Genomic DNA, 57671 nt, shown 5'->3' with positions numbered 1-57671 from the left:
GCTCGGCGGCGGCCCGGCGGTCGTCGTGGGCGAGCAGACGAGCGGCGTCGCGTGGTCGACGATCAAGGTGCCGATTGCCGTCGCGGCCCGCCAGCAGCAGGGTTGGGAATCGCGGGCGCGGGCGGCGATCACGGTGTCGGACAACAACGCAGCTCTCGCGCTCTGGGCCTCGCTGGGCGCCGGAGCCGCGGCGGCCGACCGCGTGCAGGCGGTGCTCGCAGCGGCCGGCGACCCGGACACCAAGGTGCAGCCCACGGTCGTCCGGGCACCCTTCACGCCGTTCGGGCAGACGCAATGGACGGTGCCGGCGCAGGCCCAGGCGATGTCCGGCTTGGCGTGCCAGCCGGCGGCGCAGGAGACGGTCGGCCTCATGCGTCAGGTCGTGTCGGGCCAACGGTGGGGTTTGGGCCGTTGGCAAAAGGCGCCGATCAAAGGCGGGTGGGGCCCGTTGGAATCCGGCGGCGGCTATCTCGTGCGGCAGATGGGCGTCATCCCCGTGAACGGCGGTGAGGCGGCGGTGGCGATGCTCGTTCGAGCGCCGGGAGGCTTCGAGGCCGGCGTCGCCGACCTGAATCGCATGGCTGTCTGGTTGGCCGACCAAACGAAGGAACTACCAGCGGGCCGATGCTAACCAATTGGCGCAATTTGTGCCATACATGCGGGTCTGCAAGGTGCAGACGGCCGGGCGACTGTCGATAGGGAAACGAAACCAAGGATGGTGTGTTCCTCGATCGACGGTGACATGGAGGTCGGGAATCCACCCGGGGCTTATTGCTGCCCCTGACAAGGAAGGGATTCCCATGTCCTCGTGCACCGCGTGCGGTCAGGCACTGCGCTCAGAAGCCCGCTTCTGCACCAGTTGCGGGCAGGCCGTCGTCGCGCAACCCCTGGTCGCCACGGCTAACGCTCAGGCCAATGCCGCCGAGCAGGCGACGCACTCCTCCACTCGTGAGCCGGCCCTGACGGCCGCTCCGGAGGCGTCGGCCGCTCAGACCCAGCGCCCGCCCGTCGCTGCCCGACCCAGCGCGCCCGCGACCAGCAACGGCGCAGGGTCCACCGCCGGCATCGCCGAGGTGGCCAACGGCACGGGCGAGGTCAGCCATGGCGCGGCTGCGCCGAGCGAGAACGGCGCTACCCCCGCACACCCGGTGCCCCCGGCGACTCCGGAGAACCGCTACCCCACGCCTGGGTCCACGGCACCGAGACAGTACGACGCGGCGGCGATCTCCGCTGCTGCGGCGCAGGCCCGCGAGCAGTTCGGGGCGACCGTGCAGCGGGTGCCGTTGCCGCAGGAGCAGATCACGCGGGCCATCCGCGACGGCGTTCTCGTGGCGGGCGGCGCATGGGTGCTGTTCGCGCTGCTGGTGGGCCTCGTCGATGTGTTCAGCGAGGGCAACGCTGCGCCGATGATGTGGCTGCGGGCTTCCGCTCTGGTCCTGGCCGGCACTGTGGGCTCGGCCGTCACCATTTCCGGCAGTATCAGCGGCACGGTCGGTGACGACTTGCTGTCATTGTTCTCCCTCGCGGGGGCAAGCAGTCTGGGTTTCGATTCCGCCGCCAGCATGAGCATGTCCTTTATGCCGCTGGGATTAACCGTCATCCTGATGGTTGTGGTGTTCTTCGTCGCTCGAAAGGCCGCCAGCAGCTCGCAGACGGCTGATGTGCGCAGCCGGATTATTCGAGCCCTCATCATGGGCGCGGCTTTCGCGGTGACGGCCACCGTTCTCACGATGGCCCTGCAGTTCCACGAGGGCGCGATGACCCTCGGAGCCTCACCGGTGTCCGTCTTCCTGCGCGCGCTGCTCTTGATCTCCTTGGGCGCCTTCGTGGGGCTGGGTGCCGCAGGCTCGCGCATCGCGTCGCTTCCGCAGGCCTGGGCGAACGATGCTCGGACCGGCGCCGAGGTCGTCGTCGGGTTCTTCGTGGTCGCGGCTCTGGCGACGCTGATCCCGGTGGTTTACGCACTGACGCAGGCCAACGGAAACTCGGGCCTGCCGATTCGGTTCAGCATTCTCGAGGGGATTTCGACGGCGGCCGCCCTGTCGGTCCTCCTCCTGGCGTACCTGCCGACCCTGTTCGTGCTGCTCGGTGGCGTGATCATGGGCGTGACGGTCACCGTCGACGTGGTCGGCACGGGAGTCGCTGCCAGCGCGGACAACGTGCAGCGGCAGCGGTGGGGCATTCTCGAAGGTGGTGTGCCCGGCGTGATCCTGCTCGGCATGCTCGTGGGTGGCCTGATCGTGGCCGTCGTGGTCGGTGTGCGCGCGACGCTGCGGCGCCCGGTCGAGGCGAACCAGTTGCGACTGTGGCAGCCCGCCGTCATCGCCGGCGGGCTGTGGCTGGTGCTCACGTGGCTGACTGCGATCTCGATGAAGGTCGACGGTTCGGTGGAGGGCAGCGCCTCCTTCTCAGGCTTGGGTTCGCTGCTGGGTGGGACGAGTGCGGGCGGCAGCGCCGGCTTTGTCGGCACCATCGGCCTGAGCCTGGCCGGGGTCGCGCTGGCTGGGGCCGTCTGGACGCTCATCGCGGTCGGCGCGGGCCGCACGATCACGCTGTCCGTCGGTCGGGCGCTGCCGCGGGTGCTGGCCGTGCTCGGCGGCCGGGGCATGCACGAGTCGTGGCAGGTCGCGGTGGCCGATTCGATGATGCGCCGAGCGCAGCAGCCGCCCAAGCGGCTTTCCGGGGTGGCCGAGGGCCTTCGCTCCGGCACGATCGCGCCTCCGACGACTCCGGTCATCTAAAGGAGCCTGCGATGAGCAACATCTTCTGCGCCGAGTGCGGCACCAAGATGGATGCCGGTGCGGTGTTCTGCGACGGGTGTGGACACCGGGTCGAGGCGTCGCCAGGCGATGGCACGGCGGCCTTGGGATCGTTGAGCACGCCGCCGGCTGATCCGTCGGCCACCCTGATGGCGGCACGTTCTGGCGAGCGGGCGACCCCTTCCGGCGACGCAGCTGCGCAGGGGGCCGCGGGACCGTACAGCGCCTTCCCACCCCAGCCCGCCGCGCAGCCGGGACCGTATTACGCGGCCCCGGCAACCGCGCCGGCTGCGAACGGAAACCGCAACCGCATCCTCATCGGCGCGGGCGCAGCGGTCCTTGTCGCCGCGGGATTCTTCGGCGGCACGCACCTCTTCGGCGGCGATGACCAGGCCGACGCGCAGCCGACGCCAGTTGCCTCTGCGGGGGCGGAAGCGGGGGATGCCAAGGGCAAAGCCGCCGGTGGCGAGGCGTCGGTGCCGACGGGCGCGGTCGGTGAACTCACTCCGGCTCCGGGTTCCTCGCAGGCGCCCGGGGACGCGGTTGCCGATGAGGCCAAGCGGTTGGCTGCCGAGCAGGCCGCCGCCGACCAGGCCGCCGCGGAGAAGGCGGCTGCTGATAAGGCAAGAGCTGAACGAGTCGCAGCACCGCGGGCCGAAACCGCGCTTGCGCCGATCGACCAGCGATACCAGATCTACGCCCGCTCCAGCGGCTACGGTGGGGCCTTCCCGAACGCGGCTACGCTCACCAGCCGGACGTCGCGTCCGTTCATGCGGGCGGTTGCCGACGCGTATGCGGCCAGCGGCGCGAGCGGCGGTTCGATCGCGCTGTCGAACGTCTACAGCTCGGTCACCGGCAAGACGTACCGCATGGCGTGCAACGCCCAGTCGGACAGCACGGTGATCTGTTCGGGCGGCGTCGACGCCCGGGTGCTGTTGTACGCCCGCTGACGACCAGCATCGGCAAGGCGGCGCGCACGGACTCTTCGTGCGCGCCGCCTTCGTCGTCGTGGGTCTTCGTCGCGACTCAGCCGCGACTGCTGGGTGGCCTCGATGAGGCTGCAGGAGGCGGTGGGGCGCCGGTAGCGGTCGAGGTAGCCGACGCAGGGGGGTCTGGCCGCGGGCCCATTGCTCGGCAGGCAGGTAGGTGTCGGCGGAGCCGTTGAAGGGATCAGAAGGTCCGGTATCCACTGCGGGCCATGCGCACACCGTGGCCGGTGTCGGCGTTCCAGCACGTCATGCCGTCTTGCGCGGAGTGGCAGACGTAGTTGCGGTAGTGCACGGTCTGCCCGTAGGCGACGACTTGGGCGGGAAAGCTGCGGTCGCTGAAGTACGGGGCGTCGCCACGGGCTCCGATCTCGGGCTTGGACGAACCGTCCAGCCCGAACCACCATGGCGGCCCAAACGGGCTGCCGTCGTCGACCTCGACGTAGGACTTCACTCCGCAGCCGCCGCTGTCGGCGGAGAAGTCGCAGCCGATGTTGCCCGAGGGCGAGACGATGACCGCGGTCTCCGACCCGTATTGCCCCGCGGGGCGGATCGTGGTGATCGGGGTGGAGTCGGCGGGCACGCCCTTCGAGGGCGTGGCGTCACCGGCTTCGCCGACCGGTGCCGCAGAGTCCTCGCCGGGCGGCAGTTCGCCGGTGCGCACGACCTGCTGCTTCGCGTCGTCCCAGGTGAAGGTCGAGGTGGCCTTTCCGGACGCGCCGGCGTTCGCCTCACCGCCGCGCGGAAACATGTAGGTGATGGTGAGGGCGGAGTCGGAGATTCGCTCCGTCGCCGGGGAGAACGCCTGCGAGGTCTTGGTGGCGGTGCCGACGAACGCGCCGCGGTGAAAGAGCAGCACGTGATAGGGAGAGGAGCCGGTCGGCCCGACGATGCCGACCGGGATCCACGAGAGCGTGGCGCAGGGATCGTAGTCGTCGGTGAAGGCGTTTTCCGGGTCCCAGTCCCACTCGCGGTCGCCCTCGACCGTCGGCACCTTCGGCATGGCGGCGGCCAGCGCCTCCTTGGCGCTGGTTTTCGCACAGGTTGGTGTGGGAGATGCGGCCACTGGTGCCGCGGGCGCCGGCACCCGCGGGCTGCCGGCGCCGCCCGCTTCCTGACCCTCGCCACTCCCGCAGGCCGTCAACGCCAAGATGGCGGCCACCCCGGCACCGACGATCGCCCGACGCCCCCTGCCAAAGCCGCGTGCCATGTGCCCCCCTTACGCGGCCGAGAACAAGCCGCCTCGCGTCGACCGGTCCGGCTGACCGTGGCCGACACCCGCACCATCGACGCGCATAGGCGCTCCCTGAACAATCTGGCGGATGCAATTGGGGTTGACCAACGGCCGTTCACAGGATCAGCGAAAAGCAATTCCCTTGAACCCGAAGTAGGTGTTTTCCGCCGCCTTGGCAGTGATCGGCTCCACCCGCTTCACTCCACCCTTAACCCAGTCACCTCGAGACCACGTGTACGTCGTGCTGGTGCCACTAAAGTGACTGAATCCTCGCACCGGTCGCAATTCGTGACGTACCACCTGCGGACTTCGACCAGCCTTCGAGAACGTGTACCCATCGATCCCCATCAAGGGGTAGGCCTTACCCCAGAGACCGGACCGTCCAGAGCCAGGCGCTGGGAGGCGCTGCAGCTTGCCGTTGCGCAACGTGTAGGTCGCATACTCCCAGGCGTCAAACGGCTCGGAGCTGAGGTCTACGAAGATCTCGTCGCCGGGAACGCCATCGACGCGAGCGAATCCCAGGTGCACGTCACGGGGCGTCCGACGGTCACCGGACGAGTCGCACATGCAGGGAACCGTGAAGGTCGTGGTCGCCGCCTGACGGCGCGCAGTCGTGACAGTAAGGCGGAATGTCTGATGCGTGTCCCTGATCGTGACCAGGGAGACCGTTGCGGTGTCCCTGCGGCCGTCGCCGTTCAGGTCCGCGGTCTTGCTCACCGGGCCGTTCGGATTGATCGACCGAGGGGCCTGTGACACGTGAGTCGAGGTGATGGCGGAGTCTCCGGGCACACTCGAGGGCATCCCGCTCGACGCGTGGGCTGCGTTCGGCGCAATGGCGGCCCCGAGGATCACCGCGAGCATGGCGAGGCTTGCTCGAGCATCGAATCGGCGCCTTGTCGTTCGCGAGGTGCTGGCCGTCTCTGACATTCCCTTATCCCTTTCAACAGCGCTGGATGGCGAAAGATTGTTCTCCATCCAGCCGAAATGAACCGAGTGCTTCGTGAACTATCTGATGGATGGCCGCGCGGGGTCAGTGATGTCGATGCCGAAGAGATGCGCTTCGCCGGTGTCACTCTTCGGATCGCCACCGACCCACACAATTTTTGATCCCAGCCGTAAGGGCTCACTGCCGGCCGGAAAGTAGAGTGCGGCGAAGCTGGCACTGGCGTGCACCTGCCCGGCGGAGTCGACAAGCCGATACTCGGTGCGGTGCGCCCCGGAGCGTTCCACGTTGAAGATCACTGCCCACCGGTCTTGAGCGACGGCGGCGATGCGGGGGTGACCGACGATGTCGGCGCCCGCGGGTGAGAACTGCGTCAACGGTTGCATGCGCTGGTTCTGGGTGTGCGGATTGACCCACAGCAAGAAAGCGTTTCGACGCTCGTCGCGATGGAACGTGCCTCGTGGGGCGTCGTCGTGCCGCACGGTGTTGCCGACGACGAGCACTCCCTGCGGCCCGCTGACGAGCCCGGTGATGGCTGTGCCCGTGGCGTTGTCGCCGGCCGCACCGTTGAACGACATGACGTCGAACGCGGTGAAATCGCGGGAGCTCGGGTAGCCCTTGAACACGTGCATCCGCAGGGCCCGCGGGTAGGCGTCGCCGTGGTCGAGCAGCACGAGGCTCGATTCGAAGGTCGTCACGAGAGTTTGGAAGGAATGGCTGACGTACGGGCTTTTCCAGATGCTGCCGGCAGCGTCGTCGAAGGTGGTGGCGGCCATGGTCGGCACGTGCACCTCGAAAGTGAAGTTCGACTGGTGGCGGAGCCCGTCGTTCGTGCGGTACATGCCGCGCCCCATGTGCACGACGAGACGATCGCCGACGAGGGCCATGTGCGCTGCGGACGCACCGAAAGGCTCCCACAGCCCCTTGAACAGCTGGGTAGCTCCGCCCTTGATGGTCGCGGTCCCGACGAGCGACCACTGCGGGTCGTAGCGACGCACAGCGGCGACGTCGATCGCGTCGTTCTGCGCTTCGTTGAGCTGCCCGACGAGGACGTAGAAGTGACCGTCCGGACCGGCGTAGAAGCCGCCCCACTCCGACCATCCGGACAGCGAGATGGACCGAGATGCCCCCACCTTCGCGTAGGTGCGCGGGTCGAAAGTGTCGATCCTCAGGGCGTCGCCCTTGGGTGTGCGGGCGACGACGACAAGGTTGCCCGAGCGATCTGTGGTGTAGAAGACGTCGTCCGGCGACGCCCAGTTGACCCAGTCGTAGACCGTCGCGTCGGGCGTGCGTGCGACATCCACGCGGGCCAGGGCGCCGGGTAGCGGCCACGAGACGGCTGCACTGGCGACGAGCGGCGCCCCGCCGGAGGCGGACACGTAGCCGCGCAACTGCTGAGCAGCCGGCCGCTTCACAGTGAAGAGGGCGCGACCGCTGCGGTCCTGTTGGCTCGTGGCGACGACGGCCCAGCTCACGCCGCCCCCAGCGCTGGGTCGCTGTTCTCGCAACGTCACCTCCCGCCCGGGGCGAGCTGGTGTGGCCTGCACGGTCACCGCGCCTGATTCACCGACGGCGACGCCCGAGGCGAGGGTCACGCGCACGCTCTGGCCCACGACGCGCTGCTTGATGTCGGCCGTGGTCAGTGCGCGCAGCGCCGTGCCGTTGGCTCGCGTGGCCGGCGCGATGATCCGGTAGGTGGACTCGCCTGCCGTTGTGGCGGGGCGCGGGGTCAAAGCGACTGCGCCGGAGGCGGTGGAACGCCCGGAGAGCACGTCGCGCCACCCGCCGGAGCGCTGGACTTGCAGGGTGACGGGGCGAACTCCCTTCGTCCCCAGGGAGGCACGGTAGGTGACCCGTTCCCCGACGATGGCGGGGTTCACCGAGGCCCGAACGGCGACCCGCGCGGTCGAGATTGGCGCGGTGGAGACGGGCGCGGTGGAGACGGGCGCGGCGGCCGCGACCAGCGTCCGCGAGTTCGGGTCGGGCGCAGCAACGGCCGCGGTCCCCGTCGCGCCGAGAGCCACCAGCAATGCGCTGGCCACGAGCAGCGCTCCTCTGCGTCCGTGCATGACATCCCCGATCCATGGTGTCGCGCACGCCTGGACCGTCCTGGTCGATTGGGTCGCGCGTCCGACGTCCAAGGGATCGACGCACCTGGGCGCAACCTGAGCAGTCACACCCGACACGGCTGTCGTCCGTGGAGAACGGCCAGCGATTGCTCAGGGCTGAGGGGTATCGGCCAATCGAACTGTGTCCCGGTCACTCATCGCGTCGAGGTCACGAGGTAGGCGTCGAGGTCGAGTTGCGCGCGCTGACGCCCACGACAGCAGGTGGCACGAGCAGAACCGGCCCGTCGGTGAGGGCGCCACCGACACCCGCGTCCCCACATCGACCAACCCCGGCCGGAGCAGAGCCCAGTGTTCTCAGGCGGCAGGGTGGATGCTCAACGTCCCACCGAGGGCATGGGCGATCCGCGCCAACATGACACCCCCGGGAGCCTGCGCCCCGTTCTCGATGGCGGAGATCACGCCCTGCCGGGTTCCTGCCCTGCGAGCGAGTTCGCTCTGGGAGATACCGGCGGCCGCACGCGCGCTGTACACGAGCTCGGCCAGAAGCAGCCGAGCCTCGGCCTCAACTGCGGCAGCGTCGTACTCGCTGCGCTCCGCAGCGGTCATCGCGGCCAACGCCTGGCCTCTGGCGTCTTCCCACGGGGTCGTAGCGGAAGTGCTCATCTGCCCTTGCCCTCCTTCTTGGCCCTACCGCCGTCACGGCGGGCGGCTTGCGCGCGCCGTGCCCGCAAGACTTCCGCCCGCTCGTTCTGACGCTGCTTACGAAACGTTGTCAGGGTGACCGCACTCCGGTCGGCGTCGAAGCTGTACGTGATGCGCCTACTGACGCTCTCGCACGTGAACCGCAACTCATAGAGGCCATCCCCGAGTGACCGCGAGTGCGGCATACGCAACATATGCCCCCGCGTGGCCAGACGCTCCAAGTTGGCGTATCGCACGGACTCGGTCGTCCACGACCCGTCTTCGATGTCCTGGACCCACACTCGGGCGCCGGGGTTGTCCAGTTCGACGCATCGGAGTCTCCCCTTTTCGGGGCCGACGGTTCGCACCCCAGAGACCGGGATCGGCCACCCCGAACGCGCCTTGAGCACTGTTGCAGGCAACGGCTCAGAAGGTGCGGCAGCGTCGCGAGCGGCCGTCCGTCGTCAGGGGCGGATGGCTGCCGCTCAGGGGCGGCTTCGGGAGAAGCCCAGCACCTCGGCTTCGCGGTAGCGGGGTGCCATGAGGCCGTCCCCGAGTTCTGTCACCAGGCCGCCTTCCCACATCGAGCGGCAGGCGACGGAGCCGTCGGCACGCACCACGCAGCTCTTGGCGCCGGAGTAGTTGTCGGAGATGTCCGCGGCGCGGTCGCCGTACTTGATGTCGACCAGGTTGCGGTTGGTGTCGCTGTCGAGCGGGCAGATCAGTCGAGCGTCGGGTTCGGCGAAGTAGCAGTTGGTGTTGGACAGCAGCGCCCGCGCGCGGAGCGGCAGTCGGGGCGCGGCACCGGCGACCGGCGCGTTCGGATACTTGTACGCGCGCACGACCCCCTCGGTCGAACGCACGAGCAGCCAGTCGCGGATCGCGATCGACTCGGGCACGAAGCCGGCACCCAGGTCGATGCGCGTGGGCCGGGGCACGACGGGCTGACCAACGACGGCGGGCGTGTTGTCACCCCAGCACCACACACTGCGGTCGGTGCCCAGGATGCAAGCTGCCATGTTGCGGGCGACCAGGGCGCGGGCTTTCGGCAACCCGGCGACGGGAGTCAGTGGTGTCGGGTCGTAGCTATAGTCCGGGGGGCCGTGGTCGATGCGGTGGTGGCACCAGATGCTCCCGTCGGTGCCGCGGGCGCAGGCGGCGTCACCACTGAGCGCGGCGTACTCGGCGACGCCGGAGGGCGGGCCGGCGACGGTTGTAAATTCCGTGCGGTCACCTTGTCCAGTCGCCCGGCTGCACGACAGCTGGGCGCTGCGCGTGATGATGCACATCGCCCAGCCGAGCCCGGTGGCGACGGCCGTGGCCGGCTCGGGCTGGTCCGCCACCCGTTGCGGCGCGCGGCCGATGCAGTGCACTGCGCCGGCCTCATCGATGAGGCATCCGGCTCCCATGCTCGTGGCTTTGAGGTTCTCCCGCGCGACGGTGGAGTTGACCGCCTCCTGCAGCAGTTCGTCGCACAACACCCCGGAGTCACCGATGGCGACGACCCGCTCGGGGCGCGCATCCCGCACCCCGTCGCGCACGGTCGCCGGCAGTGGCCCGCACGGCGGCACGAGAAACAGCGGCCCATCGGTGAGGGAGAGCGCGGCTGCGGCGTCCACTCCCCCGATGCCGCTGGCCAGGTAGACGGTGCGGGCCCCGACGGGGTAGGCGCGGCGGGCCAGGAGCGCCGACGTCGCGTAGCGGTCGGCGCCGGCGACGTCGACGAACTCTGCCCGTTCCAGTTCGTGCTGACCGCGCAGCAGTGCCTTGCGTTGGGCCTCCGGGATGGCCGAGGCGCCGCCGACGACGGCGACGGGCTCCCAGAAGGCCGGTTCGGGGTAGTGGAACGTGCCGGCGTCACCGTGTGGTGGCAGCGGGCCCCGTTGCGGCGTGATGACGGTGTAGGCGTCGCGCAGCTGCGCCGCTGCAGCCGCCTCGGCGAGCACCCTCGCGGGCGTGAACAGCGTGTCCGGCATTTGCGAAATCTGGTCGTCGCTGCCTTGGTTGGCCGCATTCAAGGCGCGACGCCACGACAGCGAGATCGGGTCGCCGGGCACCCTGGTGACCCGTTTGGCACCGACCACAGCCCGCACCTGGGCATCGGAGAGGCCCCCGACCACTTCGACGGTCAACGGGTTGACGTGCTGATAGGCGGCTCGCACGGAGGCGGGCACCGGCCCCGAGGGCGGCACGAACAGGGTGGGTGTCGCGTCGCCACCGAGGGCGACGGCCAGCAACGGCGTCGCACCGGAGACCAGTCGCAGCTTCGGCCCAGCGGGGATCTCCCCGTTGGCGCGCCACCGCACAACGGCGGCGGCAGTGTCGTACCGGGTGTCCCCGCTGAGGCGCACCGGCGTGGGCCGGTTGACGTCGGCAGTCGCCACGTGCGTCGCGCCGCTAGGCAGGGCACCGGATGCGGGGGGCGCCGCCTCAGTCGCGAGCGTGTCGCCGGATGTCGCTGTGGCCCCGGCCAGAACCAACACGACGGCGCCCAACATCGCGGCGCCACTCCGGGCGAATCGCCGTGCGGAGGTGAATCGCTGCGCCGCTATCACCACAGCCACCACAGACAGTGAGCAGCTGCGACGGCTTCCAACGTCTTCATCGGCGTGATCCTCATCGACGATCGACCGGCCTCGCCCCCCCGCACCCCACAAAGCCCTTGTGAATCAAGGCTATTCGGCTCGACGGAAAGTTCAATTCGAACCATCGTTCAGGACATGCGTTCGAGTTGCGCGGGCCGCCCCGCGCCAGCGACCCTGAGGGAACCGCAGGGCATCCAGACCGGTGTCTCAACGACTCCGACAAGCACGAGTGGGGAGACGATGAGCGCGGGGGTCGGAATCGAGGCGAGCGAAGCGGTAGAGGATGTCACGCCGCCGCCAGAGGCCACCACCGAGGCCACCACCGGGGAGTCCACCACCGGAGCGCCCCCCGGTGACGAGCCCCCCGGGCATGAGTCCCCCGCTGACGAGCCCCCCGCCGACGAGCCCCCCGCCGACGAGTCCCCGATCGCGGCACCCGCGGCCAACGCGAAGGGCCCCTCCGTCATCCGCCGCGCCGCCAACCGGGTCGCCCGTGCAACGGCCTCAACAACAGCGGACCGGTGCGCGACGGTGGCGATGGCGGCGCTGGTGGGCTACCTCTTCTGGCTGCCGGTGTTCTCGCTCCACACGGGCATTGCGGTGACGTTCACGGTGTACGGCATCTTCGCGGCGGTGGGTGTGCTCCGGCTACCCGGCGCACGGTGGCGCGGCGCGGGCATTGTCGCGGTCGCGGCACTCCCGTGGCTGGCCTGGGCGCTGATGTGGCCGACGTGGTCGGCGTGGGCACCGGAGCTGCGTTTGGTGCGCGCAGAGGCGTTGGCGTTGCTGTCGTGCGGAATGATCACCCTCAGCGCTGTGGTCTTGGCGCAGGGACGCCGCCCGGGCGTCGAGATGCACCGCCGCATCTGGCTGCTCCTCGGCGCAATGTCAGTGCCGATCGGCCTGTGGGAGATCGTCACTCACGACCACCTCTTCCCCGGCCCGTGGGCTCCCCCGCCGTGGTCACCGGCCGCGACCTTCGGCAATCCGAACAATTTCGCCGGGGTACTCGTCGTCGTCTACGGATTGACGCTGCTGCGACTCACCGAGCGGATCAACCGCGTCTCTCGGCTGGCCTTGGCGGCCCTGGCGGTGGCCACCCTCGTCGTGATGCTCGCCACGTTGAGCCGCGCAGCCGTCGCCGCCGCACTGCTCCTCACCGTCGCGGCGACGGTCCTCGAGTTGCACCGCCGCGCAGTCCTGCCGGCTCCACGGCACGGCCGCCGCGCCCTGACTGTCGCAGCCGGAGGCATCCTCGCCCTGCTGGCCTCGCTCACCATCCCCGCCGTGGCCCGAGTCAATCCGTTGGCGGCGTTCTTGCTACCCGCCGAGGAGGAGACCGTGGCCGCCGATGACCTGCGCCTCGCGTTGGCCCGGCAGGGGTTGGAGATGTGGCGCGAGCAGCCGTGGATCGGGATCGGCGGCGCACGCTTCGAGCCGCTGCTCAGCGAGCGCGGGTTCGAGCGAATCATCCCGATGCACAACGGTTTCCTGGAGATTCTCACCGAGTACGGGCTGGTCGTTTTCGTGCCGCTCGCACTGTGGCTTGTCGCCCTGGCATGGCACCTGCTGCCGCGGCGCAACCTTCGAACACCCGGGCTTCAAGCGGGCCGTCCACGCGGACTGGATGCGGTGGGTGCACGGTTCGCCATCTTCGTCTGGCTTACGGGGTTCGCGGTCTTCGGATCGATCACGAGCTCTCCGGTGCGCTCACCCTTCTGGTACCTCATGGCGGGCTCGGCCACCGCAGCCGTCTGGTGGCTGCGCAGCAGGCGCCCCAGCGCACCCAAACCCGGACGGCCGTCTTGAACATCAGTACCAATTGACGTCTCTGACAAGCCGGTCAATACTCGTATGAGGGTGTCCGCTGAGACCGGACGCCCATCTGGAGGCCTCGGGGGCGGCCTCACATCAACCACGTCCGTTGCGCCGGGGCGCTGTCCCGCGCCCGAGAACGGACCCGAACAAGGGGGCTACATGCCTGTCTCGTCCACCCGTCGTTTGACCACCGCCACCGCCACGATCGCACTCGCCGCGGCGGGCCTCGTCGCCCCGGCGATGAGCGCCAACGCTGCGCCCGCGATCACGTTGAACCCGACGGCACCGGTCGCGGGCTCGGCGTTCACGGCCTCGTTCACGGGTCTGACCGCCAACAACACCTACCGCCTGGCCCTGACCGGCACGACCGCGGGCGACAAGGCCGACCGCGCCGAGTCCAACACGTGCCGCGGCGCAGCCCCGGTGAGCGCGACGACCCTGAGCTGCACGCTCACCGAGGCGGCCGGCGGCGCGTACGAGCTGAAGCTCCTCGACGGCAACGACAACACGGTGTTGGCCCAGGCCGTCACGGTCCGCTCGATCGTCTCCATCCCGCAGGCCGCCCAGCCGAGCGCCACCGACGGCGCCGGCACGGCCAACGACGCCATCACCCTGACGCGCGTCCCCAACGTCACCTGGACCATCGACGGCGGCGCGGCCGTGACCTTCCCCGAGGGCGTCAACACCCAAGAGGTGCGCGTCACCCCCGGCGACCCGTCCACCGACTACCGCGTGACCGCCACCGCGGCCGATGGCCACGTCTTCGAGGGCGGCTCGACGACGTGGAGCCAGACGTTCCGCCTCACCTCTGCGGCGACGGTCCCGGCCCTGCTGCCGACCCCCACGGCCCCGGTCGTCATCGACGAGCCGGGCAAGACCAACGACGCCGTGCGCCTGACCCGCGTGGAGAACGTCACCTGGTTCGTCAACGGCACCGAGGTTCCGTGGACCGACAACGCGACGGTCAAGACCGTGCCGGTCACCCACGGTGAGGGCGGCCGGGTGACGGTGACGGCCCGCGCTGCGGCCGGTCGCGCGTTCCCCGGGCTGCACCCGGCCTACGACTTCGTCTACACCTACACCGACGAGCGCGGCGAGCCGACGTCGACGCGGGTCGCGGGCAACGGCCGTGTCGAGACGGCGATCGAGGCGTCGAAGAAGTACTTCCCGCAGCGCACGGAGACGGTGTACGTCGCCAACGCCCTGAACTTCCCCGACGCCCTGTCGGCGGGCCCGGCGGCCGCGCGGCAGGAGTCCCCGCTGCTGTTGACGCTGCCCAACCAGGCCTCCAGTGCAGTTCTAGATGAGGTTCGTCGCCTGGCGCCGCAGTCGATTCGCATCGTCGGCGGTACCACGGTCGTCTCCCCGGAGGTCGAGCGTCAGCTGCAGCAGATCGCTCCCGTGACCCGCCTGCAGGGTCAGAACCGCTACGCGACGGCCGCTGCGGTCTCCGGGACGTGGGCCAAGTCGGGCACGGTGTACGTGGCCCTGGGTCTGAACTTCCCCGACGCGCTGTCGGCCGGTTCGGGTGCGGCGAAGGAGAACGCTCCGCTGCTGCTCAGCGACGGCAACGGCCTGAGCGGAGAGACGGTCGCGGCGCTGCAGAGCCTGGAGCCGGCCAACGTCAAGCTCGTCGGTGGCGCCGACGTGCTGCGCGCCTCGGTCGAGCGTCAGATCCGCGACGTGCGCCCCAGCGCGACGATCACGCGCTACGCGGGTGCCGACCGGTTCGCCACCTCGGCTGCGGTCATCGAGAACGTCACCGGCCGCCCCGGCGACCAGACCACGGCCTTCCTGGCGACCGGCCTGAACTTCCCCGACGCACTGTCGGGCGTCCCGGCCGCGCACAAGGCCAAGGCCCCGCTGGCGCTGACCCTGCCGCAGTGCCTGCCGGCGAGCGTCAAGACCCAGCTCGACAAGCTGCCGCTGACCGCCGTCACCCGCCTGGGTGGCTCGTCGGTCGTCGGCGACTACCCGCTGAGCCGGGGCTGCTGACCACTCGCACAACGATGCTCGGATCGGGCTCGGGTCTTCTCCTGGACCGATCCGCCGCCGAGGGCCCGTCGCGCATTTCGCGCGGCGGGCCTTCGCCGTTGGTGGGGCGCGAGTGAGGCTGTCCGACAGGGAGTCTGAGCCCTCTTACACTGGCTGGGTGCCCCTGTTGTCCCGCCTGCGCGACGGGTCGCTGATCGGCGGATTCGCCCGCGACGTCACCTACCTGACCTCGGGGGCCGCGGCCGCGCAGATCGTGCTACTGGGCAGCCAGGTGGTGTTGGCGCGGCTGTACACCCCCGATGAGCGGGGTGCGTTCTCGATCGCTCTGGCCTACGCCTCGATCCTGGCGGTGTTCGCGACGATGCGCTACGAGATGGCGATCCCGTTGGCGGCCGATGAGCCGGAGGCGCACGGGTTGCTGCGGCTGTGTCTGAGGTCGGCGGTGGGCGTGACCCTCGCCGCTCAGGTGGCTCTGGTCGCCGTCGCGGTGTTCGGTGGCGGCCTGGGTGCTGGGCTGGGGGCAGCCGCGGCGCTGTGGCTCGTGCCGGTCACAGCCTTGTCGATCGCCGCGTTCACGAGCCTGCGCCTGTTCGAGAGCCGCCGCGGACGGTTCGGTGCGGTGGGAACGTCGACGGTGTGGGGCGCTTGTGTCACTGCGGTGACACAGATCGGTGCGGGTCTGGCGGGGCTGACGATGTTGGGCCTGACAGCGGGGTACGCGGCCGGTCGCTTCGCCACGGCGGTCTCGATGGGGTTCCGGGCGCCACCGACGGAAGGCGCGCCCACGAAGATGCGCATCGTGGCGCGGCGGTGGCAGCGGATGCCGCTGCTCAACACCTTCCCGGCGCTGTTGACGGTGGTGTCGGTGGGCGCGGTCGCACCGTTCGTGGCGTGGCTTTTCGGTCGGGAGTTCGCGGGTCAGTTCGGTCTGGCGACCCAGGTGCTGGCGGCGCCGGCGGCGCTGCTGGGCACGGCGGTCGCCGGCGTGCTCTACCCGAAAATGGCTCGCCTAGAGCGGGAGTCGACGGGCGCTCGGTCGGCCATCGAGACGGTGACGGTCGGGCTCGTGCTCGTGGCGTTGCCGGTCTTCGTGGCGGTCGGGGTGCTCGGCCCGGAGCTGTTCGCTGTGGTGTTCGGCGTCCGCTGGTTCGAGGCGGGCGTGCTCGCGGCGCTGCTCGCGCCGTGGCTGGGCGCGAACTTCGTCTCCACCCCGCTCAGCTCGTACGCGACGGTGCGCAACCGGATGGGCCAGATTCTGCTCATCGCCCTCGTCGAGATGATCCTGCGACTGGTCGGGCTGTGGATGGGTGTCGTTCTGGGCGATCCGCTGCTGGGGGTGCTCTGGTACGGCATCGCGGGTTTCGTCATCTGCGTCGCCTACGTCATGTGGGTGCTGCGCCTGGCCGGCGGCTCGCTGGTGGGGGTCCTCGCCCGACTGTGGGGGTCTTTGGTGGTGGCGGTGCTGGCTGTCGCCGCGTCGCTGGTCGCTCGGAGCGCGGCCGACCCGGTGGTTGTGATTGTGGTCGGAGCGGTCGGGGTGGCTGTGCTGCTCGCCGCGTGCACCGTGTCGGCCCGCCACCTTGTCAGCGCGATGCGCGGCGCCCGCTAGCGCCGCGACACCAGCGACGTTCGCGCCCCTACCCACCCCCTTCTGCCGACGGTTGCCGTCCCTACCCACCCCTTCCGCCGACGGTTGCTGTCCCTGCCCACGGGTGCGGTTGCAACAGCATCGGTCGGCAGGGAGCGCAGCAGTCGCGCCCAGGCGCCAGCCAGGAGCACAGGCCAGGTGCCCGCCCAACGTCAGCGGGCGCGGCGGGTGAGCACTTCGTCGTAGAGCGCATCGAGTTCGGCGGCGACCGCGGCGGGCCCATAGCGCGCTACGGCGCTGGTTCGCCGTGCCTGGTCGGCGGCGGGGGATGCCTCGAGCGCCAAGGCTGCGGTGAGCGCCCTGCTGAGCGCGGCCTCGTCGGGGCCGTCGGCGAGCACCCCCGCGCCGGGGGTCCAGATGCTCTGGGGGCCGCCGCTGCGGGGCGCGACGAACGGCACTCCGGCGGCGAGGCCCTCGACGAGGGTCACTCCGAAGGTCTCCACTGGGCTCCCGGAGATGAGAACGGCGGCCTGCTGCAGCTCGCGGGCCACGGCGGGGCGGTCGAGGTGGCCGGTGAACCGCACGTCGACTTCGAGGTCGCGGGCTAGGTCTTCGAGGCCGGGGCGGGAGGGGCCGGCGCCGACGAGGCACAGTGCGTGCGCGGCCCGCACCGCCGCGGGCAAGGCGGCGTAGGCACGGATGACCTGCGGCATGCCCTTGTGCGGCAGCAAGGTGCCGATGCTGATGACCGATCCCGCCGCAGCCGCCGTGGGCGAGCGGAGGGCGAAGTCGTCGACCGGCACCACATTCGGAATGACGTGCACGCCCGACCCGACGCCGGGCAGGGAGCGGGCCTGCAACTCACTCACGGCCACGACAGCGTCGGCCGCGGCATACGTCGCAGCCGCCCGCCGCAGTTCGGCCGTGCCATGCTGCGCCCGCAAGAACGCCGAGGAGTGTTCGGTGATGACGACGGGAATGCCGCGCGCCCGCCCGTACCGCACGGCGGCCACCCCGGCGGGAAAGGCGTTGTGGGCGTGCAGCACGTCGGGTCGCCCGTGCTCGCGCTCGAGGTCGCGCAGGTCGCGTTGCAGCAGCATCACCGCGGCCGCCAGTCCGAGGGTGTCGTGCACCTCGCGCGCGAAACGCGCCCCGACTCGCAGCACCTGCTGCGCGGTGCTGGGCGTGGGCCGCCCGGGCCCGGCTGCACCCAGCAGCACCGAACTGCCAGCCTGCGCCGCCCGCCCCACCTGGGCGGAGCCCCCCGCGTCAGCCCAGGCCCCGGGCTCCGCTGCATCTGCCGCCCGAGCCGACTCCCCCGTCTGCGCTGAGCCTCCCGTCTGCGACGGAACCCCAGGCTGTGCTGCTGAACCGGAACCCGGGTCGGCAGGTCCAGCGCCAGCAGGAGGCCCGCCGGCCCGAGCGCGCGCCCCGACCCCGAGCCGCCGCGCGACTGCCCGCAGCCCCGGCATCTCGCGGTGCGCGACCTGCACCTGATAGCCGGCCGCCCGCAGCGCATCGACCTGGTCGCGCACGAACATTCCTCGCTGCGGGTGGGCCGACGTGGGGTAGAGCCCGGTGACGACAACGACGCGCCGACTCATCGGCCGCGCCACCCACCGGCGCGGTGCGCCAACTTCTGCCGCGCGAACCACAGGGGCGGGTTGGCCATCGAGGCGTACGCCAGCCGCTCGACGAGGGGCAGCTGCCGGTCGGTCAGCAGCGCGAGCACTCGCCCGTCGCGTCGCAGCTGTTCGGCCCGCCACTGCTGCTCGAACTGCGCCCGCGCCGTGGCCGGCAGGTCGAACCGGGGCTCGGCGAGCATCCGCGGAAAGGCCCGGGAGCGCACATGCATGGCCTCGCTCATCTGCGCGAAGGACTTGGCGCGGGGGTTGGAGTTGCCGGCGTGCACGCGGTACCGGATGACGACGTCGGTGGAATCGATGCGCCGGTCGGCGAGTGCGGCGGCGAGGTTACCCATCCAGATGTCCTCGGACGGCAGCTCGGGTGGCACGGGAAAGACAAGGTCTGCCAGCGGCCGGGTCATCGTGATGCTGGGCCCGGACATGTTGCCGCCCGCCCCACGTGGATGCACGGTTTCGGTGCCGCGGGCCTCGTCGACGATGAGGATCTTGAAGAACGCGACGGCCCGCTCCCCCACGTGCGGGCCGAGGGCGTCGACCCGCAATCGCAGCGCGGCCGGCACGAGCTCGTCGTCGCCACCGACGTGACACACGATGTCGCCGCGGGCGGCGGCGTATGCGGCGTTGAACGCGGCGACCTTGCCGAGCTTGGTGCCACTGGAGACGACCCGGATCCGCGGATCGTCGGCGGCAGCGGCGGCGACGAGGGTGGGGGTGTCGTCGGTCGACCCATCGTCGACAAGCAGCAGCTCCCAGTCGGAGTGCGTCTGGGCGCGCACACTGTCGAGCATCGCGGGCAGGTACCGCTGCTCGTTGAACACCGGCGTGATCAGCGAGACCGTGACCACGGACCCTCCTTCACCGCGCGAGCTGACCTTCACGAAAGTGTAGGTGCCGCAACCGCGCTCGACTGCAGGCGGCAGGCCGAAGGGGCCCGACAGCGCAGGGCAGGGCGCACGTCCCGGCACTGTCGGCGTGGGGCGCTCGGGTGCGGTCAGTGCCTCAGAGTTGGCCCTGCGTGCGCCGGGGGCGAACGGAGTACGTCATTCGAGAGGCGCCACGGCCAGGGCGTGAACACCCCAGGTCACGAGGCTGACGGATTTGTGACCTGCCGATGACGTACTCCGTTTGCCACAGTGTCGGCACCGAGCGACGCAACCCGCCGCAGGATCGGCGCCGCCCGATCGATCAAGGTTATCCACAGGGCTGTGGATGGCCTCTGCGGGACCGGCGGCGCTGTCGCCAGAATCGCGGCATGTCCCTAACGCCCATCCCGGCCCCCGACCGCACCGACGATCCCGGCGTGGCAGCGCTTCATGCCTACCTCGTCGCTTCGGGCGGCATCGCCGAGTACTGCGAACTGGTAGCCGCCACCGATTGGCGGACGGTCCGCAAGGCGCAGCAGGCGGGGGTCATCGTGCGTCGCCACCGGGGTCGCTACGCGCTACCCGACGGCGACGCAGTGGCTTCTCCTGCCCCGCTCGATCAGACAGCCTTCGACCCGCAGGTGCTCGCCGCCCGGCGAAGCGAACGTGCAGCGCTCCACCGCCAAAAGGCACAGTTGCTGGTCGCCACCCGGTCGCATCGCAGCGCGGCCGAGCACTACGGGCTGCCCGTGCTGGTCGAGCCAACGGTGCCTGAGGTCATCGTGCCGCGGGGCCGCGAGTTGCCCCAGCGTGCCGGGGGCGCGATCCTGCGGCGCCGGAGCCTCACCGAGGACGAGCGTCGCGAGGGCGTGACGGCACCGCTGCGCACCGTGTTGGACTGCGCCGCTGATCTGCCGTTCGCCGAGGCGTTGGCCGCCGCCGACTCGGCGCTGCGACCGGACGGGGACGCGCCGGCCCTGGTCGCGCGCTCGCAACTGCTCGAGGGCGTGGACTCGGTCGCCCGCCAGTTTCGCGGTCGGGTGCGGCGCGTCATCGAGGCAGCCGACGGGCGGGCGGCGAATCCGTTTGAGTCGGCGATCCGCGCGTTGGCACTCGAGGTGCCGAGGTTGTCGGTCGAACCGCAGGTGCAGATCGTTGTGGACGACACTGGTCACCAGCTCGATCTTTGCGGACGTGGCACTGCGGATCGTCATCGAGGGCGACAGTTACGCCTGGCATGCCACGCGCAGCGCCTTCGCTGCAGACTGCGACCGCTACACCGGACTGATCGCCGCCGACTGGCTGGTGCTGCGGCCGACATGGCGCGCGGTCACCAAAACACCCCAGCGCTTACGTCGGCAGTTCTCCGATGTGGTCGCCCTTCGCGAAGGACAACGAGACCGGGCAGCCGGAGTGGTTTGCCCGCATTGCCTCCGGGACGCTGCCTGAGCTGCCCTGGCTCGCCAGGGGCAGAGAGGGCGACTGGATCGTGCGTGCAGGGCGACCGCTTGTTGAGCTCGCAGGTTGCCTCGCCGATCGCAGGAATGGCCCCTCGGGGCGGTCAGGTCATCGGACGGTGGTCACGACGAAGGGCTTGGAGATCGCTTTCGAGTCGTCGGACCGGAGTCGGTAGACGTGGCGGCCCAGTGCGTCGGCCTTGATGTAGGTGCTGACTCGGCCGTTGGTTCGGACGTGACCTTCGGAGATCGGGCGCCAGGCGCTGCGGCCGTGGAGGCGTTCGAGCGTGATCTTGGCCAGCGGCCCCAACGGCGCAGCCGCTGAATCGACACGGGCTGTGCTGCCACTCTTGACGGTCTTTGGTGCCTGCACGGGGAGGGTCATCGTCCATGGCACGGTGGTCGACGCGAAGGCGAGGAAGGTCCGGCGATTCCTGATGTCTTTCGCGTCGGACAGGACCTTGGCGCACTGCCCCGACCGCATCGGGGCGCCCAACATCGAGTTGGTGATCCGGTTGTTCAGAACGGCCGTGAAGCGTCCATCGGGCGCCGTCCGCACCGCGGTGCCGCCTTGGTCGCTGTTGTAGCACTCGTCGCCTTGGCCCACGATGACGGTTGGTCGACGACCGTAGGCGTGCTTCGAGGTGCTCAAGACGCGCCCCTTGACGACGTAGGTGGGGCTACCTAGATCGGCTGCCGACAGTTTCTCGAACGTGATGGCAGGGCTGTTGCGCCCCCGCACATGAATCTCGGGCCCAGCGATCGGAGTCAGGTAGCGGGTGCACAGGAATTCGCAGTTGTATGCGCCGCTGAACCGCACGGTTCGCGTCGGCCCGCCCACGTTGACCACGCCCCGCCAGTGCTTCGTCGCCCCTTTCTGGCCGACGAGCTTGAGGGTGACGGACATGTCGGCCGGCCCTGGGGTGTACATCGACTCCGACAGGGTCATCACTGTCCCGGACTGGTCCTGCTCGTGCTCGCGGGTCCGCGTCGTCAACGTGATCGTGACAGGCGCGGTGCCCAGCTCCCTGACGGAGACAGCAGAAGGGGACGCCGCCGCAGCTACGACCTCGAAGGTCTCGTCGTAGTAGTAGTCGTCGGCCCGCGCCTGCTGGGGTGCGGTGACACCAAGGGCGACGAGGGCGCCGACGACGGCTGCGGCGAGGGGTTTGATGCGCATGTGTCCCCATCGGCAGGCGGGGCGAAGCCCCCTGTCTTCTTTGGAAATTCACATCCGATTGCCGCCCCGCGCGGGTGCGGTGGCTACCCAAGGGACCAGCGGGCCCAGGACAGAGCCCGGACTAGCCCAGAATCCCGTGCGAACACCCAAGGACGCGCTGATCATTGCGGGGCAGACCTGGTCCGGGATCGGCTGCTGCGTGCGCCATGCCGATCTTCCGTTGCCACTGGCGACCGTGGGGCCGACCAGCGTTTCGTGGAGTCCCGTGGCGGCCTCAGGCGCCGTCTCAATGCCGAGCACACGCGCCGCCGGAAGCGAATTGCGTAGAGATTTGGTCGCGAGGCACGGTCATGGCGACCGGCTGGACGCCGTGCTCAAGCCCGTGGGGGTCCGTCAACCAGACCAGACCGTCGGTCGTGGGCAAGGTCAGCAAGGGGCGATCCAAAGAGGAGCCGGGCTCGCCGCTGGCGTCCGCGGGTGACTTGGCATTGAGCACCGCGGGCTCCGGCACAACGGGCCGCGCACACACCAGGGAACCCCTAAGGCCGCGGAACTCCTCCGGCTGCTGGCCCGCCTGGGCTGCCGACCGGGTAGACGCCACCGAATCAGAAATGGACTTCACTTGATAGTTCAGCATCTCCATCATGGCAGCCGTGACCAGCAGGCCAAGCATCACCAAGAAGAGCACATTGTCGCGACGCTCCGGAAAGAAGTGCTCAAGCCAACCGGCTGCACCTAGAAACAAAACAATCGAAAAAAGCGCCAGAAGAGTGAACCCGGAAGCCATCATGAAGTTCGCCGCTGGCCCGCGTTCCACGACCCCTGACGGAACGCCGAATCCATAGCGTGTGTAGAGATCCCAGCCGGCGTCACTGACATAGGCGAGGACGGCCACGGACGGAAGGGTCAACCCCAGCATCGGCCACGCATGACGTCCAACCCAGGAAGAACGCAGATGGGCAATTCCGGCCGCCACCAAGCAGAAGAGCGCCAACATGATGGCGCCCGGCATCGCCGAGGGGTTCACATTGAAGGACGCCAGCATCCAACCGAGGCAGGCCAACAGCACAGCAAGGAGTAGACCGTACAGCCAGCGCCGCCTACTTGACCAGTCTCGATTGGCCGTTCCGATCGATCCAAGATTCCGGGACGCGGCAAGTACCACCACCACGCCAGCGGCGAGGAACCACCCAGCCGCACGGTCGCCGTGAAACAGGCCCACAAGAAACCCGAGCCCCATCAGAATCACGGAAATTACGATGCGCAACGCGTTGGGCAGCGCCGCTCGAATCCGCTCCTCCGGCAATCTTGGACGCTCGAAGACCCGTTGGCCGACGGGTTGATAGGCACGCTGACGGGTCGCCGGGAAATCCGGGGCGTTCAGCGGCGAGCCCCTCAGGGCGCTGTCGGCGTCAGCCATGGAACTGCCGGGCGGCAACGCGAGATGCCGCTGCACCCGCAGGCCCCCACAGCGGATCACGGCGTTCCAGGCCCCCGCGCGCCAGCGCCCCCACCCGGCTGGCGGGGCCCACACGACCTCGAACTCCTCGACCGGCTGAACGTCTACCTCGGCGAGCTTTGACTCCCTGACGGTTGCAGCGACGGCCCCGCCAATGGCTCGCTGCAACCGCCGGTGGGCAACGTCGCGCGCTCGCATCCTGGCCACGTCATCCACAAGGATGTCTATGCGGACGAGGGACAACTGGTCGGCATGCTGGTCATCGCCGGCGACCGCGGGTTCGATGGTTCGGTGAATCCAGCCCTTCGACGCGCAGAGCCGCTGCAGGATCCACTCGTCGTCACCCTTGACGACCTCGACTAGGCAGCTCACGCGGTGACTGGGGCGCGGCCGCCCCTGGGGGACTGAACTCGATTCCTCCGGCAGAGCCTCCACAACTTCGACCACGCGGCCCTGCGCCGCCGAACTCTGACTGGATGTCGCCGATACCTCCGCGGTCGCGCCCAGCGGCCTGGGCCCGCGTTCTATGCGCTGCGAGCGTCGCCCCGCCGAGCGACGACCCTTGACACCACCCGCGTCCTTACAGGACGCGTCGACTCCGACCACCATGCTGCCCTCCTTCAATCGGGGCGCCCGTCGTCGCGGGCCTGCCCGTACCGCAATTCGTCTGTAGGGCATACCAACACGGAGCACCGACAAGGTTCCGGTGCCCGAGCGACCACCTGCGCACGGAGTCGGCATGGCCGGCCGCCTCGCTCCCAGCCGGTCGCCGAACGAACTGGGCACGACCTGGCCAGCCAGGGTTTGTCTCAGGTGGCTGCCATATGTCTCCGATCGGAGTGGGGCACCCGTTCACGATTCCGGGGACCCATGGAAGGACCACCGATGACAGGGAAGTCGTGGCGCCCGTTCGCGCGCCTGGCCGCAGCAGTGACCATGACGTGCGTTGTGACGCTCCCGGCGGCCGCCGCACCGAGGGTCGAGCCGCCTGGCCCGGCACCGGTGGCCGGAGGTGTCGCGGCGGGCGCCGCTGCGCTCGCTTCGGGGCAGTCGGCTCCACAGGCTCAGATGGACCGCGAGACCGCGCAGACCATGTTCTACGACGAGTTGCTGCCGCTGGTAAACACCCCGGTGGGTTGGACCGGCAGTGTGGCGGGATGCGTTGCCGGCAGCCCCTCGGACACCGCCTTGAACGCGAATCTGGCCGCGGTCAACCTGTTCCGCAAGATGCAGCAGTTGCCGCCGGTCACGTTGAACGCGGCCTACAACCGGGGGGCGCAGGCGGCGGCGCTCATCATGCACGCGCAGGGGGCCCTCTCGCACGGCCCGACTCCCGCGTGGGCGTGCTTCACTCCCGAAGGAGCAGTGGGAGCCGGCCGCTCCAACCTCTACCTGGGCGTCACTGGAGCCAGCGCGATCTGGGGCTACATGACGGACCCGGGGGCCTCGAACACGGCGGTGGGTCATCGACGTTGGATCATCCATCCAGGAGCGACCTCGATGGGCGTAGGCATGACCGATCACAGCCACGCGCTGTGGGTCATCGGTGATTCGTGGTCGTCCGCGTCGGAGCCGCAGTGGTTGGCCTGGCCGACGGCTGGCCACTTCCCCGCGTGGCTGGAGCCGGAGGGCCGCTGGTCGTTGGGGACCTCCGACAACGCGACAAGCTTCCGGCAAGCACGGGTTCGGGTCGACGGGCCGCAGGGTCCGATGAAGGTCACGGCACACGAGCCGGTCGAGGGTTACGCCATGAACACGCTCGTCTGGCAGGTCGACGGGCTCCCCCAGGCGGGTGCGATGGAGAAAGACAGCAGATATCGCGTCACCGTCGAAGGGGTGACGAGGGCAGGGGCAACGCTCGCCCCGATCGTCTACGACGTCGCCCTCGTCGCGGCCCGCCCCGCAACCGCGCCGACGACACCACGGCTGACAGGCACGCCGCGCCCCGGCGTCACCCTGCGCCTCGCCGACCTCACGTGGCCCGCTGACCTCAGCTACGACGTTCAGTGGCTGCGCAATGGGCGCCCTATCGTGGGCGCGAGCGGCCTCTCGTACACACCTGCCGCAGGAGACGTCGGCACGCGGATTTCGGCGCGGGTGACCCTGAAGAGGGAGTACTACCAGCAATCGTCTGTGACGACCGCTCCGCTGACGGTCTTGGCGCCTCCAGGCCCTCGCCGCTGGACGACAACGAAGTCGCCTGCGCTTTTCGGCGACGCCAGGGTAGGCAGCACCGTCAGAGTCAGCCCCGGCTCATGGACTCCGGCACCGGCGACAGTGTCGTTCCAGTGGTACCGCGGCAACACGCCGATCAAGCGCGCGAACAAGTCCACGTACCAGTTGAGCCGAGCAGATCGGGGGGCGTCCGTTCGTGCAGTCGTCACCGTTACTCGGCCAGGCTGGCCGAAGGGGACAGCCTCCACCAAGACGGCACGCGTGCGCTGACGAAGCAGGCGCGACCGGGCGCCGAGCGCGGCATACCCCACAAGTTCTTGCGGTGATGCGCCGGGGTGGCGCTAAGTGCCGCGTGGAGGGTCTGCTGTATCTCTGCCCCACGGCGCCGCCACGGACTTCTGCGCGAGGGCGCGCTTCTCCACGAGCTGCCAGGAGACGTAGGCGACGAGGGCGGCCAGCAGCACGGAGAGCACCGTGTAGCCCACCTGGGTGAGGGCGGTGGCGCCGGCGGCGACGAGAACGGTCTGGATGGGCCAGTGGTAGACGTACATGCCGTACGACAGGTCGGCGGACGGCCGGTGCCGTAGCCACGTAGTCCCGACCATCGCATAGAGGCACAGGTAGGCGAAGGCAGCGGCGCCCAGCACCCGGTAGTTGTCGAAGAAGACCAGGGAGCCGGCCAGCACCAGAAGCGCCACAGCGAGCCAGCGCCGCCGCACAGGGATCCTGTGGGCGAGAAGCAGCCCGAGCGCGCCGAGCATGAACATCACGAAGCACCGCAGGTAGAACCGCCCGACGACGGGAACGACATCGAAGGCCTGCAGCGCAACCAGCAGCCATGCTGCGGCCACGGCGCACACCAGCAGCCACGGCCGACGCAACACCCCGGCCACGCCGGCAATGGCGATCAGCACGTAGCAGACGGCCTCGTACCAGAGCGTCCACAACGGACCGTTGACGACCTGCGGCTCGTGCCCAGTAATCGGCAGGCCGGAGACCGAGTAGTCGCGCATGTACAGCAGCGAGTTCTCCAACACATACCGCCAGGAGGTGCCCAGCACGTCGGCGACGGGCACCCCGCTGAGCACCGCCAGCACCGGCGCCACCACCAGAGCGGTCACGACCAGACACGTCCAGAACCCGGGCATGATCCGCAAGAACCGATGCCACGCATACCGCCCCGGCGAGCCAAGCTGCAGGTAGCTGCGGGTGACGAGAAACCCGGACAGCACGAAGAACCCGTCGACAGCCAGATCCCCGACCTCGGTGCGCCCCAGCCGCGGCTGGTGCCCGTACGCGATGGCCGAAGCGTGCATCACCGCAACCGTCGTGGCCAGGATGAGCCGCAACATGTCGAGGCTGTTGGACCGCGGGTCGAAAGCGTCAGAGAGCGCGCGGGCGCGCGCTCTCGTCGCCTGTGCGCCCACGCCGCCCTCCCCGCTGATCCGGGAGCACCTCGCGCGCCCACCCGATAGATCGGCCAGCCTCCAGGCACCTGAAGGGGCGGGTCGGCGGCGCACAGGCCCCCGGCACTTGCGCGCCGCTCATGCGCCACCCGCGTCCGTCTGTCAGGCAGGCGCCAGCGAGGCACGTGAGCCGGGCACCACGGCTGCCCAGACCGTTATCCAGAGGCGGCCCACGCGCACTGGGGGCAAGCGGAGTACATCATTCGGTCTGCGCCTGTCGCGGGGCGGGAACACCCCAGGTCACGGGACTCGACGGGTTCGTGCCTACCGATGACGTACTCCGTTCGCCACGGCGGACGTTGCGCTGCGGACCGTCATCGACGGCGACCGTTGCGCCTGGCACGCTACGCGCAACGCCTTCTCTGCCGACTGCGATCGCTCTACGGTCTGATCGCTGCGGATCGGCTGGGTGCAGTGGCCGATGTGGTCGCTCTTCGCGAAGGGCAGCGAGACCGGGCAGCGGGGCGGTGTGCCAGCGGTGCCTTCGGGTCGCGGCCTGAGCAGCACAGCCACTCGCCGGGGGCTCATGCGGGCGCCTGAACCAGCCGTTCAGCCATCCCCTCTCGGTGAGTACCTCAAGAGGACTTCATCGGAGACCACCGACAAGAGGCCGCCGAGCACGACCCACGACCCCGCCCCAGGCGGTCGCGAACAACACCGACGACCGGCGAGAGCGCCGCGGCCGAGCCTCAGGACTCGGTCGCGGAGATGACCGTCCCGACATCGATCTGGGCGCGCTCCTCGGCGAGAACCTTGAGCGCTTCCTCATCGCTGACCTGGTTCGGGGGCGTCACGAGACTGACGACCACGCCGAAGACGGTGGCTGTGAGCAGTGAGGGGATGACGGGGTTGCCCCAGAACGCGCTCCAGTCGGAGTTCGCCTGCACCATCAGGGCGGCGACCGAGCCGGTGATGATGGCCGCCATACCGCCCTGCCACGTGGCGCGCTCCCAGAAGCGGCCCATGATCGACGCGACGAGCAGGCCAGTGAGGATCGTCGAGATCATCGTCGTGATGTAGCCGATGATCGTGTCCGCCACCAGTGCCCCGATGAGAGCGAACGTCAGCACACCGAGCAGGCCCGCCCGGGAGTAGTACAGCATCTTGTCCTTCTGCGGCATGCGGCCCGTGACGAGCTGGTACACGTCACGCAGGAGGATCGTGACGGCCGTGACGGCGTCTGAGTCGCCCGATGACATCGTGGCCGAGAGGCCGGCAACCAGCAGGAACGCGCCCACGGCGAGCGGGAAGACCTCGGTGGCCAGGTAGGGGAAAGCCATGTCGGGTGATGCCAGGTCGGGGTTCAGCGAGTGCGCTGCCATGCCGACGATGGCGGGCATGACCGAGAAGAGCGCGAAGAGCCCGGCCACCCACAGCAAGCTGCGGCGCACCACGCCGGTGTTGGCGGCGGAGTAGATCCGCTGACGGTACGAGGGCGTCGCGAGCACCCCAACGGCGATGACGATGGCCAGCGACGCTGCGGGCACCGCACCCAGCGATTGGATGCCGAGGAACTCCATGGCCACTTCACCATTGGTGGCGCTGAGTCCGCCGCTGCCGCCGACCTTGGTGAGGGCGAGCACCGCCAAGGTCATGAAGCCGAAGAAGAGCAGGGTTCCCTGAATCACGTCGGTGATGACGACCGCGAGGTAGCCACCGATGACGGTGTAGATCCCGAAGCCCAGCGCGACGATGACCTTGGACCACGAGGGGTCGATCCCCGTCAGATAGGTCAGGTAGAGCGCACCGCCCAGGACGTGTGCGCCGAGCCACCCGACGCTGGCCAGCAGGAGCACGATCGCGACGAGTCCCTTGATCCTGCGGTCGGCTCCGTAGTAGAAGCTCACTTCCTCGGAGTAGGTCATGAAGCCGTACTTGCGAACGTTGGCGAACATGACCATCAGGAGGATGACACCCAGGGCGCCTCCGATGCCGTACAGCGCTCCTGCCCAGCCGTTTTCGTAGGCAAAGCCAACGGCCCCGAGGCTGGATCCGGTGCCGACGAGGGTTGCCAGCGTGGTGGCGAGCAGCAGCGGGGTGCTCAGTCCGCGACCGGCCATGAGGAAGTCCTCGCCGGTCTTGTTACGTCGAGCCACGACGAGGCCGACGCCGATCATGACGATGACGAAGCCGATGAAGACGATGAGGTAGATCGGGTGCGGGTTGATATCCATGGCGACTCAGTCCTCGGTCAGCGGTGCGTAGAGGACGGCGTCGACCTCGATCGCGAAGCCGGGAAGATCGGCTTGCAGGGTGGTCCGAGCCGTCGTCTCCGCGCCGAAGTACTCGGTGTACAGGGCGTTCATCTCGGCGAAGTCCTCGAGCGATCGCAGGTAGACCCCGACCCGCACGGCGTCGGCGAGGCTGCTCCCGGCCGCCGCCGCGACGACGGCGAGGTTGTCGAAGGTCGCCCGAGCTTGGGTCTCAAAATCACCCTCGACGCGTGACCCGTCCGGGCGGTTCGGGATGGCGCCGGCGAGGAAGACGAGGTCGCCGGCGCGAACCGCGTGGGTGTAGGGACCGCCAGGCTTACCGGCCTGGTCGCAGTAGATCGGCTGCTTTGTCATGGCGAGGTCAGCTCCTTTGTGAGGGGTGCGGGGTCAGAAGATCGTGACGATCGCGTCTGCCACGCGGTCGTCGTCGAGTACGGGGATGAGGCGCCACTTGTCGAAGGCCGTGCACGGGTGCGACAGGCCGAGTTCGACGAGGTCGCCCACCTGCAGCGCGCCGTGCGGGTCTTCGGCGAACAGGTGATGGTCGTTCAGTTCCGTCACCGTGACGCCGTCGAGCTGCCGCCATGCCTCGTCTCCTCGCCGAACGCGCAGCACGATCGGCAGGTCGACGTCGACCGGCACATCGCGCTTGCCGACGGCCAGCAGCGCCAGCCCAGGTTCTGGCGTCGAGCTGACCCGTGCGAAGGCGGTGAGCGCGGGTACGAGCGGGTCGGCGGTGGCCGCGGACCGCAGGGGTGAGCTGCGTTCGTAGGACTGGTGGTCGTGGGAGATGACGCACCCGGCCCGCACGATGCGCCGCACCGGGCGACTCACGTCGATGACCTCACGTAGCGCGTTGGCCGCGAGATCAGGGAAGGCGCTTCCGCCGGCGGTGACGATTATGTCGTCGACATCGGCGAACAGTCCCTCGCGATCGGCCGCTCGGGTGAGCTCGGGCAGCTGCGACAGCCAGTCGGAGACGGCCGCGACCGCAGCCTCGTCGCGCGCCTGGGGCAGGACGCCTTCGTAGCCCTCGATTCCGGCCAGTCGCACGTGCTCGCTCTGGTGCACCTGCCGGGCGAGGTCGAGTGCAGCCGCAACACTGCGCACGCCGACGCGTCGCCCGGGCACTCCGATCTCGACGAGCACGGGCACGACGCTCCCGGCGGCGGCACCCGCGCGGTCGAGCAGGCGCAGACCGGCCGCGCTGTCGACCAGCGCCAGGTACGTGCGGTCGCTGCGCTGCGCGACCTCGGCCAGCCACGCGGCCTGCGGCGCATCGGTCACCTCGTTGGCGATGATCACCCGGGCGATGCCGTGCTCGTCCATGAGGCGGGCTTGGGCGACGGTGGCGGCCGTGAGCCCCCACGCGCCGTGGGCGAGCTGCCGGGCCCACAGCTGCGGGGCCATGGTCGTCTTACCGTGCGGTGCATGCTCGACGTCGTTGGCGTCGCACCAGGCGGCGAAGCGGGACAAATTGTGGTCGATGGCGGAGCCGCGTGCGACGACGGTGGGCAGCCACAGGTCGTCCAAGGTCCAGGAGGCCGCGCACACGGCCTCGACAGATAGCGGCGTCTGCGGAAAGTTGCGTGCGTGCACGGGCTCGCACTCGAGGGGGTCTGTCGGCACAGGCATGACCTGCTCACTCCTTGTCGGCTTGCGGGGATGGCGACGATTTGGGGTAGGGCTCGCGAGAGTCAGCGGCGCGGTGCAGCCGCGGCAGGAGGGCGCTCCGAAGCTCGCCGCGCACGTCCTCCTGGGCCTGGCGTTGGCCGGCGGACAGGGAAACCCACGGGGCTGCGGGCGCTGGGGCCCGTTCGGTGAGTGGCACGCCGGCCGCGAGCGTGAGCCGGTTGCGCAGCCGTATCGGGCTCAACCGCTGCTGGCCGTGAACGTCGATCACGGAGTGCTCGTCCTCGGCCACCTCGAAGATCGCGATGTCTGCGGCGGCGCCCACCGTGAGCGTCCCGGCGGCGAGTCCGAGTGTCTGTGCGGGGGCGATGGTGGCGGCATGCAGCACTTCGGGGAAGCTCCATCCGAGGGCCATCACCTTCTCCATGACCGTCGGCATGTCGAAGGCAGGCCCGTGGCGGAGACGGCGTGCAGGTCGGTCGAGATGGTGGGCCGCAGTCCCGCCGCCAGCTCGCATTCGAGCACGTCGAAGTCGAAGGCGCCGGAACCGTGGCCGATGTCGAGTCGCACGCCGCGTTCGGCGGCTCGCAGCAACGCCGGGCTGACCTGACCGTTGTGCAGCAGATCGGTGGGGCTACCCGAAGCGCAGTGGGTCAGCACGTCGCCGGGGCGAAGGTGGGCAAGGATGTCGGTGACGTGCGGCGGGCCGTAGCCGATGTGCACCATGACCGGCCGGTCGAGACGCCGAGCGAGTTCGATGCCCCTGATCAACGGCTCGAGCCCATGGGGGCCCACGGTGCGTCGGTCGATACGCACCTTGACCCGGGAGACGAATCCGCCCGCGGCGGCCGCCAACCGCTGGGCCAGGTCGACGTCGAGGTTGGCCAGGTCGTGATGTTCCCCGGTTTCGCCGGGGATACCGATGCTCGACACGTTGATCAGCGCACTGATGGACAGCTCCGACGCCCTGGCCGCCTTACGCAGCCCCGCGAGCCCGAACGCTCCGACGGATCCGGCGTCGACCCAGGTCGTGACACCAGTTCGCCAGGCGACCGTCTCAGGGTCGAGCCCCCAGTAGCCGGTGTCGGCGGACAGGTGCGTGTGGATGTCGACCAGGCCTGGGGTCACGACCAGGCCGGAGGCGTTAAGGGCCGCGCTGGCGCCGGGGTACTCCGCCGACTGATCCAGCGATGGTCCCAACGCGGCCACACGTCCGCTGTGGACGGCGAGGTCACCGACGAAGCCCAGCTCGCGCGAAGGGTCGACAATGCGCCCACCTTTGATGAGAAGGTCCCACATCGCAACTCCTTGTGTTGCATTTTTCGCAACATATGTTGCGGTTGCTGCTCACTAGGTCTAGCATCGACCGCGGAGACGCGTTAAGAGTGGGCAGCCGACGGCGGTACGCCCGAAGGGAGTTGACCGATGACGTCGCAATCTGTCGATGTTGCGTGCCTCGGCGAGACGATGCTGCTGCTGGTCCCCGACCCGCCGCGTCCGCCGGAGACGGCGGAGGTGTTCCGTCGGGAGATCGGTGGGGCTGAGTCGAATGTGGCCATCGGGCTGCGTCGGCTCGGGGCGTCGACGACGTGGCACAGCGCGCTGGGCGATGACGCATTCGGCGACTACGTGCTCGATCGGGTCGCCGGCCAGGGGGTGCGCTGCGTCGTGCGCCGAGACCCGGATCGTCCGACCGGGCTGTACGTCAAGGAGTTGCGGCCCGAGGGCACCTCGGTGCGCTACTACCGCTCAGGTTCGGCCGCCGCCAGCCTCGAGGAGCGTGACATCGCCGCCATCCTCGAGCAGCACCCGCGCTGGATACACACCACCGGCATCACCCCCGCGCTCTCGCAGCAGAACGCGTCGGTGGTCGAGCTGCTCTGGCGCTCGGCGCCCGAGGGCACGCGGCTGAGCCTCGACATCAACTTCCGAGCGGCTCTGCACCATCGGGGCTCCCCCGAGATGCTGCTCGACCTCGCCAATCGCGCCGACGTCGTGTTCTGCGGGGAGGATGAGGCGGCCGCACTGTGGGGGCATCGAGGCCCCGAGGAGGTGCGCGCTGCGATCCACGGGCCGACCACGCTGGTGGTCAAGCAGGGCGCCCGCGGCGCTCTCGCCTTTGGAATCGACGGTCGCAGCTGTCATCCCGCGCCGACGGTGGAGGTCGTGGAGCCCGTGGGGGCCGGGGACGCCTTCGCCGCGGGGTTCTTGTCGCGACACATCGAGGGGGGCAGCGACGCCGAGTGCCTCGCGCTCAGCACCGCGTGTGCCGGAGCTGCACTGGGGGTCCGCGGAGACCTACCCGACAGGGCTTCCGGCGTCGAGTTGGTAAGCCCGAGGAGAGACTGAGGGCATGGCGACGAGCTTGGAGAAGGCGCTGCAGATCATCACTCTGGTGGCGCAGCGGCCCATGTCGGCGAGCGAGATCTCGCGAGAGCTGGACACCCATCGCAGCACGATCTCTCGGTTGGTTCGAACGCTCGAGGAGCACCGGTTCGTGCGCCGCGATCGGGATGGCACGGTGCGGCTCGGCTCGTTTCTGACAACGCTGCCCTCACACGACCTGCGGCGGCAGGAGCTGATCGACGCGGCCAGGCCCCACCTGGAGGCGCTGGGTGAGCGCTTCGGTCACACCGTTCACCTCGCGGGACTGGAGGGCAACGACATCGTCTATTGGGACAAGGTCGAATCGCGACAGGTGCTGCGGATGTACTCCACCATCGGTGCCCGGGCACCGGCGCACGCCACGGGTGTCGGCAAGGCGATCCTGGCGCTGCTGCCACCGGCGCGGCGGGCGCGCGTCCTCGAGACTGGCGAGCTCACGCGCCACACCGAGCACACTATCGTTGACCGAGAACAACTGGAGGAGCACCTCGCGGAGATCGCGCACCGGGGATGGGCGGTGGACGCGCTGGAGCACGAGCCCTTCATTCACTGCGTCGCCGCCCCGATCTGCGGGGCGAACGGTGTCGTCGGAGCCGTGTCGGTGACGGCGCCTCAGGTGCTGGTGCCGCGCGAGGAGTTGCTGGCGATGGTCCCTGACCTGGTCGGCATCGCAGCCCAGATAACGACCGATATCGGAGGCAATGCCCCATGACAGACGTCGACTTCTTCGGCGCGCGCCTGGCCGAACTACCGGTGATCGCGATCTTCCGCGGCTTGTCACCGAAGGAGGCTGTGGCGCAGGCCTGCGAGGCCTGGGATCACGGCGTGGCACTGGTCGAGGTGACGTTGCAGGACGACTCCGGCTACGCCGCGCTCGAGGCCGTGGCCAACGCGGCGAGCGATCCCCTCTCCGTCGGCGCCGGCACGATCACCACCCCCGAGCAGTTGCGCCGAGCCATGGACCACGGTGCCCGTTTCGGCATCGCTCCGGGCCTCGACGCCGACACCGTCGCCGCGGCGCTGGACCCCGACGACGGCATCCCCTTCCTACCGGGGGTCGCCACCGCCTCGGAGGTACAGGCAGCGCAGCGTCTGGGGGGTGGAGGTAACCAAGGCGTTCCCCGCGTCCCTGCTGACCCCCGGGTGGATCACCGCCATGTCCGCCCCCTTCCCCCGGATGAGCTTCATTGCCACTGGCGGGATCACCCACGAGAACGCTGGCGCCTTCCTCTCCGCTGGGGCTTTCGGAGTCGCCGTGGGCGTCAAGCCCGGGGACGAACGCCTAGCGAAAGTTTGCGTCGCCGTCCGATCAGCACAAGACAACACCACATGCTGGGGAGCGGTTTCGATGCGCGAGCATAGCGCTATGGCTGCTACTTTCCGACGACGGCCCACGCGCTTGCGCGCATTGAGATCGGCTTCGCGTGCCCCAGTCGAACACGCACGCCCCCTGGGGAGACCCCTGCTCAACCGATTCCATATCCGGCCGATAGGCAAAAGTGCGCAACTCGTCCAGGCCGCGAAGGCCATCCGCGACCCTCGGGCAGCAATCCTGCAGCTTCTTGCGCCAGTACGGGGCGCCCTTAGCGCCAAGGTCACATCCCATGTTCTCCATAGCCACCCTGACACGAGCAGCATTTTGCGAGTCTCCTGAAGAATCAAAGAATTCAGCCATACCGGCAAGCATTTCGCAGCCATCGTCAACATTAGGCACTGAGCTCTCCATGTACTTTAGTATCCCTTCCATGTCGACCTTGCAAGCCGTCCGAACCGATTTGCGCCAATACAATGACGCGGGCCATGAGGAGTTGTCGCACCCAAGCGGGCATGCACGTCTGACCTCAGGAAGCAAGCAACCATGAACATAGATGGTTGCGAACCTTCAGCCCACTCTGCCCAACCTTATCTATAGACTGGTTCATCGAATACTCTAAATTTGGTAAATCCGGCCATGTGTGCCTGCGCGACGGCAGCACCCCAGCTCAGCGCAGGCTGCTGGACTGCGAGGCGAACAGGTGCGTGAGCGTGCTGAAGCGCACAGTCGCCACCGGGTGTCGATGCGCTCGCGATGCGTCGCTGCACGGCAAGCCGCCTCGGCAAGCGGCGGAAGAGTTGATCGCCGCCGCGAGCGGCCGGCCATCCCGACCGACCAAGCTCTGTCGCCTGCCATGAGCAGGGGCCAGGTTGGTCGGTTCTTCCCTCAGCTGCATCGGGCCTAGCCTGGATCTTTGGCGGCGGTCGTTGGTGACTGTTGAGGCGTCGTGGCCGCTCGTGCGGGTGTAAATTGGGGCACGAGGATGTGACAAGTTGGCGGGTGTCGCTCCGCTGGGCGTCGAGTTCCACGCTCGACGGGTGTTGCTGGAGTTGTCGGGGCGCTCCGATCTTGCGCTAGCCGGGGGCGGCGGGCACGGCGGCCAGCCGTTGATGGGCGTCGGTAATCAGGTCGGCCCAGGGGGCATTGTCCTTGATCCGCAGGTGGACGCGTCGGCAGGTGCGGGCCAGAGTCGCGCCAGCGAGGCCATGGACGCTTGAACCGAATGCGCCTCCTGGGCTGCCCCTGGACGCATCATTATCTGCCCGCTTAGTGCCGGAATCGGCCAGTAGGCGCGCCAATGAAGGCCGGGGGCTACACAACCTGGCATTTCGATGTCACGCCTCGCTCAAGCATGCCGGTGGCGTCGATAAAGAACACGCCGCAAGGCTAGCATGCCGCGAGATTCGACTCGGAGCCGTCATCCCTTCGCCCGAAACGCCGGCGGTTGCGGATTCAAGTCCAGCCGCCTCCACACTACGGGGCTGTGGCTCAGTTGGTGATGTCCCACGATACAGTAGGATTACCAGTCCTAACCTCTGGGAGGGCCATCAGCCCAGTTCAATACAAAGAGCTGGATTTCCCGCATGTAAATGCGGGGGTGGCAACATATCGCGCATCCTGGTCGGCACTCGGCACGTATGTCACTTTCAAAGTGAGCACACCCTGAGTAAGGAAGGGCACATCGAACCACCGCTCTCGACCAAGGAGAAATCCCCTTGGGTTGCGCTCTGTCCGTTTCGGCATCAACCCTGCCTGGGTAGCAACGAACGCAGAGACGGCCTCGAATGGCTCGCCGCCGAAAGCGCTCCCGACGGAGGAATCGATGACCCCCCAGCTCGTGCATGCCGCAAGATTCTGCGTCATGTAGTATCCAACAGGATCTGTAACCGTCAAAGAGGAAACATTCGCTGGTGAAATGCTACACCACATCCGGAGATCTCCGGGAGGGATGTCAAGAATCAGCAATTGACCACTTTGAATGGCCACCTGATTATACACTTGAGGCTTGTCAACGTATTGCCAGGCCAAGACCCAGGGGTCCCCTGGCTCATCTGGCTTCACCCTTAGCCCTTCCGGCGAAACTTGTATCGCTTGTGTAGATATGTGCAATCCTCCCGCTGCGCAACCGACTTGCAAGGTACCTTCGAGTGCCGGCTTGGGTATATTCGCCCTAGAATACGACATGCCAAGGCCATCAAAGTCGATAATTCGGGCACTGCAACTTGAATCGTAAATTGCCCGATACAGCTCGCCTTCTTGCGTCACCTTGAACCGGTGAAAATCGACCGAATCCATGAAACCATCTTCACTTGATCTTGGCGTGACAACATTCCACATCTGCTCGTCTGACTTAAGGTAGCCGACCGGCGTGCGGTAAATCTCTCTTAACGGCTTATCTAGCAGAGTGGACACGGACTCGAGGGCGGCGCGTGGGGAGTTGCCATGCCGGGCCGCCAGGGGCGGCAGTGTATGGCTTGATGCTGGGTCGCAAGTGAGTTCGTCGCGATCGCCGAGCCAATATCCACCAGGGTCCGCAACTTGAAACTCTCGAGAATCCCCCAGGTTGCTGCCGATTCCGCATGAAACGCTAACCTTGCCAGGCTGAAGAGAAACCAAATGGGAACTGTCGCCAGCAGACAGTTGCACTGTTTCCTCAGCGAAATGAAGAACCGAACTAAAATGAAGTGCCGAATCAGCCGCATCCGTCCCGGCATTGATCCTAACACCCCCAGATTGGGCTAGAACTTCAGTTGTGCCGAGACTGATCGAGCTGTCACTTCCGCAACGGACTTCCAAAATTTCAGCCGTCGTGTCAGGCCTAGAAGAAGGGAGATCTGATTCCGTCGAGGGTATTTGAGAGCTGTCACTTGCGGCAGGGCTGCGGACTTGTATCTGGGTGAAATAGACGGCAATCGAGGCTGCCACTGAAGTGGCTGCCAGCAAGAAGAGTAGCACGCACTTGAGCAGATCTCGCCACCTTGACATGTACGTTTGCCCTTCCGTACTGGAGACATTCTAATGAATACGTGCACGTGATCCCGCACCGCCTAGTTGACCTAACCTTCCTTAAGAACCCACCCAGCCACCCAGATCCGATCCCGCCCAACGCCATTTGCAGCGACGCGACGATGATATTCGAAAAACGCCATCACCGCCGCCGTAATCTAGAAATTCATTGCGCCCATCAATGCGGTAATGAACTCGGAGCTTCCATTCGCAATAGTACTTCTCGGTACTAGGCTGTATAGTCAGGTCGAGAGTGTCAGCCGGGCCGATCGATATTGGGAACTTGCGAAGGGAGATCGCATGGGCATCTTCCCGGTCTTCCGAGACATCATGCGCCCCACCCTGGGCCACAGAGTTAGGCTCGCGAGTAGGCAGAAAGACAGGGATATCCGCATCCAGGTCAATCGAGACAATCTTCACCAAGTAGTCCCCACCGCTGGTTCGGGCGACAAGTGCGCCAGTAACCGGATCTGCACGCCTCATTATAACTGGCTCTAAGCCTGTTATTACGAGAGTTTGAAGTGGGGATGATATATCTAGCCTGATGACCGCATGCTCGTCACTCGCAGGCACCGCCCCGGCCTCGTTGCACCAGAATTCGACTTCTGACCATCTGGAGAGGTCACTTGCCGTAAATGGCGGCTCTACGTCAGGCGTTACATCTTTCCCGATGGGCAAGATGTAACCATCGAAGGAGCTGAAAGTGCTGCTTTGGGCCGCCGGGAAATGCGGCGCACCACGTCTTTCTGCTACGACTGGGCCACTGGAAGAAAGGACACGATTCAAGATGCGGGAGTAGGCGTCCGGGGCGATGAGCGCATAGCCACCTGCTACGGCGCACCCTGCAAGAAGGCTGAGTGTCTCACGACGCGTTGGGCGCCGACGCCGCTTGCCTCGATATCGAGTCACATCCCTACCCTGGCATATGAGCCCCCAGTTTGGTTGAGTTAGTTGCACATTCGTCCAGCGACCGCTGCTCGGGCCTCAGGCTGGGCCGTGGACACCGGGTGTTGGCGCCCGTGCCGAGGACGAGCGAGGCCACGTCGAGGGGTGCGACAGCTCGGGCGCTTCCCCGCCTTCTCGCGTGCGCCAGCGGTGGCCGACTCGGATCTGAGGCTCTGGCCACCCTCCCGAAAACTTGGTGGTGGCGAGGCGCGCACCTCGCTGCCGTGACCGGTCAGCCTGATGGGCGAGGCGACTTCGCGATTACATCGCTGCAGATCAAGGATGTCGACGATCGCGCACGGGTGTGGGCGACCAAGAACGATGAGGCTACAGTGCGCCTCCTCAAGATCGGTGCCCTCGCAAGAGTGCCCAGCACTCGTGGTCACCGAATCTGGCAAACGCGGCGCAGGTCGGAGATGAGCGGGGGTGGTCGTCAACAACGACCAGTACGTCGGCGGACCACATCGCTCCTGGTCCGAGATCGAACGCCGGTTCACGCTCGAAACGGCCAGCGAGCGCCTCGGATTGTCGACCCGGTACGCACACGACGAATCCGGCACCTACGAGGAGGCCCGTCTGCTCGGCAGCGACGACGCCCTCCCTATCCAGACACGGCCGCGGTTGTCGACCATAAGGCTGCGATTCGCGGAGGGGATCAGGGAGGCAGTCCGCCTGCTGACCGCCGCACCGGGCCCGACCGTCCCCGAGGAACGCGTGCTCCTGCCTGCAACCCTGTGCTTGCGGGAGACCTGATACGCCCGCGAGGCGAGGTGCCTCGGGGGCGCCCCACCACCGGGTGCTCCGGAAGCTACCGCGGCGAACTCGACACCCTCAAGCGAGATCTTTCCTGATGGCCTGTAGCCGAAGTCTCCAGAAGCAAGGATCGGGCCGTTGAAGCCGTCGGCGGATGGACAGGATGTGCCGCCCAAGGACCAAGCCCTTCAGCGTCTTGCTCGCGTTGGGGTCGTCCAGCGAGAAGACCCGCGTGCGGCTCTCAACGATGCAGGTCCGCTCTTGAGGGACTTGCCAAATGCGAGGATTCTGGGTCAGGACACCCCAACCGCGCTGCCCGGCCTCGGCCAGGAAGGTGATGTCAGCCAACGTCTGGGCTACTTCGTCGCCGTAGTGATCACGCAGGGGTATGCCGTGCAGGCCGTCCATCTTGCAGATCTCGTAGGCGACCTCTGGCGCGAGGCACCTATCGACCAAAAGGATGTGGTCGCCTTTACGCGGCCGTGGCCGCCCACTCCCGGTGTTCATCGATTGCGGCCACCTCCTGCAGGGTGAGCCCGTACTGCTGCATGACCTCGTCCACGGAGTCGCCGCCCGCGAGACTCCCAAGAACGGCGAAGACCGGGACTCGGTTCCGGACGAACGTCATCCGCCCGGCGTTGAAGCGGGGGTCGATCGCAACGCCCGGGATGCGGACCTCAAACGCGACTGGGTAGTCGTCGTCTTCGAAGATCAGCGGCCTCAGGTGATCCTCAAGGACCTCGACGAAGGCGTGCTGGCTGCTCTTCACCCGGTAGAGCTCGCTGGGATTCTCCCGGACGTAGGCGTAGGCCCCGTCCGTGACGAGGCACCTATTAGCCAGGGAGAAGGGTGCGTCGAACCGCTTGCGGATCCACAGCGCTGCCGCGTCGACCTCGGAGGGGGCGAGCATCTCCCGAAGCGTGCGCAGAGTGTTGGCCTCGGCGAGGCCAACGAGGGGGACAGACGGCCAGCCGCGATGATCCTGCGGGTTGCGGGTGAACATCTGGCGTCGGGAGGACCGCTGCCCGGCCCAGGCCTTGACGGTGTCCAGGGGCATGCCGACCAGATCCGCGACGTCTTGCACCGTACAGATCGGCGTCACGAACCTAGGCTCTTCGTAGTCGACGTTCATGGCTGGCAGCCTCCTCTTGCTGATCATGCCACCTGACACTGGCAGAGGCACGCGCACGCTCTCGTCCGTGTCCCAACCCATACCCAAGGACTTGAATGGCGTCGCTCGAGCTTCTGCAGCGGCTCAGTGGCAGGGAGTGATCGATGGCTGCCAGATCGGACGTAAGGCGACCGACGCCTTGGTCGATCCTTGGGGTGAACTGCGTCAGATGTTCCTCGTCGTACTTCCAGAAGCTGATCGGGTCGATCCAACGCCGCGCCAACTCCACGGCGGACGGGGTGGGCCGGGCCAGTACGGCCCTGCTGCTCTGGTCCATCGCTCCCAGAAAGTGCTCACAGCGCCCGTTGGCACCTAGGGCGCCACGGGCCGATTTGCCGTCGACGGCGATGACCCGCCGCCCCCTGTCTCACGCCCGCACCGTGTTCCGCGCGACCCCCACATGCCGCGCGATCGCCTTGATCGGCATCCCTTCAGCCGATGCAACCGGCGAATCTCTGCCCAATCCTCCACTGTGATCACCCTCCAAGGGTCAAGGCAGGGGGTCAAAATTCGAACGACGCTACGGGGTCAGTATTCGTGTGTCGGCGACACAACCAATCCGCCGCCCCGTGAAAGCGCGAGGTTAGCGCCCCGTGAAAGCGCGAGGTTAGCCGGGGCGGCGGGCACGGCGCCCGGGAGTTGGTAGGCGTCGGCGATCAGGTTGGCCCAGGGGGCCGTTCTGTGCGGGCCAGGGGGCGCGGGGGTGCTGAACAGTCGCAGCAGCGTGGCCTGGGCCCGGCGCGCTGACCGCCGCGTCAGACGCGTTTTGGTTCCCAGCAGGCAGCCTCGTGACAGGGCAGGGCACAGTAGGGGCGTGCCAGGCTTGCACGTCCGCGGCCAGTTGCGCGATCGAGATCCAGATCCGGTTCACCGCGTGACCTCCAACGGCAGGTTCGTCAGGTGTCTTGGCGATCGACGATCCGGTGTTCGCAGCGGGCCCGGCGCCGGTGCCGCAGTTCCAGGTGCGGCGGTTGGCGCTCGTGGCGAACGCGGTCAGCCGGTAATCCTGCACATCATCGAACCGCTGTTCGACCCCAAGGGGGCGTTGGCGGCGCCCGAGCACCCGCATCCCGGCCGCGTAGCCGCCCAGGTCCAGCAGTGCGCCGATGTCGACGACATCGGCGCACTCACGCTGGTCCACGTCCTCGTCGACCCCAGGGTCCACGCCCTCGCAGGGAGTGTGGCGTACAAGGCGGGTATGGCGTCGGGCAAGACGAATCCGACCGATTACTGCAGGCCACGGGCGTGGAGCCAGTCCAGTCACGCGTGCGGGCCACCGGCGGAATCGGCGCGGATCAACACCTTCCTCCCCGAAAGCGCCGTCCCGGATCCCTGGAGCCGACTTGAGGGCCTGGCGAGTCACGGTGATGTGATCGGCCGCCCCTCGCGCCCGCCGGCTACTGCGAAGGTGCGCGACGCAATCCTTGGAGGAGCGCCAGGCCGAAGTAGCCACATACGGCCGGGGCGAGCAGCTGCTGCTGCTTCGACGCTATGATACCGGCACTTGGCCGGAAGCAGGTTCACTGAAGGCGACCAAGATCTCTTCGCTGACTAGGGCAGTCAGGCGCCTCGCCTGACTGTGATCGAGGTCCTCATGAGACAGGGTTCGCATTGCGAGGCCCTCCGTCAGCGCCGTGAAGGCAGCGGCCAGATCAATCGTGGACAGACCATGTCGCATAACCCGGCCGCGCGAGGCAAGTTCCTTCTCATATAGAGGAATCATAACTCTGTCGAACTCGTCGTAGACTCTCCCAAGCACCGCTCGGATGTCTTGACGCGCACTGCTTGAGTGCATCGCTAGCCAGATCCGCGTCCACGGGGCATCGCCTGTAACCATACCCTCGAGATCGCGCTCGGCAGCCTGGCGACGGACCTCCCTTGGCGCCTGACCTGCCGCGAGGCTGACCTCCATCTCATCGACCAACGCCTGCGCGTCTGTGACGGAGGGGCCAAGGTAGCTGGCTATCGCCAAGTCAAGAAACTCATCCTTGGTGCCGTAGTGCTTGGTGATGAAGCTGACCGTGATGGCAGGCTGCCCGAGCGTCCGCAGCCGCTCATTGGCTTCGTCAACGATGTCACTGACACGGACATCTAGCCATGGCAGACCTGCCGCCCGCTCGTCCGCAACCTGGCGCTTGGCATGTCGCCACACCACGTCAGCGAGCACTTGCTGGACTAGCTCTGGATCGCGCCCTGACACCCGGCTCATACCACTGCCCACCTTTGATTGATTTATGTAAGCACCCTTGCTTACTATGCTATCAGACGGTCCGCTACCGCGGCGGGTCGACGACAGGGAAGGGACATCATGGGTACACCACCAACGTCGATGGAGGATCTCCCCGAGCGCCCGCCGGACACGGCGCGCCAGCCTCTCGTAACAGAGAGGTTCGTCCTCCTTGCGATCGCAGCCCTCATCATCGGCGGGGTAATGGGCTGGCTGAGCTTCATGGCCATGAACAGCATCTACCTTGCCCTGATCACAGCTCTAGCTTCTGCCGGCACGACCTTGGCACAACTCGACCGCATCTTCTGAGAAGCATCCATCTCCGCACGCCAGATTCACTCCTGACCCAGTTCGGGACGTCTGGCACTCGCGACACCCGTAGCGAGTGCCAGCTTTTTTATGCCCATCCCTAGGAATATTACGGAGCGACAATCTCTGAAATGCCCTCCTAGCCAAGGGATTTCCGTGCTGAACGGGTCGCAGTGAAGCCGCCTCCGGCCCCGAAGGGCCTATTTTCCAGGCGCAGACAGAACGGTCGGCAATTACCGCCGCGCGGCCACCAGCTCCCTCTCAACACCGGCAGGCACCGCAGCCTCGCCACCCAGCACGACGATGGTGTCGGCACGAGTCCCCCGCAGGTACGTCTTCATCGCCCCAGAAACCTCCCGCGGCGGCGCAAGCAACAACGGAGCCCGCCGCAGCGCCGCCAAAGGCGCGCCGGCAAGCGCGTCACCCCACCCAGCAGCAGAGGTCACGACAACAGAGGTAGCCGGCTTGTACCAGTAGTTCGCCACAGCCACGGAGGTCGCCTCAGGCGAGCCACCAGCGACGACCTGCGTCAACCCGAGCGTCGTTACGGCAGCCGACCCGGCCTTGCCTATCCCCAGCCGAGTGCTCGTGGTCCGCGACTGCAAGAACGCCCGCGTCGAGGGCGTGAGCCGCCCACCGGCGGACAGCACCACAACCCCCCGCTCCCTCCCGGCGATCGCGCCGGCGATCAGCGCGTCGTGCGGGGTCATCCCGTCGGCGACGAACACCGGAACCGACGCCGTCCCCGCGGCCTTGCGCGCGACAGCCTCGGCGGTCGTGAACCGGTCGTTCCCGGAGACCCGCTCCACCTGCAGGCGCGCCCGCTCAAGCTCAGCGACAGCAGCAGCACTCACCGCCGAGGTCCCGCCGACGACCACGACCCGCTCGACCCGCTGCCGCCGCAGCGTGTCCAGCACCCGCTGGTCCACGGACCGGGGCGGCGTGATGAGCACCGGTGCCCGCAACGACACTGCAAGCGGCCCGGCGGCCAGTGCGTCAGGAAATTGGTCAGAGCGGGTAAGCACCACGGTGTCGGAGGTGAACAGGTCGCGGTTCTGCTCGTATACCGCGATGGCGGTGGCAACCCGGTCGGGCCCGAACACCCGCGTACTGACCGCCGCACCCTGCGCGGGCGGCGCGGCGACAACGGCGAGAGCGAACGCCGCCAGCGCGGCGGCAAGACGGAACCGGAGGCTCATGGCAAGGACCTTCCACGGTCGACGAGGAGGGGCCTGTCGCGCGCCCCATCGGCGCGAGAAGAGCCCACCTGAGCCCCGGGGCACGCGCAGCTCACAGCCCCAGAATCGTGAACCCGTCGATCCCCACGAGCTCGCGCCCCTTGGGCGCCAGGTTGACGACCTTCACGGTCTTGCCCGAAGCCCCCGGCAAGGTCCACACCGGCTGCGCCGGCCGCAGCCGCGGAGCGGAGAGGTCGATGGTGTCGACGCGGCGGCCGTCGACGAGGATCGCCACTTGGCCGCGGCCGGGGCCGGTGTTGGCGATGAGGCCGACGTCTTTGACCAGGTTCGGCACCTTGAAGGTGATGGTGGCTCCCCGCGTTCGGGTGGTGGTGTCCCGTCCGCTGACAGCGCCTTTGAGTGGGGCGCTGGCCCATCGGCCGGTGGCGCTGCGGCTCCAGTTGGTCCAGTAGTCGATGTAGGTGCCCACACGCACCCCTTGACCCTCACCGCGCGCGTTTTGCGGCGTCACGGTGATGTCGGTCCAGCCCTCGGGTACCCCGATCGCCACGGAGCGCCGATTGCCGATCACCTGGTCTCGCTGTCCGCTGACCTTGATGACGTTCCGAATGGTCACCGCCTCGAGTCCGGGCGCGACGGCCCACGAGACGGTGACGGGTGCCCGGCGCGCCACGACCGCGCCTCGCCGAAGCCCGTGGTCGAAGGTCCCTTCGTCGATGACCGGAGTCGCCATGGGCGCGGTGATGTCGACGATGGCGTGTTCGGCGTCGGCGGAGACGACGTGCACGCCGACGCCGATACCGGCGGCGAGCCACCGCTCCCCCGCTTGGAGGGCGCGGTCGGTTTCGGCGGGTGTCTCGGGGTGCATGTCAAGCACACCGAACGGCCCCTTGTCGCCGTAGCTGCCGGGGCTGTACCGGACAACGACGCCCTTGCCCGCTGCCCGCTTGGAGTAGAACCATCCGCCGCGTAGCGGAATCCGCTCCTTGTCGATGTCCCGGTCCCGCCCCACGGGCAGCCGGTATTCGACGGTGAACAGACCGTGTTTGGTCGCGATGCGCGCGGCCAGCAGGCCCCGCTGCCCCGCGACGGGCGACAGCGTCACTCGACCGCTGCCGGCGACGGTCCGGATAGCGGTGGGGTCGAGCAGCCCGACACGGCGCAGTGACTCGGGCGAAGGCACGGCCCCGAGCCAGGACATCCCCATGACATCCCAGGCGTCGTCATACTCCTGGTACTTGCAGGAGGTGCTCCAGGGCACCCCGCCAGCGCAGACGTGCAACCCGCTGTGCCCCAGGCCCAGGTTGTGCCCCAGCTCGTGGGCCTACACGCCGCCGTCGGCTGCCGCGTTGATCCACACGGTGGTGTTCCACACACTGGCGAACCCCGCGTAGCAGCCGTCCCGCCGGGGGTGGACGATCACCAGGTGCTCCTGGATTCCGGAGGTGTAGCGCTCGCCGAGTTGCTTTTCCACGGCCCGCTCCATCGACCCCGCGGCCTCGGAGCAGCCGCCGCCCGGGGCGGGGACGCGCAGGGCGTCGGCGTAGCTGATACTCGTGAAGCTGATGCGCCCTGGGATGACGTCTGCCCAGTACTGCGCGGCCGCGTTCACCGGCCCGCGAATCTCGTCGAGGCTGACGGCGGGACTGCCCTGCCACGCCACAGGCACAACGTGGATGGTGCATCGCAGGGCCGGAGCGGCGCCCAGCACGTCGGGACGGTCCAACGGACGGCTTGTCGCAGCCGGCCGGACGGAGACCATGTCGGCGCGCCCAGTCACCAGCGCCTCAGCGGTCGGAGTCGTCACGAAGGCCCCGATCGCCCCTCGCTGGGCGGTGTCGATCGCCGGCGCAGCCAAGGCCGGCTCGACATAGAGCACCGCTCCGGCGCTCAAGACACACGCGGTGAGCGCCACCGCGAACGGCGCGATCACGCGACAGACACGGCGCCTCGTCGGCTCAGATGGTGTGTTCGGCGCGCCGCCGATCGTCGTCCCTGACATGACTCTCTCCCGTTTCGCTCGCGGCGCGAGCCCGCTCAAGCGAGGAGAGGGGGTAGGTGAGCTGCGTCGTTACCTTCGCCATCGGCCGACAAGGGCTCAACCTGAACCGCGACGCGGCACCCACGCCGTCAGGCGTGGGTGCCGCTCTGGGGGTCACTGACGCAAGGGCTACTGGGGCATGCTCTCGATCTGGGTTACTTCACAGATGACGTCACCTTCGACGGCTCCGGTCGAGCGGCCGGTGCCGCTCCCGCTGGCGCCGGGGTCGACGGCATCGACCATGACGGCGGCGGAGGCGACAGGCTTCTTGTCGGAGTCGTAGGCGACGCCGGTGAGGATGTACATGCGTTTCTGCTCGGTGGTGTTCTTGATGTCGACGGCTATCTCGACACCGTTGGGCGTGACCTCACATTTGGTGACTTTGGCGTCACCCTGGTCGGCGTTGCCCGGGGTCTGGCCGGGAGTGTGGTCGGCAACCGCGGGTGCCGGCGACTCGCCAGCGGTGGCGTTGGGGGCAGGCGAGGCGCCGGTGGCGCTGTTGTCAGAGCTGCAGCCGGCGAGGGATAGCAGCGCCAGCGGAAGTGCCACACAGATGGTGCTGCGCTTCATCGAATTTCACTCTCCTGGAGGGCGGAGGTCTAGGGGATCGAGTTGAGGCGGGCGTGCCTGGCCGGCAACGCCCACGGCGGGCCGGAACCTGGTTAACAGGTTCCGGCCCGCCGCTCGGGTCAGACGGTCATGCCGTCACTCTCCGATGGGGTGTTGCGATCAGCGGGTGGCCGCGAGACGGTTCGCCTCGGTGATGACAGCGGTGGAGACCGCCTGGCCGAGGCCGAGACCCACGGCGTTGTCGATACGAGCCGCGTTGTCGACCAGGAAGGCCTTGGTCGGGTCGGGCAGTTCGTTCTGCAGGGTCATGACCAGAGCGTTGCGCTGGCGCGAGACCATGGGGCCGGCGACCAGGGCGTCGGGGAACCGCAGCCCGTTGGCCAGGTACGCCGTCATCTCACCGCTGTACAGCGTCGTGCCAGCCGCATCGGTGTAGACGCGGTTGCCGCGGAAGCCGAGGCCGGGAACGTCGCCCGCCTGCGTCGCCGTGTCGGCGCGCATCGCGAACTCGTTAACGACCTTAGCCGTAGCCCAGCGGTCGGCACCGGCCAGGCGGAGCGTCGAGGCGTTGTTGATGCCCTCGATGCCCGTCTTGACGGAGTCGCTCAGAGCGGAGTCACCTCCGATGAGCAGCGCGTGCTCAAGGTGCATGGCCCGGAACTGAGCCGCAGCCTCGGGCCGCAGGCCGTCCGGCGAGGTGAGGACGACCGGCAGCGCGTTGACTCGGGCCGTGGCGTTGGCGTCGTAGATGTACTGCGCCGACGTGGCCTGGGTCGCCGTCACCCGGAACGTGCCAGAGGGCGCGGCGCTGAACTGCACGTTGCCGGACAGGTAGGCGTTGCTCGCGACGACCGTCGACGTGCCGACGGTCGTGGGCTCGACGAGCCCCGTGCCGGCGTTGACAAGACCGACCTGGTCGCCACCAACCTCGAGGCTGGTGCCGCTCACCGTGTAAATGCCGACCGCGAACTTGTCCACGTCGCTGGGCGTGAGCAGGATCGGGAAGCCGCTCGCCGCCACGATGCTCTTGACGCTCTCACCAGCAGCAACGCTGCGCGTCAGCGCACCGGTGCGACCAGCCGAGAGCACGTTGGCCGTCAGCGCGTCAACGAACTGGTCGCCGCGAGCGACGAGACCGGTCGTCTTGAGCGGCTGGCCGTAGCCCGTCGCGATCTTGCCTACCGGGGCCGAGTTGGCCGTCTGCGCCGCCGCGTAGGTGTTGACGACCCAGTTGGTGGCGTAGCGGTTCGCGCCACCCAGCTGGACAACCTCAAGCTTGCCACCGCGAGGCTTGATCGCCTTGGCCGCGTCGTCCCACATGTAGGCGTCCTGGTTGCGCAGCTGGTCGGTCACGGAACGACCGACGGCAGCCTCGCCACCGACGACGTACACCTTACGGACACCGCGGTCACGAAGCGCCTCAACGGTCTCCTGCGGGAGCACGCGCGGCGTGGCCAGCAGGATCGGAGCACCCTCACGCTGGGAGAGGAAGCCTGCCGACAGCGCGTCGGGGGCGTTCAATCCGTTAACGACGATCGCGATGTCCGGGTTTCCGCCGAACAAGTGCGCGATCTTGCGAGCCGTGTCGAACCGGTTCGTGCCACCGATGGCGGCCGTGCCGGCAGACACCGTACCCACCTGGATGAGGCTGTCCAGCGGACCCTCGATGTCCACCTGGTTGATGGCACCCGCGACCGCCGAGACTACGATCGTGGCGCCGTCCAGCAGCACAGCCGAAGCGGTGAACGTTGTGCCGGCCAGCGGACCAGTTCCGACGAAGGTGCGACCACCATCGGTCGTGGACGCAACGATCGCGTTCGCCGTGTTGCGCAGGTCCGTGCCGTCCACCGTGAACGTGCCCGCTGCGGGGGTAGGCCCGGAGATCGTCACCGTCGGGTTTGCCATCGGCACGGTGGCAACCGTGGCACCAGTGTTGATGGTGACCTCGGCGGTGTCCACGAGAGGGGCAGGAACGGCCGGTCCGGTGGAGGAGTTCAGCGTGATTGTGCCGGAGTAGTCTCCAACTAGCGTCCAGACGGCGGCGTCGGTGGAGGTGGCCACCTGGTTGCCGCTGGCATCCTCGAGTACCCAGCCGTCGTCGACGTAGTTGTACGCCGTGTAGGTGCCGGTTGGCGGCAACAGCAGGGTCGTGGACGCGCCCGCCGCAGGATCAGGGGTGATTGTCGAGGCGCCCGGCAGTGCCGCAGTGTTGTCGGGCACCGCTGACACAGTCGTCACCGCAATGGTGGAAATGGCGTATGAGTCCCCCGCGATGGCCCCATCCGCATCGAGGACAACACTACCCGCGGTAGCGCCCGTGCGGTTGAAGGTGAGACCGTCGGTGCTCGTCGCATAGTTGGTTGTGCTGCCCGCCGCACGCATGGCCAGTGTACCGTCGTCGAGCCGCACGACACTGTAGGTCGCTGCATCCCAGGTACCCGCGACTGTTGAGCTAGTTGTGGGCGGGGTGCGAGTCAGGGCGGCGGATTGCGCCTGCGTGCCGCGGACCCGTACGGTCTCGCCGGCGACAACGTCTCGGGAGAACCCGACGGTGCCCGAGTACGGGGCAGCTAGGGTGAAGGCGGTCGGGTCTGCGACGAAGGCGCGCCCGACGACGTCGCCGTTCTTATCACGTAGCTCGAGGACACCACCCCCGGTGGCGACCGCGATGGTGTAGTCACCCGTGGTGAGCTGGCTGGCGCCGGTCTGGGTGCCGCTTGCCGAGGTCACCCCAGCGTTGCTTGCGGTGGCGCCGCTGCCGACGAAGGCAGGGCTGCCGGCCACAACCTGGGTGCCGTTGTTCATGACAGCCTGAGACTGCCCACCGTCGGCAAGCCACTGGTCGACCGAACCGCCTGAGAGCTGGAACGAGAGCCGGCCGGGAGCAGTGCCGTTGAGCATAAGGCCCGAGACGGTGATCGTCGAAACCCGGCTGACGTCGGTGTTGGCGAGGTTGAAGGTGAAGCCCGTGCGGTCACTGCCGGTGGTGACCCAGTTCCCGATGGAAACAGTCTCGGTGGTGCCGCCGTCGGAGATGGTGGCACGGAGTTCGCTGGTGTTGGTGTTGGCGATCGTTGCGCCCGTGATGGCCACCGTGTACGAGCCCTGGGTTAGCGACGCGCCGTGAGTCTCGGTGATCTTCAGGTCGCCGATCGACTGGGCACCCGCCTGCGCGGTGATGTTCGGGTTGCCCGCGTCGAAGCGCACCGGAGCAACGTAGCCAGGCACCGTGTAGACAAGGATCTGGCGCTGCGGCTGGCGGTCGCTCGCGTTGAGGAAGGCCTGGGCCTCAATGTTGCCGAACAGGTCGGGGGCTGCGATGAGCTTGTCCGTCTGGCCGTTGTAGGCGAACGGCACGATGCGCAGCTCGCCGGGGGTGACCTGGGCGCCGAGGTCGACCTTCAAGTTCTGGAGGCGGACGCCCCAGCGAGCGTTGGGGTCACCGGTGGACGGGTCCGAGGTGACGCGCAGCCGAATCGTGTCACGGTAGGAGCTGCCGGTGCTAGCAACGCGGGACACCTCGAACGCGGGCGTGACACCCGGGCGCTGAGCGGCCAGGCCGGTCGCGCCCGTGGCAGCCTGCCACGGGTTACCGGTGCCGGTCTCGGTCTCGTTCTTGTGCGTCGTCGCGATCGGTGCCACGTCGGCGTTGGCGCGACCGGTGGTGCCGACGATCGAGTCGCCGGCGATGGGGTCGCTGACGGCGACGTCAGGGTCGGCGGAGAACTCCATCTTGGTGGACGGGCCCGCGTTGCCGCGGCCGTTGTTCGTCTGGGTGGCGCTGCGGTCGAAGACTCGCAGGTCGATGACGTCACCGCGCTGGAAGCTGTTCGGGAGAACCAGACGCAGGTCGTTGAGGTCCTGCGCGTCCTGTCCGGCCTGCACGAGCGTGGCGCCCTGCGTGCCAGCAGCCTTCTGGTCGGTGTCGACGATCCCGACAGCCGGGTCCGGCTGGCTGGTGATCGAGCCGCCCTGCGGCGGAACGTCCCAGGCCGCGAAGGCCGCGGGACCGAACGAAGTCATGACAAGGGCGGCGGACGCGATGACGGCGGTTCCGCGGCCGAGGGTGCGCAGCTTGGCTGCAGAGCTCACTGTGGCCTCCTGAAGGCGAAGTGCTGAGAAGTAACTCGGGGATTAGCGAGCGCCCCCTGGCCGATTCGTGACCCCCCCGGGTGCAACGACCTCACGGAAAAGTGCCCGCCTGAAAGAGGCTGACACAGTTCCCAGACTTTGCCAAGGCGATTGGCATGCAGCACAGGGGAAGCGAACTCGAATAGCGCCCCGATCACGCCTTCGAGGCAGGCTGCTGTCGGCAGTCGCTTAGCGTTCCTAAGTTGCCTGACTGTGGCACACATCACATACTCAAGGCGCCGCGAGCCGCCGTCAGCTGTGCGTGAAAGTGCCTCTGACCTGCGAGTTGAACGTCCGACTCACTATCGGGGCCGCGGCCTCGTCAAGCGACCACCCCTGCCCACACGAACAGGAAGCGCCCCCGAATAAGTCGGACGTTCAACTTAGAAAAAGCCTGAATGGACCCTCCTCGCAACCATTCAGAGCACCATCAGAAAGGCGCCATGAGTGTCGCGCTCGACGCAGCCTTGCAAAGAGGTTGCCACTATTTCTTGAACGGTCGTTCTGAAACTCCGGAATTTCGTGTGCGGCACCACGATCGCCGCTTGCAGGCGGGCACACCTGCGCTACCCACTCCCTTAGTCGAGCAACGCGCCCAGCTCCAGCCGCGAACGTCAATCCGCCTGCGCCCCGGTAGAATCGACGCCTGTGAGCCTGAAGCTGTCTGTCATCGGCGCCGGGTACCTCGGCGCGGTCCACGCGGCCTGCATGGCCGACCTGGGGCACGAGGTGGTCGCCATCGACACCGACGCGGCCAAGGTCGCCTCGCTGGCCGCCGGCCAACCCACCATGTACGAGCCCGGCCTCGCCGAGATGCTCGCCCGCGTGCTGCCCACCGGGCGCCTGACGTTCACCACCGACTACGCGCTGGCCGCCGACGCCGACATCCACTTCATCTGCGTCGGCACCCCCCAGCGCACCGGCGAGAACGCCGCCGACACCTCCTACGTGTTCGGCTCCGCTGACTCCCTCGCCCCGCACCTGACCAAACCGTGCCTCGTCGTCGGCAAGTCCACCGTGCCCGTCGGCACCGCCTTCCAACTGCGCCAACGCCTCCAGGCCGCCGCGCCCGCCGGCGCCGGGGTGCGCCTCGCGTGGAACCCCGAGTTTCTGCGCGAGGGCTTCGCCATCGAAGACACCCTCACCCCCAACCGGTTCGTCTACGGCGTCGACGGCGACACCTCCGACGCCGACGTCAAGCTACTCGACGAGTGCTACGCGACCCCGCTGGCCTCCGGAATCCCCCGCCTCGTCGTCGACTTCTCCACCGCCGAGCTCGTCAAGATCAGCGCCAACGCCTTTCTCGCCACCAAGATCTCGTTCATCAACGCGATGAGCGAGGTGTGCGAGGCCGCCGGTGGCGACGTCGTGCGCCTCGCCGAAGCCATCGGCCTCGACGACCGCATCGGCCCCAAGTTCCTCAAAGCCGGCGTCGGCTTCGGCGGCGGCTGCCTGCCCAAAGACATCCGCGCGTTCATGGCCCGCGCCGGTGAACTCGGCGCCGACCAGGCCCTGACGTTCCTGCGGGAGGTCGACTCCATCAACATGCGCCGCCGCGCCCGCATGGTCGACCTCGCCCGCCAACAGTGCGGCGGCACCCTACGCACCCGCCGCGTCGCCGTGCTCGGCGCCGCGTTCAAACCCGACAGCGACGACATCCGCGACTCCCCCGCCCTCGACGTCGCCCGCGCCATCCAAGCCGACTTCGCCACCGTCGTCGTCCACGACCCCAAAGCCATGGACAACGCCCGCCGCATCGCCCCCGAACTGCTCTACGCCGACACCCCCCAAGAAGCCGTCCGCGGCGCCCACGTCGTGCTCCACCTCACCGAATGGCCCGAATACCGCGCCCTCGACCCCGCCGAACTGCGCGGCCTCGTCGAACGCCCCATGATCGTCGACGGCCGTAACGCCCTCGACCCGGTGAAGTGGCAAGAGGCCGGGTGGGTCTACCGAGCCCTTGGGCGGCCGTTCATCTGAGGAGTGCGGCTCGCGGACCGCGCCTGCACAGGGGGCGCCTGTTGCCGCGTGCCTCGGACCGCTTATCCCAAGCCCAATCTTGCAAAGGCGACCCCCAAACCTCGCCCACCAGGCCCTGCCCAGCCGGACGGGGAGTCCCTCTGCGGCGGCGACCTCCAGCAGCGCGACAACAAGCGCAAGCATGAGGCCCGACATATCGAACGGCTGGGCACAGATCGCCGAACCAGCGAGCTGGCCGGTCGCCACCCCCAGCAGCTCGCGGACCAGGCGGTAGGAAACCCGGATTGCAGCACTTGGCTCATCGTCGGGAAACCAACAGAGCCGCGCACTGAGGCAGTCGGTGGCGACCTTGGTGGCCTCCGCCACTTCACCTGTGCCAGCGGGGTCCATGAGCGAGGTTTGTGGGTGCACCCCCCTTCAGTGTGTGGCGCCCGGACTTCGCCCAAAAGCGAGCCAAAGCAAGCTCCCAAGGCAGAACACGGGATAAGTGCTACAACGTGCTACGTTGGAGCATGCGCACCATCAGCCAGCGGGAGCTCCGCAACGACAACGCCGCTATCGTTCGCAGCGTCGAAGAGGGCGAGTCGTTCACCGTGACGCGCCGCGGGGTGCCCGTGGCTCGACTCGTGCCGATCAGTGACGACGCCCTGCACTGCGAGCGACCAGCGAAGACCCGGCCCGCCTACTCGAGCTGGCCTCGGCTTCGGCTCAACACGTCGACGAGCGAGATCCTGGACGACCTGCGAGGTGATCGGTGAGCCGCTGGTACCTCGACACATCCGCAGCGCTCAAGTTGTTGGTCGAAGAGGCCGAGTCCACCGCCCTCGCGCAGGCCATCGACGATGAGAGCCCGCGCCTCGCGGCCAGCTGGCTGCTCGAAACCGAACTTCGACGTGCCTCGAATCGGGACCCCGAACTCACGCAACACAAGGTCTCGGAGTTCCTCGACGGCATCAGCCTCTACGAGGTGCCCGCGTCTCTCTTTCGAGAGGCCGGGCTCCTGCCGGGGCCAAACCTGCGATCGCTCGACGCCCTCCATCTCGCGACCGCGGTTCGCCTCGGCGTCGACGCCCTGGTCGCCTACGACCTGCGACTGCAGTCCGCCGCGCGCGCCGTCGGAGTTCACGTCATCGCCCCTGCCTGAAACAGATCGCGCGAAGCGCTGCCCTGTGGTGAGCATTTGGTCGACATTCGCTGATGTGTTCGTCCACAGGCCTGCGCGCCAGCTGGGCGGGCGAAACGTTATCCACAAGCCCGACGCCAGCTCGAGCGAGCCGTCGGTGCCGTGCCCTAGCGTCCAGCCATCGGCTCCCTTGATACTCGAACCTATGGAAGGGAGGAGCCGCATGAGCATCGCACCGCCCGTCGCCCTGGCCCGCGTGACGCTGGCCGAGTGGGACGCCGACCACTCGCAGCGCGACGACGCCTACGAGCTCGTCGGCGGCATCCCCACCGTGGCCCCCAACGAAACCGTCGGCAACGTTAGAGCGACGACGCGCCTGACCGTCCTGCTCGATCGGGAACTGCGGCCGCACTGGCTGCCGCTACCCCACTTCGCGGTCCACCTCGGCGACCAGGGCGGGTGGCACACCATCCGGCAGCCCGATCTGGCGCTCGTCCGTGGCGACGTCGACCCGCGGGGGCACCGCGTCGAGGCCCGCGACGTCGCGCTCGTCGTCGAAGTCATCTCACCCGGATCCGTCGAAACCGACGCGCTGACCAAACGCGCCGAGTACGCTCGCGCCGGCATCCCCGCCTACCTGCTCGTCGACGTCCGCGGGCCCCGACCCACCGTCGTGCTCTTCGACCAGATCGTCGACGGCGCCTACGCCACCCCCGACACCGACGGGATCTCCGCCACCCTGCGCATCGGCGAGCACACCATCCCCCTGCTCGCCGCCGAACTCGTGTCGAGCTGAAAGCCATGACAGGCCCGCGAGGCGACACCCCCACTGCCGCCATGGAGGGGGCCACATGAGCACCTCATCGCGCCAGCCCGCGTCGCCAACGGCCTCGCAAACGGACCAACGTGCTCGCTGGGTCAGCGAGGCCGTGCACAACGTCGGCATGGATGGCTTCGGGGTGTCCGACGAGTGGCACGCCGACGCTGCTGAGCTCGTGAATGGCCGCATCGACGCCGCCGAACTCGTGCGTCGCACCCGCTCCCGGCTCGGCGTACCGGACTGACCGCGGAGTGCCCCGCAACTCAAGGGCCGGAGCAGTTCAAGCCGCCCGCTGCCGCCTCGGGGCGAACCTCCCGTATGTGCATCCACAAGCCCGTGCGCCTACCGGGCGGCAGAGGCGTTATCCACAAGTCCTCTAGCGCGTTGAGCGGTCTGTCGGTGCTGTGCCCTAGCGTTCAGCCATCGGCTCCCCTGATACTCGAACAATGGAAGGGAGGAGCCCCATGAGCATCGCAGCGCCGCCCGTCGCACTGGCCCACGTGACACTGGCCGAATGGGACGAGGACTACTCCCAGCGCGACGACGCGTACGAACTCGTCGAGGGCGTCCCCACCGTGGCCCCCAACGAGCACTTCGACAACGTCAAAGCCACCTCCCGCCTCATTGAGAAACTCGGTCCCATCATCCGGCCCGACTGGATCGCGCTGCCCCACTTCGCTGTCCATCTGGGCGATCGCGCCGGCAGTTCGACTGTGCGGCAGCCCGACCTGACCGTCGCTCGCGGCGCAGGCGCCGTCGCCCACCGCGCTGACCCCGCCGATGTCGCCCTCGTCGTCGAGGTCATCTCGCCCGGCTCCATCGAAACGGACTCCGTCACCAAACGTCACGAGTACGCGCGCGCCGGCATCCCCGCCTACTTGCTCGTCGACGTCCGCGGGCCCCGGCCCACCGTCGTTCTCTTCGACCGGATCGTCGACGGCGCCTACCTCACCCCCGACACCGACGGCACCGCCGCCACCCTGCGCATCGGGGAACACGTCATCCGGCTGCAGGCAAGCGAATTGGTCAACTGACGCGCGGGCCGGGTAGCCCCACCCGACAACCCGACTCGACCAGCCCGACTACCCATGTCCGTAGTTGACCAACCTAGTTGACCAACTTAGTCTGATGAAGTGAAGACCGTGAAGGTGGCCGAAGCCAAGGCTCGACTCTCCGCGATGCTGGCCGAAGTCGAGGCCGGAGGCGAGTTCGTGATCGCCCGCGGCGGAACACCGGTGGCGCGGCTCGTCCCCCTGGCCGCGCGGGGCGAGCGGGAGCTGGGATTCGTGCCGTTCCACGTGCCGGAGTCGTTGGACGACCCCCTGCCGGAGAGCGAACTCGCCGCCTGGGAGGGCGACGGCGAGTGAGCACGTACCTGCTCGACACTCACACCCTGCTCTTCGCCCTCGCCGAGCCCACGCGACTCGGCCCGGACGCCCACGCGGTGATCAAGGACGCCTCGACGGAGCTCGTCGTCAGCGCCGCCACCGCCTGGGAGATCGCAACCAAGCACCGGCTGGGCCGACTCGGCCAGGCAGCCGGGCTCATCGCCGCCTACGACCGCCACCTGCGGCGGCTCGGCGCGCGGGAGCTGCCGGTGACCTCCGACCACGCCCTGCTGGCCGGCGGCCTCGAATGGGACCATCGCGACCCCTTCGACCGCATGATCGCCGCCGTCGCGATGCTCGAAGGCTGCACCGTCGTGACCGCCGACCGCGCCCTGCGCACGCTGGACGGCATAGCCACCTGCTGGTGACTTCGCCCGACGGCTCGCCTGCCTGACGGGGCCTCAGCTGCGTCGGAGCAGGTGCGCGGCGAGGGCTGCTCCGCCCGCGACGCCCGCGACACCGAGGATCGGCAACGCGTCCTGCGTCGTGAACCCGCTCTCCGATGGGGCGGGCGTTGTCGCAGCCGCCGACGTCGGCTCGGCCGCTGCCGCCGCTAATGATGTCGCCGTCGTCGCTGCTGATGCGGGAGGGGAGGTGGCCGTGACCGGTGGCGTCGTCGCGGAGCCAGTGGCGGTCGCAGCGGCGGTCGACGTTGCCGTCGCAGTCGCCGCCGTCGCAGTAGCCGCCGCCGTTGGGGTTGCCGCATCGGTCGAGGCGCCGGTGGGTCTGGCCGGTGCCCCCGCCGCGAGCCGCCGCGCACCGGGCAGCAGCTGGGAACGCACCAGCGGGTACAGCGCATCGCCGGGGCAGTCGGTGCGCGACATGTCGCGGTGCGCGGCCACCGGGTCGGTCGTCACCGTCTTACCGCGCGGCCACCGGTTCGACCCCCGGGAGACGAAGCGCACCGTGCGGCCTTCCGAGAGGTCCACGCCGTCGCGCACCGTGAGCCACGCCAGCAGGCTCGTCATCGCCGCCATCGCCTCCCGCGTCGGCGGCGTCGCCCGGTGATCGCCGATGAAGCAGCACAGCTGCGCGAACCCCTGACTCCCTCCCGTCGCGTCCCCGCGCACCGGGCCGGCGAGGCTGCCCGCTCGACCCTCCCAGATGCGGCCGAACGGGTCGACGAGGAAGTTGTACGCCAGGTCGGGCCAGTCCTTTTCGCGCGTGTGGAAGTCGTACATGCCGCGCAGCCGACCCGGGATGCTCGCCGGGCGCTCCGTGTTCGGCGTCTGCGTGTGGTGCACCAGCAGAAAACGCACGTCCTCGCGCGTCGGGCGCTTCTTCGGAGGGCGGCCGGTCGCCCACTCGCTGCGCGGCCGGATCTGTGGGCGGGGCACCTGCGCCGTCGCCGGGCGCGGCGCGACCGCCAGCGTCGGCAGGGCCAACGCGGCACCAAGCACCACCCGCCGGTCCACGACAAGACCACTCACCCACTCCACTGCACGACCGTAACCCCGACGCGCCCCGCCTCCCGCCTCGATTCGTACGCAACGCGACCACCCCCCGAAGCGACGATCCGCCGCGGCGCGACCACGCCGCTCCCCAGCTGGCCGGTGAGC

47 protein-coding genes and 1 pseudogene (1 of these 48 running past the window's edge) are annotated in these 57671 nt (G+C 68.3%); 21 read left to right on the top strand and 27 right to left on the bottom strand.

Annotation, left to right across the window (positions count from 1 at the left end):
* From KILIM_RS10715 to KILIM_RS10705, 3 genes are all read left to right on the top strand, one after another.
* Nucleotides 1–631, top strand: the 3' portion of a protein-coding gene (locus KILIM_RS10715) for a serine hydrolase family protein (protein WP_006592699.1). It extends 392 nt beyond the left edge of the window; 631 of the gene's 1023 nt are visible here — the last part of the coding sequence; its start codon lies off the left edge, out of view; the stop codon is at nt 629–631.
* Nucleotides 632–800: 169 nt separating this feature from the next.
* Nucleotides 801–2741: a hypothetical protein gene (locus KILIM_RS10710; RefSeq protein WP_006592698.1), complete on the top strand. Its 1941-nt coding sequence runs from the start codon at nt 801–803 to the stop codon at nt 2739–2741.
* Between the two features lie 11 nt (nt 2742–2752).
* The gene (locus KILIM_RS10705) at nt 2753–3709 is read left to right on the top strand and encodes a zinc ribbon domain-containing protein (RefSeq protein WP_006592697.1); all 957 of its coding nucleotides are present in this window, start codon (nt 2753–2755) and stop codon (nt 3707–3709) included.
* Between the two features lie 220 nt (nt 3710–3929).
* On the opposite strand, the gene KILIM_RS22320 is transcribed toward KILIM_RS10705, so the two are convergent.
* The 6 genes from KILIM_RS22320 to KILIM_RS10675 all read right to left on the bottom strand — a co-directional run bounded on the left by KILIM_RS22320 (nt 3930) and on the right by KILIM_RS10675 (nt 11056).
* Nucleotides 3930–4955 carry an LppP/LprE family lipoprotein gene (locus KILIM_RS22320; protein WP_006592696.1) on the bottom strand — a complete coding sequence of 342 codons (1026 nt, stop codon included), beginning with the start codon at nt 4953–4955 and terminating at the stop codon, nt 3930–3932.
* A gap of 147 nt (nt 4956–5102) precedes the next feature.
* Nucleotides 5103–5696, bottom strand: coding sequence for a hypothetical protein (locus tag KILIM_RS10695; RefSeq protein ID WP_157551639.1), 594 nt, complete (start codon nt 5694–5696; stop codon nt 5103–5105).
* 288 nt (nt 5697–5984) lie between these two features.
* On the bottom strand, nt 5985–7964 hold the full coding sequence (locus KILIM_RS10690; protein ID WP_040562981.1) for a hypothetical protein: 1980 nt from the start codon (nt 7962–7964) through the stop codon (nt 5985–5987).
* 381 nt (nt 7965–8345) lie between these two features.
* Nucleotides 8346–8654, bottom strand: coding sequence for a helix-turn-helix domain-containing protein (locus KILIM_RS10685; protein ID WP_006592692.1), 309 nt, complete (start codon nt 8652–8654; stop codon nt 8346–8348).
* A complete protein-coding gene (locus tag KILIM_RS10680) occupies nt 8651–8929 on the bottom strand; it encodes a type II toxin-antitoxin system RelE/ParE family toxin (RefSeq protein WP_255247638.1) in 279 nt (92 codons plus the stop codon). Before KILIM_RS10680 ends, KILIM_RS10685 begins: the two co-directional genes overlap by 4 nt.
* Nucleotides 8930–9157: 228 nt before the next feature.
* Nucleotides 9158–11056, bottom strand: coding sequence for a cell wall-binding repeat-containing protein (locus KILIM_RS10675; RefSeq protein ID WP_169330755.1), 1899 nt, complete (start codon nt 11054–11056; stop codon nt 9158–9160).
* 441 nt (nt 11057–11497) lie between these two features.
* On the opposite strand from KILIM_RS10675, the gene KILIM_RS25285 reads away from it, so the two are divergent.
* The 3 genes from KILIM_RS25285 (at nt 11498) to KILIM_RS10660 (ending at nt 16679) form a co-directional block, all read left to right on the top strand.
* Complete coding sequence (locus KILIM_RS25285) at nt 11498–13066, top strand: O-antigen ligase family protein (RefSeq protein ID WP_006592689.1); 1569 nt, start codon at nt 11498–11500, stop codon at nt 13064–13066.
* A gap of 168 nt (nt 13067–13234) precedes the next feature.
* Entirely contained in the window at nt 13235–15070 is a 1836-nt protein-coding gene (locus KILIM_RS22315; protein WP_006592688.1) for a cell wall-binding repeat-containing protein, read from the top strand.
* Between the two features lie 157 nt (nt 15071–15227).
* On the top strand, nt 15228–16679 hold the full coding sequence (locus tag KILIM_RS10660) for a lipopolysaccharide biosynthesis protein (RefSeq protein ID WP_040562979.1): 1452 nt from the start codon (nt 15228–15230) through the stop codon (nt 16677–16679).
* Nucleotides 16680–16870: 191 nt separating this feature from the next.
* Here the strand turns inward: KILIM_RS10660 and KILIM_RS10655 are convergent, their stop codons facing one another.
* Entirely contained in the window at nt 16871–18262 is a 1392-nt protein-coding gene (locus tag KILIM_RS10655) for a glycosyltransferase (RefSeq protein ID WP_157551638.1), read from the bottom strand.
* On the bottom strand, nt 18259–19149 hold the full coding sequence (locus tag KILIM_RS10650; RefSeq protein WP_006592685.1) for a glycosyltransferase family 2 protein: 891 nt from the start codon (nt 19147–19149) through the stop codon (nt 18259–18261). The genes KILIM_RS10655 and KILIM_RS10650 overlap by 4 nt, the downstream gene beginning before the upstream one ends.
* 1173 nt (nt 19150–20322) lie before the next feature.
* Between KILIM_RS10650 and KILIM_RS23990 the strand changes: the two genes are divergently transcribed.
* Nucleotides 20323–20616 (top strand): putative endonuclease domain-containing protein, encoded by a 294-nt coding sequence (locus KILIM_RS23990; protein WP_006592683.1) that lies wholly within the window; start codon nt 20323–20325, stop codon nt 20614–20616.
* A 117-nt stretch (nt 20617–20733) separates the two neighbouring features.
* On the opposite strand, the gene KILIM_RS10640 is transcribed toward KILIM_RS23990, so the two are convergent.
* Both KILIM_RS10640 and KILIM_RS10635 read right to left on the bottom strand, forming a co-directional pair.
* A complete protein-coding gene (locus KILIM_RS10640) occupies nt 20734–21804 on the bottom strand; it encodes a hypothetical protein (protein ID WP_006592682.1) in 1071 nt (356 codons plus the stop codon).
* 286 nt (nt 21805–22090) lie between these two features.
* A complete protein-coding gene (locus KILIM_RS10635) occupies nt 22091–23872 on the bottom strand; it encodes a hypothetical protein (RefSeq protein WP_006592681.1) in 1782 nt (593 codons plus the stop codon).
* 276 nt (nt 23873–24148) lie between these two features.
* Here KILIM_RS10635 and KILIM_RS10630 point away from each other — a divergent pair, with 276 nt between their 5' ends.
* Nucleotides 24149–25708 carry a CAP domain-containing protein gene (locus KILIM_RS10630; RefSeq protein ID WP_006592680.1) on the top strand — a complete coding sequence of 520 codons (1560 nt, stop codon included), beginning with the start codon at nt 24149–24151 and terminating at the stop codon, nt 25706–25708.
* Nucleotides 25709–25779: 71 nt separating this feature from the next.
* On the opposite strand, the gene KILIM_RS10625 is transcribed toward KILIM_RS10630, so the two are convergent.
* The 6 genes from KILIM_RS10625 to KILIM_RS10605 all read right to left on the bottom strand — a co-directional run bounded on the left by KILIM_RS10625 (nt 25780) and on the right by KILIM_RS10605 (nt 32048).
* Nucleotides 25780–26865 (bottom strand): acyltransferase family protein, encoded by a 1086-nt coding sequence (locus KILIM_RS10625; protein ID WP_006592679.1) that lies wholly within the window; start codon nt 26863–26865, stop codon nt 25780–25782.
* 728 nt (nt 26866–27593) lie between these two features.
* On the bottom strand, nt 27594–29078 hold the full coding sequence (locus tag KILIM_RS10620; protein WP_006592678.1) for a sodium:solute symporter family protein: 1485 nt from the start codon (nt 29076–29078) through the stop codon (nt 27594–27596).
* 6 nt (nt 29079–29084) lie between these two features.
* Nucleotides 29085–29471 (bottom strand): RidA family protein, encoded by a 387-nt coding sequence (locus KILIM_RS10615; protein ID WP_006592677.1) that lies wholly within the window; start codon nt 29469–29471, stop codon nt 29085–29087.
* Nucleotides 29472–29504: 33 nt separating this feature from the next.
* Nucleotides 29505–30752, bottom strand: coding sequence for an alanine racemase (locus KILIM_RS10610; RefSeq protein WP_006592676.1), 1248 nt, complete (start codon nt 30750–30752; stop codon nt 29505–29507).
* Between the two features lie 7 nt (nt 30753–30759).
* A complete protein-coding gene (locus KILIM_RS24625) occupies nt 30760–31176 on the bottom strand; it encodes an amidohydrolase family protein (protein ID WP_217997095.1) in 417 nt (138 codons plus the stop codon).
* Nucleotides 31164–32048: an amidohydrolase family protein gene (locus KILIM_RS10605; protein ID WP_006592674.1), complete on the bottom strand. Its 885-nt coding sequence runs from the start codon at nt 32046–32048 to the stop codon at nt 31164–31166. The genes KILIM_RS24625 and KILIM_RS10605 overlap by 13 nt, the downstream gene beginning before the upstream one ends.
* Before the next feature lie 126 nt (nt 32049–32174).
* Here KILIM_RS10605 and KILIM_RS10600 point away from each other — a divergent pair, with 126 nt between their 5' ends.
* The 3 genes from KILIM_RS10600 to KILIM_RS23290 are packed head-to-tail and all read left to right on the top strand — an operon-like array spanning nt 32175 to nt 34496.
* Entirely contained in the window at nt 32175–33098 is a 924-nt protein-coding gene (locus KILIM_RS10600; RefSeq protein ID WP_006592673.1) for a sugar kinase, read from the top strand.
* 16 nt (nt 33099–33114) lie between these two features.
* A complete protein-coding gene (locus tag KILIM_RS10595; RefSeq protein WP_217997094.1) occupies nt 33115–33846 on the top strand; it encodes an IclR family transcriptional regulator in 732 nt (243 codons plus the stop codon).
* Nucleotides 33843–34496, top strand: a complete 654-nt coding sequence (locus KILIM_RS23290; RefSeq protein WP_006592671.1) for a bifunctional 4-hydroxy-2-oxoglutarate aldolase/2-dehydro-3-deoxy-phosphogluconate aldolase — start codon at nt 33843–33845, stop codon at nt 34494–34496. Before KILIM_RS10595 ends, KILIM_RS23290 begins: the two co-directional genes overlap by 4 nt.
* Nucleotides 34497–36006: 1510 nt before the next feature.
* On the opposite strand, the gene KILIM_RS23985 is transcribed toward KILIM_RS23290, so the two are convergent.
* Complete coding sequence (locus tag KILIM_RS23985; protein WP_157551636.1) at nt 36007–37404, bottom strand: hypothetical protein; 1398 nt, start codon at nt 37402–37404, stop codon at nt 36007–36009.
* Nucleotides 37405–38826: 1422 nt separating this feature from the next.
* Here KILIM_RS23985 and KILIM_RS10580 point away from each other — a divergent pair.
* Nucleotides 38827–39153: a hypothetical protein gene (locus KILIM_RS10580; RefSeq protein ID WP_006592667.1), complete on the top strand. Its 327-nt coding sequence runs from the start codon at nt 38827–38829 to the stop codon at nt 39151–39153.
* A gap of 78 nt (nt 39154–39231) precedes the next feature.
* Here KILIM_RS10580 and KILIM_RS10575 read toward each other — a convergent pair whose 3' ends face one another.
* From KILIM_RS10575 to KILIM_RS10565, 4 genes and pseudogenes are all read right to left on the bottom strand, one after another.
* Nucleotides 39232–39660: a PIN-like domain-containing protein gene (locus tag KILIM_RS10575; protein WP_006592666.1), complete on the bottom strand. Its 429-nt coding sequence runs from the start codon at nt 39658–39660 to the stop codon at nt 39232–39234.
* Nucleotides 39626–40312, bottom strand: coding sequence for a DUF433 domain-containing protein (locus tag KILIM_RS10570; protein WP_040562970.1), 687 nt, complete (start codon nt 40310–40312; stop codon nt 39626–39628). The genes KILIM_RS10575 and KILIM_RS10570 overlap by 35 nt, the downstream gene beginning before the upstream one ends.
* Nucleotides 40313–40694: 382 nt before the next feature.
* A pseudogene (locus KILIM_RS25445) lies at nt 40695–40804 on the bottom strand (helix-turn-helix domain-containing protein); the annotation flags it as partial.
* 1009 nt (nt 40805–41813) lie between these two features.
* Entirely contained in the window at nt 41814–42533 is a 720-nt protein-coding gene (locus tag KILIM_RS10565) for a hypothetical protein (RefSeq protein ID WP_006592663.1), read from the bottom strand.
* A gap of 99 nt (nt 42534–42632) precedes the next feature.
* Between KILIM_RS10565 and KILIM_RS10560 the strand changes: the two genes are divergently transcribed.
* Nucleotides 42633–42860: a hypothetical protein gene (locus tag KILIM_RS10560; protein WP_006592662.1), complete on the top strand. Its 228-nt coding sequence runs from the start codon at nt 42633–42635 to the stop codon at nt 42858–42860.
* Nucleotides 42861–43093: 233 nt separating this feature from the next.
* On the opposite strand, the gene KILIM_RS10555 is transcribed toward KILIM_RS10560, so the two are convergent.
* The 5 genes from KILIM_RS10555 to KILIM_RS10535 form a co-directional block, all read right to left on the bottom strand.
* On the bottom strand, nt 43094–44059 hold the full coding sequence (locus KILIM_RS10555; RefSeq protein ID WP_006592661.1) for a cell wall-binding repeat-containing protein: 966 nt from the start codon (nt 44057–44059) through the stop codon (nt 43094–43096).
* A gap of 91 nt (nt 44060–44150) precedes the next feature.
* On the bottom strand, nt 44151–45320 hold the full coding sequence (locus KILIM_RS10550) for a hypothetical protein (RefSeq protein ID WP_006592660.1): 1170 nt from the start codon (nt 45318–45320) through the stop codon (nt 44151–44153).
* Between the two features lie 63 nt (nt 45321–45383).
* Nucleotides 45384–45992, bottom strand: a complete 609-nt coding sequence (locus KILIM_RS10545; RefSeq protein ID WP_006592659.1) for a hypothetical protein — start codon at nt 45990–45992, stop codon at nt 45384–45386.
* A gap of 237 nt (nt 45993–46229) precedes the next feature.
* Nucleotides 46230–46670 (bottom strand): hypothetical protein, encoded by a 441-nt coding sequence (locus KILIM_RS10540; protein WP_006592658.1) that lies wholly within the window; start codon nt 46668–46670, stop codon nt 46230–46232.
* Between the two features lie 159 nt (nt 46671–46829).
* Nucleotides 46830–50762, bottom strand: a complete 3933-nt coding sequence (locus KILIM_RS10535; protein ID WP_006592657.1) for a cell wall-binding repeat-containing protein — start codon at nt 50760–50762, stop codon at nt 46830–46832.
* 693 nt (nt 50763–51455) lie between these two features.
* Between KILIM_RS10535 and KILIM_RS10530 the strand changes: the two genes are divergently transcribed.
* The 8 genes from KILIM_RS10530 to KILIM_RS10495 all read left to right on the top strand — a co-directional run bounded on the left by KILIM_RS10530 (nt 51456) and on the right by KILIM_RS10495 (nt 56480).
* On the top strand, nt 51456–52781 hold the full coding sequence (locus tag KILIM_RS10530) for a UDP-glucose dehydrogenase family protein (protein WP_040562993.1): 1326 nt from the start codon (nt 51456–51458) through the stop codon (nt 52779–52781).
* A gap of 512 nt (nt 52782–53293) precedes the next feature.
* The gene (locus KILIM_RS23285) at nt 53294–53539 is read left to right on the top strand and encodes a type II toxin-antitoxin system Phd/YefM family antitoxin (RefSeq protein WP_040562966.1); all 246 of its coding nucleotides are present in this window, start codon (nt 53294–53296) and stop codon (nt 53537–53539) included.
* The gene (locus KILIM_RS10520) at nt 53536–53925 is read left to right on the top strand and encodes a type II toxin-antitoxin system VapC family toxin (RefSeq protein ID WP_006592654.1); all 390 of its coding nucleotides are present in this window, start codon (nt 53536–53538) and stop codon (nt 53923–53925) included. Before KILIM_RS23285 ends, KILIM_RS10520 begins: the two co-directional genes overlap by 4 nt.
* Before the next feature lie 202 nt (nt 53926–54127).
* Nucleotides 54128–54700 carry a Uma2 family endonuclease gene (locus KILIM_RS22305; RefSeq protein ID WP_006592653.1) on the top strand — a complete coding sequence of 191 codons (573 nt, stop codon included), beginning with the start codon at nt 54128–54130 and terminating at the stop codon, nt 54698–54700.
* A 55-nt stretch (nt 54701–54755) separates the two neighbouring features.
* Nucleotides 54756–54968, top strand: a complete 213-nt coding sequence (locus KILIM_RS10510; protein WP_006592652.1) for an antitoxin VbhA family protein — start codon at nt 54756–54758, stop codon at nt 54966–54968.
* A 220-nt stretch (nt 54969–55188) separates the two neighbouring features.
* Nucleotides 55189–55758, top strand: a complete 570-nt coding sequence (locus KILIM_RS22300) for a Uma2 family endonuclease (RefSeq protein ID WP_006592651.1) — start codon at nt 55189–55191, stop codon at nt 55756–55758.
* Between the two features lie 99 nt (nt 55759–55857).
* Nucleotides 55858–56091, top strand: a complete 234-nt coding sequence (locus KILIM_RS10500; RefSeq protein WP_006592650.1) for a type II toxin-antitoxin system Phd/YefM family antitoxin — start codon at nt 55858–55860, stop codon at nt 56089–56091.
* Nucleotides 56088–56480 carry a type II toxin-antitoxin system VapC family toxin gene (locus KILIM_RS10495; protein ID WP_006592649.1) on the top strand — a complete coding sequence of 131 codons (393 nt, stop codon included), beginning with the start codon at nt 56088–56090 and terminating at the stop codon, nt 56478–56480. The genes KILIM_RS10500 and KILIM_RS10495 overlap by 4 nt, the downstream gene beginning before the upstream one ends.
* Before the next feature lie 33 nt (nt 56481–56513).
* Here the strand turns inward: KILIM_RS10495 and KILIM_RS10490 are convergent, their stop codons facing one another.
* Entirely contained in the window at nt 56514–57551 is a 1038-nt protein-coding gene (locus KILIM_RS10490; protein WP_006592648.1) for an N-acetylmuramoyl-L-alanine amidase, read from the bottom strand.
* Nucleotides 57552–57671: the final 120 nt, after the last annotated feature.

Source organism: Kineosphaera limosa NBRC 100340 (assembly GCF_000298215.1).
Classification (GTDB): Bacteria; Actinomycetota; Actinomycetes; order Actinomycetales; family Dermatophilaceae; genus Kineosphaera; species Kineosphaera limosa.
The sequence above is the reverse complement of the archived record's forward strand: the minus strand, read 5'-3'. Positions and strand labels throughout refer to the sequence as shown.

Coding starts and splice junctions, on each gene's coding strand:
- KILIM_RS10710 (WP_006592698.1), top strand. CDS start 801: ATGTCCTCGTGCACCGCGTGCGGTCAGGCACTGCGCTCAGAAGCCCGC.
- KILIM_RS10705 (WP_006592697.1), top strand. CDS start 2,753: ATGAGCAACATCTTCTGCGCCGAGTGCGGCACCAAGATGGATGCCGGT.
- KILIM_RS22320 (WP_006592696.1), bottom strand. CDS start 4,955: ATGGCACGCGGCTTTGGCAGGGGGCGTCGGGCGATCGTCGGTGCCGGG.
- KILIM_RS10685 (WP_006592692.1), bottom strand. CDS start 8,654: ATGAGCACTTCCGCTACGACCCCGTGGGAAGACGCCAGAGGCCAGGCG.
- KILIM_RS25285 (WP_006592689.1), top strand. CDS start 11,498: ATGAGCGCGGGGGTCGGAATCGAGGCGAGCGAAGCGGTAGAGGATGTC.
- KILIM_RS22315 (WP_006592688.1), top strand. CDS start 13,235: ATGCCTGTCTCGTCCACCCGTCGTTTGACCACCGCCACCGCCACGATC.
- KILIM_RS10655 (WP_157551638.1), bottom strand. CDS start 18,262: ATGAGTCGGCGCGTCGTTGTCGTCACCGGGCTCTACCCCACGTCGGCC.
- KILIM_RS10640 (WP_006592682.1), bottom strand. CDS start 21,804: ATGCGCATCAAACCCCTCGCCGCAGCCGTCGTCGGCGCCCTCGTCGCC.
- KILIM_RS10635 (WP_006592681.1), bottom strand. CDS start 23,872: ATGGTGGTCGGAGTCGACGCGTCCTGTAAGGACGCGGGTGGTGTCAAG.
- KILIM_RS10630 (WP_006592680.1), top strand. CDS start 24,149: ATGACAGGGAAGTCGTGGCGCCCGTTCGCGCGCCTGGCCGCAGCAGTG.
- KILIM_RS10620 (WP_006592678.1), bottom strand. CDS start 29,078: ATGGATATCAACCCGCACCCGATCTACCTCATCGTCTTCATCGGCTTC.
- KILIM_RS10615 (WP_006592677.1), bottom strand. CDS start 29,471: ATGACAAAGCAGCCGATCTACTGCGACCAGGCCGGTAAGCCTGGCGGT.
- KILIM_RS10610 (WP_006592676.1), bottom strand. CDS start 30,752: ATGCCTGTGCCGACAGACCCCCTCGAGTGCGAGCCCGTGCACGCACGC.
- KILIM_RS24625 (WP_217997095.1), bottom strand. CDS start 31,176: ATGGAGAAGGTGATGGCCCTCGGATGGAGCTTCCCCGAAGTGCTGCAT.
- KILIM_RS10605 (WP_006592674.1), bottom strand. CDS start 32,048: ATGTGGGACCTTCTCATCAAAGGTGGGCGCATTGTCGACCCTTCGCGC.
- KILIM_RS10600 (WP_006592673.1), top strand. CDS start 32,175: ATGACGTCGCAATCTGTCGATGTTGCGTGCCTCGGCGAGACGATGCTG.
- KILIM_RS23290 (WP_006592671.1), top strand. CDS start 33,843: ATGACAGACGTCGACTTCTTCGGCGCGCGCCTGGCCGAACTACCGGTG.
- KILIM_RS10575 (WP_006592666.1), bottom strand. CDS start 39,660: ATGAACACCGGGAGTGGGCGGCCACGGCCGCGTAAAGGCGACCACATC.
- KILIM_RS10570 (WP_040562970.1), bottom strand. CDS start 40,312: ATGATCAGCAAGAGGAGGCTGCCAGCCATGAACGTCGACTACGAAGAG.
- KILIM_RS10565 (WP_006592663.1), bottom strand. CDS start 42,533: ATGAGCCGGGTGTCAGGGCGCGATCCAGAGCTAGTCCAGCAAGTGCTC.
- KILIM_RS10560 (WP_006592662.1), top strand. CDS start 42,633: ATGGGTACACCACCAACGTCGATGGAGGATCTCCCCGAGCGCCCGCCG.
- KILIM_RS10555 (WP_006592661.1), bottom strand. CDS start 44,059: ATGAGCCTCCGGTTCCGTCTTGCCGCCGCGCTGGCGGCGTTCGCTCTC.
- KILIM_RS10540 (WP_006592658.1), bottom strand. CDS start 46,670: ATGAAGCGCAGCACCATCTGTGTGGCACTTCCGCTGGCGCTGCTATCC.
- KILIM_RS23285 (WP_040562966.1), top strand. CDS start 53,294: ATGCGCACCATCAGCCAGCGGGAGCTCCGCAACGACAACGCCGCTATC.
- KILIM_RS22305 (WP_006592653.1), top strand. CDS start 54,128: ATGAGCATCGCACCGCCCGTCGCCCTGGCCCGCGTGACGCTGGCCGAG.
- KILIM_RS10510 (WP_006592652.1), top strand. CDS start 54,756: ATGAGCACCTCATCGCGCCAGCCCGCGTCGCCAACGGCCTCGCAAACG.
- KILIM_RS22300 (WP_006592651.1), top strand. CDS start 55,189: ATGAGCATCGCAGCGCCGCCCGTCGCACTGGCCCACGTGACACTGGCC.